Source organism: Thermococcus sp. (genome assembly GCF_027063845.1).
Classification (GTDB): Archaea; Methanobacteriota_B; Thermococci; order Thermococcales; family Thermococcaceae; genus Thermococcus.
Map to the genome: position 1 here is coordinate 112,662 of NZ_JAMOQU010000019.1, position 48,678 is coordinate 161,339.

A 48,678-nucleotide genomic window follows, 5' to 3' on the forward strand; every position below is an offset into this window, starting at 1 on the left:
GTTTAATCGGCCCGATTAAGATTCTAAGAACCGAGCGCATACAGGACGGCGTTGAGAGGATAATCTTCGCAGCGGGAGAAGCGGCAATCGACTGGATGCAGGAGACCGAGAGGCTTCTCAAGAAGACCGCCGAAATCTTCCGCGTCCCGCCCGAGAAGGTGCCAGAGACGGCGGAGAGGTTCTTCAACGAGTGGAAGGAGGCCAGAAAGGAGGCAGAGAAGCTCAGGAAAGAGTTAGCCAAGCTCCTCGTCTACGAGTTGGAGAACAAGGTCGAGAAGGTTGGCGATGTAGAGTTCATAGGCGGGGTCGTCGAGGGCACGATGGAGGACCTCCGCGAGGCTGCCAACAGGCTCAGGAAGGAGAAGAGGGTTGTAGTCCTCATCAGCAGGGAGGGTCACTTTGTTGTTGCAGTTGGCGATGGCCTCGACCTTAAAGCGGGAGAGCTGGCGAAGATAATAACCTCCGTCGCCGGCGGCGGCGGTGGCGGAAGGAAAGAGCTCGCCCAGGGCAGGATAAAGAACCCGCTGAAGGCCGAGGAGGCGATAGAGGAGGTCAAGAAGAGGCTCGGGTGAGCTTTGGTGAATGTCCTTTGAGAAGCCGTTATCTTTTTAAATCCTCTCTCTAACTTTTCTCGGTTGAAATGAGGGACGGCCTTAGAATAGTCCACGAGTTCTTCGAGGTTCAGAGGGAGGTCTTTTTCAGCTACCGCTGGGACGTGGTCAGCTATCTGATAGGCCTTCTAATCCAGGTTGCGGTGATGGGGATATTCGCCAGCCTGGTGACTATAAATGCGAACATCGAGCAGTACGGGACAGACTCTTTCCTCCAGTTCTTTCTGATAGGCTTCATCGTGCACAACATAATATTCCTTCCGCGGGGCAGCCTTTCCAAGCTCCTGATTGGGCGGAGCTTCCCAATGCTCTACGCCTCTCCAGCAGGAATGGTGGCGATCTTCGTGGGAATAAACGCTTGGAATGTTATCCGGAGCCTTATGATAATGGGCCTGATAACGGCAGTCTTCGTTCTCTTCTACGGCTTGGTCATACACATCAACCTCGGTGCTTTGCTTGTTATCCTTGCGGGCTTCACCCTCACTTTCGCCCTTGAACTTTTTTCGGCGGGCTTTCGGGCCGCAACTAAAGCCAGACAGGACCCCATAAACTGGAGTATGGTTACAATCAATAGCTGGGGGCGTTAAAATGGATGGCTGGAAGGGTACCCTCTTCCTTGGCATTGGCTATGCGGTTGTAATCAGCTGGGGCCTTGAACTGAGCATTAACAGGGTGTTTGGGGCTGTTTTTGGCTCAGGAATCAAATATTACGTCGCGAGTTTATGGGGGATAACCGTTCTAAGACTTTTGCTTATGGGCATCTTTCTTAAATGGTTAAATCTGAATTGGGCTAATCTGTGGAGAGGGGAGCCCTCGTTCAAGGGGCTGGGACTTGCCTTCCTCTGCGCCCTCGTTTTGTTGCTTCCAATAGCCGTTCCTGCACTCCTCATGAAAGCTTATCACCCCCAGATACTTGGGGAATACCGGTACTTTCTCAAACTCGCATCTGGAGATAGGGCCATGGCAGTGTTCGCTCTCTTTTCTCAGTACGTATACTACCTCGTAGAGGCACTGTCCGTCAATATGCTGTACCTTGGCAGTGCTAAGTTCGTGGGGGAAAAGAGCGCGATAGTGATTCCAATGGTTTTTTGGGGTGCAATGCATATTCTCCAGGCTCTGAACAGACCATTGCCCGTAGCCACTACAGTCGCAATTCTCGCTTCAGTAGAAGCGGGGGTAATGTATGGCTACGCCTACAAAACCGGCAACATGATTGGCCCGCTAATAATCTTCTTCACCGTGGTTACGTTTGCGGTGTAATGGCACGCTTTTTTGAATCTCTATCGGTTTTTGCTGTCGAATGGTTGTCACTATTTCAAAATCAGGACAGATATAGATACTACAATTGATGCTGAAAGTGAGAATCAGAGAGGACATCCCAAAAAACTTAGAAAATAGCACAGGAATTAGTAAAAGAAAATAAGCTTGACAGCGGGTCAGTTTTGGCAAACCCTAAAGTTTGAGGACGGAAAGTTCTACATTATAGCCGGCGCTTTGGGGAGCGGGAGGGCTACCCTTCTCAACATCTTGACATGCATAGACAGGCCGACGGACGGCAGGGTTATCGTGGACGGAACCGATATAACCGCGATGGGGGAGAAGGGGCTGAGGCGTTACCGCCTTGAGAACTTTGGGATAATATTCCAGTTCTTTTACCTCGTGCCCTACCTGACCGGCCTTGAAAACGTCATGCTCCCGATGAAGTACTCCCGGAAAATCGAGAACCCAGGGGGAGGGCGCTTAACAGGCTTGACGTCGTTAAAGCGCGGAGGAGCTAACGGAGCTTCGGGCGGCTTTTCATTCATTTTTTGGTTTTGGGCGGTTGGAAAAATTTTAACACCCTGATAACTCTTCGGAGATAGAAAAATCTTATAAAAATCTTTGTAGTTTCTGTTTAGTGGATGTGGTTTAATGTCGGGGGTTGTCTGGCGCGGGGCATATCCGGTGTTTACGCTCGAATCGCTGAAGCTCAAGTGGAACGTGTTCCTGCTCTACGCGGTGGGATTAGCCCTTTATCCCCTCCTCGATGATGCACGCCTCGTGTTACCCTACTTTGTTGCGGGTTTTCTCTTCGTGGCGTTCTCCGGTGATTTCTGGGAGACAGCCCAGATTTTTCTCTCCAAGCCTTACCGGCGACTGCGCCTGTTTTTTGAGCTCTTTTTCTCCCACCTGCTGATTGTTTTCCTTATGATCGCCCCATTTGCTCTCTTTGACGTCCGCTCTGTGGTCTTTGCCCTTTTTGCCATTCCCTTCCTCCCGCTGGGTTATCTGACTTCCCTTGCAATTAAGAGCCCCAAAAAGGCCATGACCGCGGGCATTGTAATTTTTCTCCTGCTCACCTTCGTCCCCCCGGGAATCATTCAGCTTAAGGCCCAGGAAAAGGCCCAGAGTGCCCTTGAGATAAAGAGCCTGGAAGACTACGAGGCTAATAAAGAAGAATATGGCAGGCTCGTTACTGAGCTTGAGAGACGCTACTCAAACTACGCCTTCCTTTCTCCCGGTGCACAGCTTGAGCTCTTCGCGAGGGACGTTGAAACAGGCGACAGCGATGCTTTCCTCAGGCTCTCCCTAACGCTGGCCACTTTCTTGGCCCTCACCGTGCTCACCTTCCTCCTCTTCCTGCGCTTTGAGCCGGGAACCGTTATCAAACCCTCCCTCCCTGCACTGTATATCTCCTTCCTTCCCTGGTGGATTGGAAAAGAACTCGCTGGCCTGTGGGCCTCAAGGACCTTTCAGACCCTTATACTTCTCCTGATTCTTCCCGTTGACGGGACACTGAAGTCCTTCGCACTGCTATTCCTCCTGCTCCTCGCCTCCCTTGAAGTTCTCTCGGAGAACCCCGTTTTAATACTCAGCAAACCAGTTGGCAGGAGCTACCTCCTGAGGCTCTTTCTCATTACTTCCCTGCTCTTTGGAATCTCAATCCCCGTGTGCAGGTTTTCCTTTGGAGTGGCCTTCTTTTTAGCGTCCCCGACTTTCTTCACAGGACTGTTCACGAGGAAAGGTGCTTTACTTCTCATTCCCCTGCTCGCACTCCTCTTCGCTCCGGCGATTAGCTCAGCGGAGGCGTCTCTGGTTCTTATGGTGCTCTCTGCTATCCCGCTCATCCTTTCAGCGTTCAGGCTTTTGAGGATGGACTTCAGCGCTTGGGGTGGTGTGAAATGAGAACTAAACTCCTGCTCTTCCTCATCTCCATTTTACCGGCCGTAGCCGTCGAGATAGACGTTCACAGGTTTACCGCTCACTACCCCAGCGTATCTCCCGAAAAACTCGGCTACCTGATAACCGCCGACCTGCTCGCCAAGTGGCTCCCCAACTTCCTCAAGTTCCTCTTCATGCCTCTCCTGCTAATCATTCTCCTCTCGCACTTTGGCTCGGAGTTCGAGCAAGGCAACGTTCTCCTGATGTTCTCAAAGCCCCTGACCAGGAGGCGCTACTTCCTCGGCTGGGCCGCTGAAGGCCTAAAACTCTCCCTGATTTTTGCTATAGGAGTAGCTGTTTCCGGGACACTCGCGATGCTCGCCCACGGTCTCGAGGTTAGGGGCTACCTAATCAGCTCCCTCGCCCTCTCGCTCTCGCTGGTTGGTATCCTTGGAATCGCCCTGCTCCGCCTCCCTTTAGCGACCTCCCGCGATTCGGGGGTCTTCCTCGGGCTGGGAGCCTTCGTCATCCTCATGCTCCTCGGGGAGTTTGATTATTCCTTCATCCCGACGGCTTACCTTGAAAAAGCCATCTCCATCGGGGGGAGCGTTTCCGTCTCTTACGAGGCCGTTGGAGGACTTTTGGCCCTTTCTGCTGGCCTGTCGCTCGTCGGAATGGAGCTGTTTAGAAGGAGGGAGCTTAGAGGCCCCGAGGCCCTTTCACTTCCAGAGTTTTCCTTCTCGCCACGTGGGCTCTACGGTGTTTTCCTCGGGCTGAGCCTTCAGAGCAGGCGCTTCATTGCTTTCGTCGCCTTTACAGCCCTTATGGCGCTTTTAAACAAGGCAACCTTCGATAAGTATCACTCCCTTTACGGCCCTACCGGCGTTTTGAACGCCCTGATTTCGACTTTGGATAGCGTGCTCCTGCCGTTTGTAGTCCTTCCCCTCGGGGCGGTTTCGATAAGTTCGACCATCGAGAACGGCACTGTTAGAGTTCTGCTGAGCAAGCCGTTGGGGAGGAGGGACTTTTTCCTCGGGACGCTCCTGAGCGACGTCTTTGCGGTGTTCATTGGCACGGCATTCTACGCGGTCGTTCTCGTTGCCTACGCCCTTCGCTTGGGTGCCCCTCTGAGTAAAACCCTTGAACTCGGCTTGGTTTTCGGTTCCCTGCTCCTTCTCTCGCTCGTCCAGTATCTGGCGCTCGGTTACCTGCTTTCATCCTTCATGAGGGGCAGAAAGGCGCTTTTCATCTCACTGGTCCTGGCCTTCCTCCTGGGCTTCGCCGTTCCAATCGCCGTCATCGCAGCTTCAAATTCGGCGGGGGGTTCCTTCGTTGATGCTCTGGCCAAAAATTCCCTTCCCGTGCCGAGTCCTTTCCTGCAATACGCCGTGCTTGCGACGGCAGTCTCTCTGAAGAAGCACCTTCCGCCTAAGTCCCTTTCGGAGATTCTAAGCTATCCTGGCAATCTGGCGATGCTGGTCATACCTACGGTGGTTTACCTTACAATCGCCTGGCTCAAATTCAGAAAAGCCGACCTGAGGTGATAAGAATGTGGGGGTTTAAACTCGAACTGGAGAAGAGTCTAAGAACGAAGAAGTTCTGGCTGATACTCGTTTTGATTTTGCTGATATATGCAATGGCCTTCAGGGAAGTTAAGGATAACCTTGAAGGTGCTACAAATTCTCAGGAACTGCTCGCCATGAGCATTATGGATTACATAGCGGCCAGCGCCTTCCTCTTCATCGGCCTCTATGCCCTCATTGCAGGGGCAACTGCCGTTAACTCGGACCTTGAAAACGGAACGGTCAGAATAGCTCTAAGCAAGCCGTTGGGAAGGACTTCTTACCTGCTCGGCAAGTTCCTCGGAGGGGGTTCCAGCATAGTCGTGGCTATGGCCCTTGCCACTCTCATGTCCTTCGTGGTGACGAAGTACTACGGCCTCTCGCTAACGGCTTCCCTCGTTGAGGACTTAACGCTCACGAACCTGCTAATCCTCCTCGCCATGCTCCAGCTTCTGGCCCTCGGCCTGTTGATTTCTACCTTTGTCCGCTCCTCCAACACTGCCCTGGGGCTGGCCCTCGTTATATTCTTGGTTACGGGCCTCGTTGCGCCACAGATAGTGAACGGCATGGCTAAGGACAAAGTTAACTCCGAATTCGGCATTCAGAAACCTGGGCTGACTCCTCAGGAGAGGGCGGCCTATCAGGAGAGGCTCGCCGAGGTCAAAAAGGAGTACCACCTGAAGTATCTCTTCTACGTTCCTCAGGTGCTCATGCTCGACGTTTTTGATGGTAAAAGAACCAACCCTCGAAGAAATATTTCTCAGGCTCGTCGAGTAGGTTTTTAACTTCTCGTTTATCTTTTTCTTTTGGTGTCCCCAATCAAGGTCAAAACCCTAACACGTCAGATAATCGCGCTCGCAGATGAGCTCGGCTTCAAGGCCGTTCCAGAATACCGGACGCCCGACGGGACGAGGATAGACGTGGCAATCCTCCGGGGCGAAGAAAGGCTCCTGGCCATCGAACTCGAAGCGTCTTTCAAGTGGTTTCCTCAGAGGGTTCTCTACGATGTGGTCAAGGCCCACCGCGCCGGCTTTCCCGAGCTGTGGGTGGTAACTCCTTTCAGAGCTAGTCCCGGTTGGGTTCTCAAATACGCAGAAGAACTTGGCATTTCTGTCAGAATAATGGGGGAAGAAAAGGTTCTCTCGGAGCTCAGGACTTCTCTTTCTTCCGGTACTTGATGTAAATGACGTCTTCGGCGTGCCAGAATGGGGTCTTTTCGCCGATAACCTTTATCTCGGGGCTCTCGCCTTCGTAGATTATCCTCCGCGTGAGCTCCTCCGGGAGCTGAAACTGGACGTACACCTCGCCGGGAACACTGTCCTTGTCAACGGTAATCTTGAACGTATCCTTTCCTCTGTAGTCCCTGTCTCCGTAGCGGACGAGGTAGCTCGTTCCCTCCGGGAACTGTATCGTTAGCTCGAAGGAGCTTATTTTGGGCTTTATGTGCATTGTGAAGAGTCCATAACCGTCTTTAGTGATAAAGGTAATGCTCTGGTTGTCTATATAGAACACTTCTTTGTATTCAATGGTCGCTGGCGGCAGCTGGGCTGTCTCAAATGCGTACGCGACGAGTGCAATCGTGATAATCGCCATGATAGCGAGGGCCTTGTTCATCCCTGTCACCCAAAAAACTTTGTTTCGGCCGGTTATTAACGCTTTTGTGTAGGTAGTTACGCCGAAAAAACGAAATTAAAGGCCCGTTGGTTCGTCTATGAAGAAGACATCGAGACCAAAGCGCTCCCTAATGAGCTCCATCAGGGCCTTAACACCAAGGGTTTCCGTCTTGTAGTGGCCCGCAACCAAAACGCTCTGGGGCAGGTCAAGGGCCGTTAAATAATCCGCGTGCGTGAACTCTCCCGTTATGAGGAGGTCCATTCCCTTCCTGTAAGCTTCTTCCAGTGCAAAAGCGCCTGCCCCGCTTATCGCGCCAACTGTTTTAATAACTCTCCTCCCGAACTCGTAGGTTCTAACTGTTGTGTCGAGCTTTTCCGCTATTATTTGGGCAACTTTCTCAATCGGCTGAGGTTCTTCAAACTCGCCGTAGAAGCCTATGCTCAGGCTTTTGTACTCGCCGAAGGGCCCTTTGGGCTCTAAATCGAGCAGTTTCAAAAGCCCGACGTTGTTGCCGACTTCAGGGTGAGCATCGAGGGGCAGGTGAGCCACGTAGAGGTTCAGGCCGCTCTCGATTAGCGCCTTCAGCCTTTTGTAGTGGATACCTGTTATATAGTTAAGGCCTCCCCAAATCATTCCGTGGTGGACAACGAGCATGTCGGCCTTTCCTTTAACGGCCCTCTCGATTGTTCTGAGTGTCGTGTCAACGGCAAAGGCTACCCTCTCAACCTCTTCCTTTCCCTCCACCTGCAGTCCGTTGCTCGACTTGTCGGGGTACGCCGAAATCTGAAGGTATTCGTCGAGGAAAGCGACCAGCTCGTCGCGGTTCATAGCTATCACCTATTCACTTGGTGAATTATTTAGTAACTGAATATGCCCCGCAAACCCTTTTAAAACCCCGCCCTACATCGAGCGAGAGGTGTCGCTATGGATGAGAGATTCCAAGAGGCAGTTAGAGAGCTTGCGAGACTCGTGATGGAGGGCGAGATTAAAAGTAGGGACGAGCTCAACCGCTGGAAGATTAAGGTGGCGAGAAAGTATCATCTTTCAAAGATTCCAGGTAACTCGGACATTCTGAAGGCCATTCCAGAGGAGAGGCGCGAGGAGTTCAGGGAACTGCTCAAGAGAAAGCCAACCCGAACTATAAGTGGCGTCGCCGTCGTCGCCATGATGACGAAGCCATTTCCCTGTCCTCATGGCAGATGTATCTACTGTCCCGGTGGGCCGAGCGTCGGCTCGCCCCAGAGTTACACGGGAAGGGAGCCTTCCGCTTTGAGGGCAATCCAGAGCGCATATCACCCCTACATCATCATGATGCGTAGGTTAAAGCAACTCACCGACATCGGCCACGACGTTGACAAGGTCGAGGTCATAATCCAGGGCGGAACGTTTCCAGCGGTTGACCTGGATTATCAGGAGTGGTTCATCAAGTGCGCCTTCAAGGCGATGAACGACTTTCCGTATTTCAAGGACATTGAGAACCTCGAGGAGAAGCTGATTAGGCTGATAGTGAAGAAGGACGAGTCCGTTTTTGAGGAGGACCCTAAGTTCCGTGAGGCTTGGCAGAAAACCCACTCGAAGCCCTACTACTACCTTGAAGACGAGCAGAGGAAGAACGAGAGGGCGAAGGTGAGGATGGTCGGCCTAACCATAGAGACCCGCCCGGACTGGGCCTTCGAGAGACACATAGACAGGATGCTCAAGCTGGGAACCACGCGCGTTGAGCTTGGCGTCCAGACTATATTCAACTTCATCCACGAGAGAACTAAGAGAGGTCACGGCGTCGAGGAGATAGTAAAGGCCACCCAACTTTTGAGAGACGCTGGGTTGAAAATCAACTACCACATAATGCCCGGTCTGCCGGGGAGCAACTTTGAGAGAGATTTGTACACCTTCCGCACAATATTCGAAGACCCCCGCTTCAGGCCCGATATGCTGAAAATCTATCCGACGCTCGTTACGAGGGACGCTCCCCTCTATCGCTGGTGGAAGGAAGGTAAATACCGCCCCTACCGCACGGAGGAGGCCGTTGAACTTCTCGTCGAGGCCTACAAGCTCTTCCCGAAGTGGGTTAGGGTAATGAGAATCCAGCGCGACATTCCCGTTCAACTTATAGTTGACGGCGTTAAGCACTCAAACCTGGGCCAGCTGGTCTTCAACGAGCTGATAAAGCGCGGCATAAGGCCGAGGGAGATTCGCTTTAGAGAAGTCGGCCACATGATGGAGAAGTTCGGAATCCAGCCGGAGGTCGAGCATATAAAGCTCCTCCGCGAGGACTACGATGCCGCTGGCGGAAGGGAAATCTTCCTCAGCTTCGAGGACGTTAAGAACGACATCCTAATCGGCTTCCTCAGGCTTAGAATTCCGAGCGAGAAGGCCCACAGGAAGGAGATAAACTGCTGTCCCTCAGCCATAGTCAGGGAGCTCCACGTTTACGGCCCGCTCGTGCCGATTGGAGGAAAGCCACGCTATGAGTGGCAGCATCGCGGATACGGAAGGGAGCTTTTGGCCGAGGCCGAGAGGATAGCGCGGGAGGAGTTTGAGGTTAAGAAGATGCTCGTCATCAGCGGCATCGGTGTCAGGGAGTACTACAGGAAGTTCGGCTACAGAAAAAACGGGCCCTACGTCGCGAAGAGGCTCGATAGGGGCTATGCCGAATATAAAAAGAGCAGGGAGTTCGACGCGCACCTGAACACTTAAGCCTGGAGCTCCTCTTCCAGCCTCCTTAGCTCGGCCTCTTTAACCGCTTTTTCATGCTCTCTGTCGCCTTCCTTGCCTTTAAGCCTCTGTGAGAGGTTTAATAGTGCACTCTCTGGACCGTAGCATATCAGAACGTCGCCTGGCTTTATCAGCGTGTCCCCCCTCGGGGCGCCGATATAGATTTCGCCCTTCTCGGTTTTCCTGTAAATCCCGAGGACGAGGATTCCCTCCTTGTCGAGTTCAAGCTCCCTCAATGTCCTGTTGGCGAGCCAGCTGTTTTTCTTAACCTTAATCTGGGAAATCGAGTAGCCGTGGGTTATGCCGAGGAGCTGGGTGTAGTCGTAAACCCTGAGCTGGGGAAAGGCCCTCTGCAGGAAACGCCTAATCCACTTTTTCATCCACTTCTCTACTCTCTTGGAGGTGAAGACGACGTAGAGGGTCCCTAGGCTGAGCGCAAGGATTATCAGGGAGCTCGTTGCCTCACTCCTGCTCTTCCCAACGAACGTAAGCACGAGGGTTGCTATTGCCGAGGTTATTCCAGCGCTCCCGAGGAAGATTAGAATCCTGATTATCTTCCTCCTCACTGGATGGGAAACCACGTACTCGCTTTCGCTCGTTGTAAAGCCCGTCCCCGAAAAGGCCGACTGGGCCTGAAACGAGGCGACCTCCTTGGATAGGCCCGTCATCTCAAGGGCGGTGGCGCCTATCCTGACGATTATGAGCGAGAGCGTTATGACCAAAATAAGGGAAATTAGGGCTATCAGCCTGCCACACCTCCTGCAGGAGTTTTTTCGCCCTCGACCTTTGCCGCGAGGGCTATCGCTATGAAGTTAGCTCCACTCATTATAAGGTCAACGGACACGAACAGTCCGATTGCCCAGAGGCTTGACCAGGGCCACTGGAGCACTATCATAACTCCCAGCAGAATCGTCAGGACTCCCGAGAGAACCATCAGGGCCCACTGGTTGACGTCCTTGTTCTGAAACGCGATGCCAATCCTTATCGCCCCTATTGTAATCAGCGAGAAGCCGAGGACGAGCGTTAGTATTGTCGTCGCGAGAACGGGATTCTCAAGGGTCGCTATACCTCCGATGAGATATATAACGCCCATAAGGATGTGCAGGCCCCTGCTCTTCCAGTCTCTGGCCTTCGCTATTCCCTGCGCAATCTGGAGGGTTCCTCCAACGACCATGAAGGCTCCGAAGACGGCAACGCTCGTTATCGTCGTTAGAGGCAAGAGGAGCAGTCCCGCGACTCCAAGGGTTACGAAGATTATCCCAAGGCCCAACAGCCAGGCCCAGTTCTTCTTGAGCTCACCGTATTCCATTCTACCACCCCCAAATTTTTTCACGACAAGTAACTTTAAATCGCTTAAAAAGATTTCTGTAGGGAAGTTACTAAAATATCGAGAGCTTTATAAAGGGAGAGCCCAACACCCGCCTATGCGCTTCAAACCGAGACCCTTCACAGAGCCGGTCGGCTTCCGCTGTCTCTACTGCCTCGACTGTTGCAGGGGTAGGCACGTCTATCTAACTCTAAGGGATGTTGAGCGAATAGCCAAAGCCGGAAACGACCCCCAGGACTTCGTGACGTTCTCCGTTGAGGGTGATAAGATACGCTTCGTTCTCGCCGTCCGCGAGTGGGATTTGGGTTGTGTCTTCCACGACCCGGAGACCGGTAAGTGCCGGATTCACGAGGTCAGACCTATTATTTGCCGTATTTACCCCTTTATGGTCTCCAGAAAACCGCTCGGCGTCGAGGGGGAGAGACCCTTCCAGTACAAAGGAGAAACCCTGTGGCTCTACTACGACGGGAGTTGCCCTGGAATAAACGCTGAAAACCCGGAGACGACGATAACGCCCGAGGAGATAGCGGAGCTCGGGCTTGAGTTCGAGAGGGAGTTCGAGAAAACTGACATGGATGGTTTTGCAAGGCTCCTCGATGAGCTCGAAAAGTAAATATACAACTTTCCGCCAACACCTTCCATGAAGGGCCTCCTGCTGACTTCCGTTTATCTCGTTCAAGGTGTTCTCAACCTTGTCTTCTACGGGATTCCCCCGGTGATGTTCTCTGTTCTCCTACCCCAGCGGGCGTTTCGTGAAGTTGCGTGGCTCCTTCCGTTCCTGGTTCTCCTGTACTTCGCCATCGGGGCTTTCTCCCTCTATTATCTTGGCCTTTCTTCGGTCCCCATAAGGGGAAAATACCTTGGGGTCGTTTACTTCTCCATCGGGCTGGCCGGTTCAACGGCGGTCTCCCTTGAACCCTTCGATGAGACTCCCCTCCTGAGGGTCCTCTTCGTTGCCTGGGCTTTCCTCTCGCTCCTTGGCCTGTTCCTTCTGCTCCGCACGGAAAACCTTGAAGATGTTTCGCCCCTGCTCATCGTTTCGGCGCTCCTGATTCTGCTGTTCTCGGGCGCGGTGAGCTTTCTGACCGCCCAGTGGATTGTTGAGGACTACTACATCCACGTTCATATGAACGAAAGCGTCCCCGAGAACGCGACCGTTATAGTTGCCTACCCTGAAAACGTCAGCCCTCCTGGCGGAACGGGCTAAGCTTTTAAGTTCCGTGCCAAGCATAGTGACATGAGCCAGGAACTCCGCTACCGCCGTGCTTCGGCCTGGGAGTACGACCTCATACTGCGGGAGGCCGAGAAGTACGGCGAGTTAAAGCACCATTTTTTCGCCGTCGTTGAGGGTAAGTTCAGGGACGTTTATGCCGTCAACGGGAGGGTCTGGAGGGAGCTTGAGGACCTGGCCGTCAAGCCCTACGCCTACGGAACCTTCGTCGGCACGATTAAGGTTGACAATTTGGTTGAGAAGTTCTATCCCAACGTCGAGTTCTTCTACTTCGTTGAGGTCGAGAAGAACTACGCGGTGCTGAGTCCAAAGGCCGGCTTCCTCTTCACCACGGGCAAGGACGTCCCGAGGAGTGGCGTGCGAAAGTACGTCTGGCAGGGGACGAAGAAGCTCGTAATATACGATGAGAACGGGGTTATCCTCGGCATTGGCAGGATAAACCCTGAGAGCAGAAGGAAATTCATCCTGAATGTCACCGACATCGGGGAGTTCCTGAGGCGGAAGCGCTGAATTTTCTAACCGCACGTAACCTTTTTAAGACCTTTTGCGTAGAGCCTAATGGTAACTAAAGGTTACTAAAGGGGGTGACGCTCATGATTAGGAAGGTCAAGACCGGCATTCCGGGCATGGACGAAATCCTTCACGGGGGAATTCCCGAGAGGAACGTTGTCCTGCTCAGCGGCGGGCCGGGAACTGGCAAGTCCATATTCAGCCAGCAGTTCATCTGGAACGGCCTCCAGATGGGCGAGCCCGGCATTTACGTCGCCCTTGAGGAGCACCCGGTTCAGGTCAGGCAGAACATGGCCCAGTTCGGCTGGGACGTGAGAAAGTACGAGGAGGAAGGTTTATTCGCGATGGTTGACGCCTTCACCGCGGGAATCGGTAAGAGCAAGGAGTACGAGAAGTACATCGTTCACGACCTTACGGACATCAGGGAGTTCATAGACGTCCTTAGAACGGCCGTTAAAGACCTCGGGGCCAAGCGCGTTGTTATAGACTCGGTTACGACGCTCTACATCAACAAGCCGGCGATGGCGAGGAGCATCGTCATGCATCTCAAGCGCGTTTTAGCGGGTCTCGGCGTCACGAGCATACTCGTGAGCCAGATAAGCGTTGGCGAGCGCGGATTCGGTGGGCCTGGCGTTGAGCACGGCGTTGACGGCATAATAAGGCTCGACCTTGATGAGATTGACGGCGAGCTCAAGCGCTCGCTGATAGTCTGGAAGATGCGCGGAACAAGTCACTCCATGAGGAGGCACCCGTTCGAGATAACCGACAGGGGAATCGTGGTTTACCCGGACAAGGTGCTGAAGAGGAAGACCGTTGTTGAGATTGAGTGAAAACTGAAAGGGGGTGAGAGGCATGGAGGTTCCCCTGAATCCGATTGGAAGGGAGGAGATACACAGGCTCGAGAGCATACTGCTCTTCGCGACGCTCTTCAGGCCAGAGGTGATAGAGCTCATAAAGGACCCGGCCGAGAGGCTCACCTGGGTTGACAGCCTCGCGGTAGCGGCCGGAGCGATAGCGAGGGAGAAGGCTGGAATGACCGTCAGGGAAATCGCTGAGGAACTCGGCAGGACTGAGGCAACGATAAGGAAGCACCTCAAGGGCGAGACAAAGGCCGGTCAGCTCGTCAGGGAAACTTATGAGCTCATAAAACAGGGCAAGCTGGACGAGCTCGTCAGGAATGTTGAAGTCCTCGCCAAGGGTGGTCAGCTCGTTGCCATGGAGGAGTACGAGAAGCTCAAGCGCGAGAAGGAGGAGCTTGAGGCGAAGCTCACCGAACTCAGAGAGCAGGTCAAGAAGCTTGAGGAGCAGAACCGCGAGCTCCAGGCGAAGCTCGAGAACGTCAGAAAGGTTCTCAGCGATGCCCTAGAAAGGATAAGGGAAATAGAGAAGCTCCTTTAACTTCCGTTTCCGTTTTTCCTGAGGCTCTCTTCCCAGGTCATTATCATGTGGGTAAAGGTCTCGTCGTCTTCTTCTATTCCGCGCTTTATCTCGGAGACGTGGGCGTACTTTGCCTTCAGCTTGTCGAGGATGTAGTCAACGGCCTTCTCGGGCTCCGCCTTGGTTCCGCAGGTGTAAACGTCCAGAGCCGCGTAACCCTTCTCCGGCCAGGTGTGGATTGAGATGTGGCTCTCCGCGACAATGACGACGCCACTGACGCCGGTCGGTGAGAACTTGAAGAAGTAGCTCGACTTGACCTCCATGTTGCCGACCTTCGCCGCCTCGAGGAATATCTGTCTTATCTTGTCAGCGTCACCGAGTATCTCTGGGTCACAGCCAGCGGCTTCAACAACGTAGTGAAAGCCAATGGTCTCTATCTCGCTCATGGCCTCTCACCTGAGGGGTGGGTAGTGCGCTCCCTTTTTAAAGTTAATCCCCGAAGTGAACGGGAATGGCCGGGCCGTTTCGGTTCTGAACTAACCGGAACGGAGCTTTATTGATTTAAACTGAAAGTTTCTGGCAGTTTTCGGAGAATTCTGTTACTCTCTGCCAAAACGGACTTTAAGGCTTGTGAAGCCGTTTAAACCTTTCTGGTGAGTGGTGCTCAACTTAAACCAGCGAACCACTAATTTTAAAACTCGCCCTTCAAATTAACCACAAGTTGGGATTAAAAACTCTCAGGGGTGAACGTATGGCCAGGAAGAAGGCTAAAAAGCCCGGGGAGGTCAACGAGTTCCGGGCGAAAAAGCGCGAAAAGCTCAGGTTTTTGGCCGAGATGGAACCAAGGAAGATGATAATCTACCCGCTCGTGGTTTTCATAGTCGCACTGCTCCTGCTGGCGGTGCACTTTCCCCCGCTTGGCATTGACCTCAAGGGCGGTGTCGTGGTTACCGGTTACGGTGTGAACGCGAACCCAGACCAGGTTGAGAAGTGGCTCAGAAGCGAGCTCGGCGTCAACGTAAACGTTGAGAGCTTCACGAGCGTAGAGGGAACGAAGGGAATCCGCGTTTACGCTCCGAGTGGTGTTGACCCGGCAAGGATTATCAACCTCCTCGGGCAGAAGTATCCAGACGCGGATTACACTCACAGCGAAGTTCAGCCCACCTTTGGAGAGCTCGCAAAGAAGCAGGGAATAAGGGCAATAGCCTTCGCCTTCCTTGCGATGGCGGTGGTGGTCTTCCTGTTCTTCAGGAATCCCGTCTCATCGCTGGCGATAATCTTCTCAGCCCTCTCGGACATGGTTATAGCCGTTGCCCTTATGGGGGTCTTCGGAATCCAGCTTACCACCGCGACGATAGCCGCGTTGCTGATGCTCATAGGTTACACCGTCGACAGCAACATCCTCCTCACAACCAAGCTCACGCGCAGGAAGGAGGACACAATAGAGGAGGCATATCTAAGCGCGGTTTCAACAGGTCTTACAATGAGCACTACAACTCTTGGAGCGCTCCTCGTGCTTTGGTTAGTCTCAACGTCGCCGACGTTAGACAACATTGCCATAGTCCTCATCTTCGGTCTCCTCGCGGACTTCATGAACACCTGGATTTTCAACGCCGGTGTTCTCCGCTGGTATCTCACCACAAGGGGGGTTAAGGCATGAACAGGAAGCTTAAGAAGCTCCTCTTCAACTGGAAGGTTCTCCTGCTCATCATCTTCGTCGTCGGCTCGATAGCGACGCTTGCCGTTCGTCCATTAACCTATGGAATAGACATCGCGGGTGGAGTTGCCATAGTTGCCCAGACAGAGCACCCCGTTGACTCCAAGACGATGGAGCTCGTCACTGATTCACTCCAGAAGCGTTTGAACACCTTTGGATTGAGAGACATAAGCGTCGAGGCCCAGGGGGACCAGATAGTCCTCGTCAAGGTGGCAAACGTAACGAGTCCTGAGGAGGCGAACGCTCTCAAGAGGGTTATTGAGAGCCAGGGTGTCTTCTACATGGAGTTCGACGGCGTGATATTTGGAACGGGCAAGGACATAACCTACGTCGGGGTGTATCAGATTAAGCCGGATAACAGCTGGGCTGTTCCATTCAGGATTTCTAAGGAAGCCGCTGAGAAGTTCGCGAAGCTTGCAAAGGGTAAGGCCGGCTGGCCCGTTGACATGTTCCTCGACCCTCCCGTTAACTCGCTCCTCGTTGTTCCCAAGAGCATGTACGACCTCATGAACAGCACCGCCTTCAACGCTCAGGCACCTCAGGCTCCCTACCTCATAGAGAGAATCAACAGGGCATTTAACGTAACCACGATAGCCTACGCCAATCAGAGCGCTGAGGAGATCAAGAAGCTCGCCGACGGTAAGCCGATAGTTCTCGTTGACGTTGGAACGAGCCTCGTTGACGAGCTCAGGGCAATGAACGTGAGCGTCCGCTACGTACCGAGACAGAGCGGTGTTGGTGATGCGGAGCTCGTTCGCAGCGTTCTCGGTCTCTATGGCCCGTATTCACTCGGTGAGGGTCTTGCCAACGGCGAACCTCAGACCGACGTTCAGATAACCGGTCATGCCTCTGACAGGCTTCAGGCGGAGCAGGAGGCCAAGACCGTTTACACCGTCCTCAAGAGCGGTTCGCTTCCGGTCAAGCTCAAGGTCATCGGAATGCAGTTTATCTCTCCTAAGCTCGGTGAGAACTTCAGGACCCAAGCTCTCTACGCGGGAATAGGCGCCCTCATAGCCGTGCTTCTAATCGTTTACTTCCACTACCGGAAGTGGGGGATAGCCATACCCATTGCCAGTACGAGCTTCTTTGAGGTTCTCATAATCCTCGGAATCGCCGCCTTAATCAAGTGGAACCTCGACCTGCCGAGCATAGCGGGCATCATCGCGGCAATAGGTACGGGAGTAGACCAGCAGATAGTCATAACCGACGAGCTCCTCGGGGGCGAAAAGCTCACGAAGATAACGAGGCGTTCAAGCACGCTCAAGAGGATTGGACGGGCGTTCTTCATCATATTCGCCTCGGCAGCAACCACGGTAGCGGCCATGAGCTTCCTCCTGGTTTACTTCGTCGGAACGCTGAAGGGCTTCGCGGTGACGACCATCATCGGCGTCCTCATAGGAATATTCATCACGAGGCCTGCCTACGCTGAGATAGCCAAGTACCTCGTCGGTGAGGACTGATGTACGTTATAATAATGGGTGCCGGAAGGGTTGGCTACCTCGTCGCCAAGATGCTTGAGGAGGACGGCCACGACGTCACGATAATAGAGATGGACAGGGACAGGGCGAAGGAGCTCTCGATGCAGATAAATGGCCTCGTCATAGAGGGCGACGCAACGGACCCGAAGACGCTGGAAGAAGCAAACATAAAGCAGGCCGACGCCTTTGCCGCTTTAACGGGCAAGGACGACGCCAACCTGCTCGCCTGCATCTTGGCTAAGAACCTCAACCCGAACGTCAAGACCTCGCTGAGGATAAGCAACCCAAAGAATAAGAAAATCTTCGAAGAAGTCGGCGACCTGAAGAAGTACTTCGACTTCGTGATTTCGCCGGAGGAGATAGCGGCCGAATACATCAGCAGGAACATAGTCACACCGGGCTTTGACCGCGTTCTCTTCCCCAAGGAGGGGGCCGAGATAGTGAGGTTCACGATAGACGAGAACAGCAGGATTGCTGGAAAGCTCGTTAAGGAGCTCAACCTCCCCAAGGACGCGCTGATTATAGCGGTTTACGACGAAAAGGGCAACTTAATCATTCCCTCCGGCGATACGAAGTTGCCCGAGAAAGGTCAGGTCATCGTCTTTGCCAAGAACTCCGTCCTCAAGGAAGTGAAGGAACTTTTGGAGGGCGGGGAGTAGACCTAAAATCCGACGAAAATGCGTGCACCCCTCTAATCATTTTTCCATGTCCCTACCCCAAACCATAAACTATTTAAACCAGTTAGGGAAGCCAAAGGTGGCGAAAAGCTCAACTGTTTTCAGGGTCATCGGAGGGACGGCTCATGGAGGACGTCATCAAGCGGATTGTTGATGCAGAAAAGGAAGCAGAGGAGCGTATTGAGCGGGCCGAGGAGGAAGCAAAGGCCATCGTCCTCAGGGCCAAGGAAGAAGCAAAGGCTATAAAAGAGGAAATCCTCGCCAAGGCTCAGGTTGAGGCAGACTCCCTCGTTCAGAAAGCTAGGGAAGAGGGGGAGGCCGAGGCCAAGAAGATTCTTGAGGAGGGCGAGAGGGAGATTGAGTCCCTCCGCGCGAAGGCCGAGGCCAACTTCGAGAGCGCCATAACCCAGGCAATAGAGCTCGTGAGAGGGGGCTGAGATGTTCAGGCCCGAGGAGATGGTCAAGCTCGACGTCATAACGCTCAACCGCTACAAGGACGAGCTGCTGACCTACCTTCACGAGGCCGGGCTCGTGGAGATTCGCGAGCTCGACGTTAAAATCGCCCAGAAAGATGCTCCCAACGAGTACCACAGGAAGGCCGCTTCCTACAGCATAACAATCTCAAGGCTCGTTGATTTCCTGAAGGCCCACAAGAAGGCTCATGGAGGGGGAATAAAGGAGTTCTTCTTCCCCAAGGAGAAGGCCAAGAGAACCTACCGCTACGAGGGCATTGAGAAGCTCATCAAGGACGTTGAGGAGTTCCTCGCAAAGGCTGAGCCCGAGATAAGGGCCGTTGAAGGGAAGCTCAGCTCGCTTCAGACCGAGATTGAGAGGATTAAAGAGGCCATAGCCACCTTAGAACTCCTGTCCGTCTTCAAGCTTCCCGTTCAGTACCTCAGGCACAGCGGTCTCGTCGAGGTTTCCGTCGGTTCCGTTGAAAGGCTAAAGCTCCAGGCGCTCATCGAAGACCTTAGGAAAATCACGGAGGGTAGGGTCGCCCTTGTGAGCAAAGAGCTCGGCGACAAGGCGCTCCTCGTCGTTGCAAACCTTTCAAAAGACCACGATAAGGTCAACTCCGTCCTGGCCAAGCACTCCTTTGAGAGGATTGAGGTTCCCGAGGGAGAGGGAACGCCCGAGGAACTCGTCAGGGAGTACAGGAAGAAGCTCGATGCTAAGCTCAGGGAGCTCGACAAGACGAAGAAGGAAGCCGAAAAGCTCGCCGAGAAGTACTACGACGACGTCGTCTTCTACCAGGAGCTGATGGAAAACGAGCGCGACAAGGCCTCAGTGCTCCCGATGCTCGCGAGGACGAACATGACCTTCGCATTAACGGGCTGGCTCCCGAGGGTTGACGTTCCAAAGGTCCTTGAAGGGATAAAGAAGGTCACCGAGGGTAAGGCCTACATAAACGTCCGCGAGCCGAGCAGAGAGGAAATCGAGGAGATTCCGATTAAGCTCAAGAACCCAAGCTGGGCGAAACCCTTCGAGATGCTCACCGAGATGTACGGCGTTCCGAGGTACGACGAGATAGACCCAACGCCGATTATAGCCTTCACGTACTCGTTCTTCTTCGGCTTCATGCTCACCGACTTCATGTACGGTCTCATCGTCGGCATCGTCGCGGCACTTCTCGTCAAGGGACACAAGAAGTTCAACGACGGAACCTACAAGTTCGCCTACACCCTTCTCTGGAGCTCGGTCTTCACGATGCTCATGGGAATCCTCTTCGGCAGCTACTTCGGCAACGCAGGAGACATAGTCCTCCAGTACGTCACGGGCAATCCGAACGCCCAGTTCTGGCGCATAGCGGATGCGTTAAAAGACCCGATGTTTGTCTTAATGCTTGCACTCGCCATAGGTCTCGCGCACCTCTTCACTGGCTACACCATAGGCTTCATAGTCAAGTGGAAGAACGGCGACGTCAAGGGGGCAGTACTTGAGCAGCTTCCTTGGATGCTGATTATAATCGCCATAGTCCTCCTCGCGACCAGGAACGCCTCTCTTGCAATGCCCGCTAAGGCACTCTTCGGAATCGGCATAGTACTCTTCGCAATCGGCGAGATAGTTGCCAACGGCGGACTCGCGGCGCTGATGATAATCTCGGACTTCTTCGGCTTCGTGGGAACCTGGCTCAGCTACGCAAGGCTCATGGCCCTCGCACTGGCAACCAGCGGAATAGCGATGGTCATCAACGTTTTAGTAGACATGGTCTGGGGAATCAAGATAAGCGTCGTTCCGCTCGGAATCATCATAGGTCTGATTATCTTCGTCGGCGGTCAGCTGTTTTCGACTGCCATAAACGCCCTCGGAGCGTTCGTTCACTCGCTCCGTCTCCAGTACGTTGAGTTCTTCGGAACCTTTTACTCGGGCGATGGAAAGCCCTTCACCCCGTTCAAGTCCAAGAGGGAGGTTTCAAAACTCGAGTTGAAAGCTGATGGAGGTGCATGAAGGATGGACCCGATAGTTTACGTATCCCTTGGTGCCGCCCTCGCGGCAGGGCTGGCTGGAGCCGCTTCGGCCTTTGGTGTTGGAGTGGCAGGTGCCGCAGCTGCAGGAGTCGTTGCAGAGGACGAGAAGAACTTCAAGAACGCGCTGATACTCGAAGGTCTGCCGATGACCCAGAGCATCTACGGTCTCATTACGCTGTTCCTAATCCTGCTCAGCGCGGGAATCATAGGCGGCGGCTTCAAGTTCGCTCAGGCAACAACCGACAACATAGTTAAGAGCGCCATACTCTTTGGTGCCGGCCTTACCGTCGGCCTCACCGGTCTCTCCGCTATACCGCAGGGTATCATCGCGAGCGCTGGAATCGGTGCCGTTGCCAAGAACCCGAAGACCTTTACCCAGGGCATCATCTTCGCCGCTATGGCCGAGACCATGGCCATCTTCGGTCTCGTCGGTGCGCTCATCATGATTGCCACCGGCGTCGGTCTCTGAACCCTCTCCTTTTTACAGCTTGAGGAGGATTGAAGATGGAAGGGGCTGAACTGATAATTCAGGAGATAAACAGGGAGGCCGAGCAGAAGATACAGTACATACTCAGCGAAGCCAGAGAAGAGGCCGAGAAGCTCAAGGAAGAGGCCAGAAAGAGGGCGGAGGCCAAGGCCGAGTGGATACTCCGAAAGGCCAAGACCCAGGCCGAGATAGAGAAGCAGAGGATAATAGCCAACGCCAAGCTCGAGGTCAGGAAGAAGAAGCTCGCCGTTCAGGAGGAGCTCATAAGGTCTGTCATCGAGTCCCTCAAGGAGAGGCTCGCGAACCTTCCTGAGGACGAGTACTTCCCGATGCTCGTTGAACTCACTGCAAAGGCCGTTGAGGAGCTCGGAACCGATAAGGTAATCGTCCGCTCCAACGAGAGGACCCTCAAGCTCATCGTTGAGAGGCTTCCCGAGTTCAGGGAGAAGCTCAAGGAATTCCTTGGAAAGGACGTTGAGGTCACCGTCGGTGAGCCGATTCAGACCATCGGCGGAATCCTCGTGGAGAGCTCCGACGGAACGGTTAGGGTTGACAACACTTTCGAGGCCAGGATAGAGCGCTTTGAGAGTGACCTGAGGGCTACCATTGCCAAGGCCCTCTTCGGGTGATTGAGATGGAGGCAGTAACGGGAATCCTCAACACCACCATTGCAGTCGTCTTCACTTGGGTGGGCTACAAGACCGCCAGGATACTCTGGAAATATACCCCCTACTCGTATCCGAACGCCAGAATCAAGGCCATGGAAGCGAAGCTCCTCACAGAGCAGAAGTTCAACGAATTAGCTGAAAGCAGGACCCTTCAGAACTTCGTCGTGAACCTGGAGGACACCGACTACAAGGACTACCTCGCCGACGTTTCAAGCTACACCGTTGAGGAGGTTGAGAGGGCCCTTGAGAGGGCCTTAGCCGGAACCTACGGGCTCATGTTCAGGATACTCCCCAAGCGCTCAAGGGGCTTCTTTGGGCTCCTCCTCGAGGGCTGGGACGTCAGGAACATAGCCAACGTCGTCAAGGCCAAGCTCGCCAACGAGCCCGCGAGCGACTACGTCGTCGAGCTCGGAACGATGCTTCCCAAGGTCAAGGCGATGGCCGAGGCTAAGACCCTCGAAGAAATCCTCGTAATCCTCGAGGGAACTCCCTACGAGGAAGTTTACCAGAAGCTCCTGCTCGGCGAGATAGACGTCACGCGCTTCGAGACCGAGCTCTACAGGATGCACTACGGAAAACTGCTGAGCTATGCCCTCTCAAGGAAGGACGACGAGAGGATTATCTTAGAGGAGTTCGTGAGGCTCTCGATAGACAGGGTCAACATCCTTACCGCGCTCAGGGCAAAGAAAGCTGGTCTCTCGGCGGAAGAGACAAAGCCGATGCTGATTCCGGGTGGAACCGTCAAGCTCGACCCGCTCCTGCACGTTGACTCCTTCGACATGGCCTTAGCCGAGCTCGACTCGACTAAGTACGGTCAGGTAATCAGGGACGTCAGGGAGGAAATAGAGAAAGACCTGAGCGTCCTCGAGAAGGCACTCAACGACCACATAATCGAGAGGATTTCAGAGCTCGAACGCTTCTACCCGCTCAGCATAGCCACGCCACTGAGCTACGTCCTCAGGAAGGAGAGGGAAATCAGAAAGCTGAGGGCAATAGCCAAGCTGATAGAGAACGGCGTTGAGCCCGAAAGGATAAAGGAGCTCGCGGGTGAGGTGGCATGAAGATAGCCGTGCTCGGCGACAGGGACACCGCTCTGGGCTTCAAGCTGGCTGGGGCCCACGAGGTTTACGCCTTTGAAGACACTCCCCTTGAGATGGAGAGGCTTAGGAACAAGCTTAAGGAGCTCATTGAGAGGGGCGACGTGGGAATCATACTCATAACCGAGAGGTTCGCCCAGAGGGTTGAGATTCCGGACGTTACGATTCCAATCATCCTTCAGGTGCCCGATAAGTCGGGCTCTAAGTTCGGTGAAGAGGCCCTCCGCGAGATAGTCAGGAGGGCTATCGGTGTTGAGCTCAAGAGGTGAAGGGAAATGGGAAGGATAATTCGTGTTACGGGACCACTCGTCGTTGCGGACGGCATGAAAGGAAGCAAGATGTACGAGGTCGTTCGCGTCGGTGAGATGGGTCTCATCGGAGAAATCATCCGTCTCGAAGGCGACAAGGCAGTCATCCAGGTCTACGAGGAGACAGCAGGCATTAGGCCCGGTGAGCCTGTTGAGGGAACCGGTTCGTCGCTCAGCGTCGAGCTCGGTCCCGGTCTGCTCACCTCGATGTACGACGGAATTCAGAGACCGCTTGAAAAGCTCCGCGAGCTCAGCGGAGACTTCATAGCGAGGGGTCTTACCGCCCCTGCACTGCCGAGGGACAAGAAGTGGCACTTCACGCCAACCGTTAAGGTCGGCGACAAGGTCACTGGTGGAGACATCCTCGGTGTCGTTCCCGAAACCAGCATCATCGAGCACAAAATCCTCGTTCCTCCATGGGTCGAGGGTGAGATAGTCGAGATAGCCGAGGAAGGAGACTACACCGTCGAAGAGGTTATTGCCAAGGTCAAGAAGCCCGACGGGAGCATAGAGGAGCTCAAGATGTACCACAAGTGGCCCGTCCGTGTTAAGAGGCCCTACAAGAACAAGCTCCCGCCCGAGGTTCCGCTCATCACCGGACAGAGAACGATAGACACCTTCTTCTCGATAGCCAAGGGTGGAACAGCCGCCATTCCGGGTCCGTTCGGTTCAGGAAAGACCGTCACCCAGCACCAGCTGGCGAAGTGGAGTGACGCACAGGTGGTAGTTTACATAGGCTGTGGCGAGCGCGGAAACGAGATGACCGACGTCCTTGAGGAGTTCCCCAAGCTCAAGGACCCGAAGACCGGGAAGCCGCTCATGGAGAGAACGGTTTTGATAGCCAACACCTCAAACATGCCGGTGGCTGCTCGTGAGGCTTCAATCTACACCGGAATCACCATAGCGGAGTACTTCCGCGACCAGGGCTACGACGTCGCTCTGATGGCAGACTCAACGAGCAGGTGGGCCGAGGCCCTGCGTGAGATTTCGGGCCGTCTCGAGGAGATGCCCGGTGAGGAAGGTTATCCGGCCTACCTCGCGAGCAAGATAGCGGAGTTCTATGAGCGTGCCGGTCGTGTCGTTACCCTCGGAAGCGAGCCGAGGGTCGGTAGTGTCTCCGTCATCGGTGCCGTTTCACCGCCTGGTGGAGACTTCAGCGAGCCCGTCGTCCAGAACACCCTGCGTGTCGTCAAGGTCTTCTGGGCCCTCGACGCCGACCTCGCGAGGAGGAGGCACTTCCCGGCAATCAACTGGCTGAGGAGCTACTCACTCTACCTCGACGCCATTCAGGACTGGTGGCACGAGAATGTTGACCCAGAGTGGAGGAAGATGCGCGACACCGCTATGGCCCTCCTCCAGAAGGAAGCCGAACTCCAGGAGATTGTCAGAATCGTCGGTCCAGATGCACTGCCCGACAGGGAGAAGGCGATACTCATCGTTACGAGGATGCTCCGTGAGGACTACCTCCAGCAGGATGCTTTCGACGAGGTCGACACCTACTGCCCGCCGAAGAAGCAGGTCACCATGATGCGCGTAATCCTCAACTTCTACAACAGGACCATGGAGGCCGTTGACAGGGGCGTTCCGGTTGACGAGATAGCCAAGCTCCCGGTCAGGGAGAAGATTGGCCGTATGAAGTTCGAGCCCGACGTTGAGAAGATTAGGGCTCTCATCGATGAGACGAACGAGCAGTTTGAAGAGCTCTTCAAGAAGTACGGGGCGTGATGCTCATGCCGGGAATGGAGTACTCCACCGTTAGCAAGATTTACGGCCCGCTGATGATTGTCGAGGGCGTCAAGGGAGTTGCCTACGGTGAGGTCGTCGAGATAGAGACCGAGAGCGGGGAGAAGAGGAAGGGACAGGTGCTCGAGGCCAGGGAGAACCTCGCTATAGTCCAGGTCTTCGAGGGAACCCGCGATTTGGACGTTAAGACCACCAGCGTTCGCTTCACAGGCGAGACCCTCAAGGTTCCCGTTTCAATGGACATGCTGGGAAGAATCTTCAACGGTATCGGTAAGCCCATCGACGGCGGACCGGAAATCATCCCCGAGGACAGGAGGGACGTTCACGGTGCACCGCTCAATCCGGTCGCGAGAGCCTATCCGAGGGACTTCATCCAGACCGGTATCTCGGCCATAGACGGTATGAACACCCTCGTCCGCGGTCAGAAGCTGCCCATTTTCAGCGGTTCTGGTCTGCCACACAACATGCTCGCGGCCCAGATAGCGAGGCAGGCCAAGGTCCTCGGTGAGGAGGAGCAGTTCGCCGTCGTCTTCGCGGCGATGGGTATCACCTACGAGGAGGCCAACTTCTTCAAGAAGAGCTTCGAGGAGACCGGAGCAATAGAGAGGGCCGTCCTCTTCCTCAACCTCGCCGACGACCCGGCAATCGAGCGTATCATTACCCCGCGTATGGCGCTGACGGTTGCCGAATACCTTGCCTTCGACTACGACATGCAGGTTCTGGTTATTCTCACTGACATGACCAACTACGCCGAGGCCCTGCGTGAGATTTCCGCTGCCAGAGAAGAGGTTCCAGGAAGGCGCGGTTATCCGGGTTACATGTACACCGATTTGGCGACAATCTACGAAAGGGCAGGTCGTGTCAGGGGCAAGAAGGGAAGCATAACCCAGATGCCAATCCTCACGATGCCCGACGACGACATCACCCATCCGATTCCGGATCTTACCGGTTACATCACCGAGGGCCAGATAGTCCTCAGCAGGGAGCTCCACAGGAAGGGTATCTATCCACCAATTGACGTCCTTCCGAGTCTCAGCCGTCTGATGAAGGACGGTATCGGTAAGGGAAGAACCAGGGAGGACCACCCACAGCTCAGCCAGCAGCTCTACGCGGCCTACGCCGAGGGACGCTCCCTTAGGGACCTCGTCGCCGTCGTCGGTGAGGAGGCTCTCAGCGAGACCGACAGGAGATACCTCAAGTTCGCCGACCGCTTTGAGAGAGAATTCGTCGCCCAGCGCTACGACGAGGACAGGAGCATCTTCGAGACCCTCGACCTTGGCTGGGAGCTCCTTGCCGAGCTTCCGGAGAGCGAGCTCAAGCGTGTCAGGAAGGAGTACATCCTCAAGTACCACCCCAAGTACAGGAAGAGGGGCGAGTGAGCCCCTACCAACTTTTTAGGTGGTCGAGATGGCAGAACTGCTCAACGTGAAGCCGACGCGAATGGAGCTCCTCAACCTGAAGAGGCGCATCCAGCTGGCCAAGAAGGGCCACAAACTCCTCAAGGACAAGCAGGACGCTCTGGTCATGGAGTTCTTTACAATCTACGACGAGGCGCTTCAGCTGAGGCGCGAGCTCAACCTTAAGATGAAGGAGGCTTTTGAGGCCCTTCAGATGGCTGAGATTGACGTTGGAACGCTCCGCCTCAAGGAGATAAGCCTCTCCGTGAAGCCCAACAGGGAGGTCGAGATTAGGAAGAGGAACGTCATGGGCGTCCCGGTTCCCCTCATCGAGGCCGAGAGCTTCAAGAGGAACGCGGGTGAGAGGGGTTACGCCTTCGTTTCGAGCTCCGCCAAGGTTGACCTCGTGGCCGAGAAGTTCGAGGAGGTTCTTGATTTAGCGGTCCGCCTTGCGGAGGTCGAGGAGACCCTCAAGAGGCTCGCGAGGGAAATTGAGGTCACCAAGAGGCGCGTCAACGCGCTCGAGTACATCATAATCCCGCGCATGGAGGCAACGGTTAAGTTCATCAAGCAGCGCCTCGACGAGATGGAGCGCGAGAACTTCTTCAGGCTCAAGAGGGTTAAGGCGTTAATCGAGGCCAGGGGCGGTTCCTGAGCCCTTTGCGCTCTCCTTTTTCTGAGGGGCGTTTATGTAGGTGCTTGTGTAGGCAAATCGCTTAAATATACTCTTCTCGTAATTAAGCTGGGGGTGAGCGATGGGAGAGTACTTTATTGAGCCCGGACTCGACCCGAGAAAAGACCACGTTCTCTACCGCGATGACGAGCACCTCGTCGTCTATCTTGGAACACAGGAAGGCGGAGAGGACGTTGACGTCAACAGCTACCTCATAGTCAGCAGGGGGAAGGGCATCCTCATAGACCCCGGAGGGTATAAGATTTTCTCGAAGGTTCTCGCCAACGCGTCAAAGTACATCGACCCGAGGGACATCGAGTACGTCTACATATGCCACCAGGACCCGGACGTTGCCGGTAGCTTGCCCCTGTGGAGAGAGGTGAGCAATGCGAAAATTATAGTCCACTGGCTCTGGACGAGGTTTTTGCCGCACTTCGGATTTGAGGACGTCGGGGCGGTAACCCATGAGTTACCAGACGAGGGCGAGACTATGCCCTTTGGGGCAACGACCCTCGAGTTCATACCTGCCCACTTCCTCCACAGCCCAGGACACTTCACGATATATGACCACCGAAGCAAGTTCCTCTTCACCGGCGATATCGGCATAGCGCTCCTGGACGAGCCCTATATAGTTGTTGAGAACATGGAAAGGCACATTCAGGCGATGAGGCCGGTTCACGAGAGGCTTATGGCCAGCAACCGGGCCATAAAGGCCTGGCTCGACAGGGTGAAGTTCCTCGACGTTGAGGCCATACTGCCCCAGCACGGGGCGATAATACCGAAGAGGTTCATACCGCGCTTTTACGACTTCCTCGAGAACCTGAAGTGTGGCGTTGACCTCTACCGCTGAGGTGGTATCATGAACGTCAGGAGCATCGAGAAGGCATCGAACGCCCTGGCTCAGTCGGTTCGTATAAAAACCTCCAGCAGGGAGTCCAGCAAAATCATAGACGAGCTGGCGGAGCAGATTAGCGGACAGTTCCTTGAGAACAACATGGTGATTATCGAGAACATTGAGAAGCTGTCTCAGGTTATGAAGGAGCTCGAAAAGTTTCAGGAGGAGTTCCTGCCCTTCTTCCAGCGCTTTGAAGTCTTTGCCCAGGAGTTCAACACCCTCGTTGAGAACCTTGAGTACGTGTCGAGGATAAGCGACTCGATAGCGAGCGTGGCGAAGCAGACCAACCTCGTTGCCCTGAACGCCTCGATAGAGGCCGCGAGAGCTGGGGAAGCCGGGAGGGGCTTCGCGGTGGTTGCCGATGAGATTCGAAAAATGGCCGTTCAAACGATGAACCTCGCCAAGGAAATAAAGGACTTCAACACCCGCGTCATGGGTCAGCTCGAGACGCTCCGCGACGCTTTAGCTGTAATGGACAGGATTAAGGAGGGCACAGAGATACTCGGCAGGGACATAGAGGCGATGGTCGAGATTAGCTCCGTCCTCGACGAGATTTCGCGCGAGCAGGAGGAGATAGTGAACGACATCAAGAGGCTTAAGGGAATAGCCCTGGCCTTGAGGAAGTTCGCCGACATGCAGGATAAATACAACAAGGAACTCGCCTCACTCCTCAGGATGATGGTCAGCGAGTACGCGAAGGAGCATGCTGAAAGGTGAGGTGTTGGGAATGACGGAGAGGCTTTACTACTCCGACCCCTACCTCACGGAGACCACCGCAAAGGTGGTTGAGGTTAAGGATTTGGGTAACGGCCTCGTTGAGGTTCTCCTCGACAGAACGATATTCTACCCTGAAGGCGGTGGCCAGCCCTCCGACAGGGGGCTTATAGAGGGCGACGGGTTCATAATAGAGGTCACTAAGGTGAAGGAGCGGGAGGAAATCTGGCACGAGGGCGTTATCGAGGGCAGGCTTCCTGAGAAGGGTGAGGAAGTTAAGCTGAAGCTCGACTGGGACTGGAGATACGAGAACATGAAGAACCACACCGGCCAGCACATCCTCTCGGCCGTTCTGAAGAAGCTCTACGACCTCGACACGACGGGCTTCCAGATTTTCGAGCACTACAACAAGATTGAGGTCAACGGTCCGCTCGACTGGGATATGATTACCGAGGCCGAAATCGAGGCCAACAGGATAATAGCGGAGGGAATTCCCGTAACGGTCGAGGAGTTCAAGTACCTTCCCGACGACATCGTCAAGACCCTCAGGAAGCACGTGAGCAAGGTAACTGACAGGGTCAGGATAGTGAGCATCGGCGACGTTGACAGGACTCCCTGCGGTGGAACCCACGTTAGGAACACCTCCGAGATAGGGTTCATCAAGGTTCTCCGCTTCTACAAGAAGTCCAAGAACCTCTGGCGGATAGAGTTCGTCGCCGGAAACAGGGCTTTGAGGGCGCTCAACGAGCTCCTTGAGGACTACTGGAGCGCTCTGGGCGAGATGCCGAACAAGAACAGGCCGCTCGTTGAGAGGGTTAGGGAACTGAAGGCCGAGATGGATTCCCTGGAGGAAAAACTCGATGAACTCAGGCACGAGCTCTGGCGCTGGAAGGGACTGGCCTTGATTGACAAGGCCGAGGAGATAGGGGACTACAACGTTGTCACTCTCGTCGAGAAGTGGCCCATGAAGGATGCCCAGGCATTCGCAGTCAACTTCGTTGAGAACAACCCCGGTTCGATACTCCTCCTCGCGAGCGAGGATTACGTTCTCTTTGCCAGGAACGAGGAAGTTGATGTGTCAATGAAGGAGCTTCTCTCAAAGGTCATCGAGGAGCTCGGCGGCAAGGGCGGTGGAACCGACAACCTGGCAAGGGGAAGGGTTGAGGCGGAACCGGAAGACGTTCTCGACGTTGCAAAGGAAAAGCTGAGGGAGCTCATAGGCTCTCCCAAGGATTGATGAACCTCTCCTCCACTTCGCTTTTTATCAGCAGGAGGGCTATCGCTATCACCGTTATGGCCACTCCAACGGGCAGGACCATCCACCAGGCGCCGTTGTAGATGGCCCTCTGGGTTACCACCATCGCGAGCAGTTCTCCCCAGTTGAAGCCGAAGTTGACGTTGAAGAATCCGAGGATTGAGATTATGGATATTACCTTGGCCGCCGTTAGTATGAGCTGGGAAACCGCGTAGGGTAGAACGGCCTTCAGAACGTGCCTTTTAAGAATCCAGAGCTCGCTTCCACCAACGGCCTTTGAGGCGAGGATGTGTTCTTTTGAGAGTTCTGTCATGGTTATTGTTCTGACGTTCTGGCTGACCTTGCCGAAGAGGAGGAGCGACTGGGCAAGGACGAAAGCACCGGTTGATATCCCTATGGTTCCATAGTAGCTGACGCTTCCGAGTATTGGGACGAGGAGAATCATCGCTGGAACAAGGGGGAGCATCGAGGAAACCTTTGCAAAGCCTTCCACTAGGGCTCCTAGCTTTCCTGAGAGGGCCCCGAACAAGCCCGTCGCCGTGCCGAGGAGAACCGTTGTCAGGGCGGTCAGAAAAACTATCACAAGAGTCTGGGGCAGTCCACCGAGGAATATAACCGCTATGTCCCTCCCGTCCGAGTCCGTTCCGAGGGGACCGTAAGTTCTTCCAACGACGCGGAGGGTTATTTTTGATGAGGCGTTGACTCTGAAGGTGTACTTTCCTTTTACTGGAACCCATTCGTCTCCCTCCTTTCTGAAAAACAGAATCTTAAGACCCTCCCCCTTGACTACCATGTCCGAGATGTCGTCGTTGACTCCCATCTGTCTTGCGAGGTCAAAAACTGTGAAAAAGGCCTTTTCTGTGGACGTTATTCTCGTTATGGTGCCGGAGTAGAGCGTTACTCTCTTCCCGTCCGGTGTCAGTACCTTTACTTCTACGAAGCCGGACCAGTTTGCTGGGGGTATTATTAGGATGTCCTGTGGTGGCTGGTCGTAGTGGAAGTTGTACACGTACTCTCCGGGCTTTTCCTCCCTCAGGTTTCCCGTTGGAGGAAGGTTCTTTCCAAAGAGGTTAACCCACTCTGGTGGGGCCATTCTGGGATTCTTCAGCCAGTAGGTTTTGTAGTTCCAGTTCTTGATGTCCTCCGCTGGAATCACGTGGGGTGAGATGAGTGCGAGGAGGACGTAGATTAGGAGAATCGCAAAGCCTGCCTTCATCTTCCTCATTGTCTTCTCACCCTCGGGTCAAGGTATACGTAGACTATCTCGGTCAGGAGCGAATTGATGAAGTAAATCAACAGCATGGCAAAACCAACGACAAAGATGGCCTCTGGGTAGTAGACGAACCCAACGCCCTCCGGCGGCTTGTTGATTACCCTGAAGGAGTGTAGCAGGATGTATCCGAGGCCTGGAACGTCGAAGACGAGCTCTATGACGAGGACGCTCATGAAAACGTCCATGAAGTTGTAGGTTGTGTAGGTTAGAAAACTCGGAAAGACCACACGGAGGAGCTTTTTCATGATTCTGCCGTCGGGCAGGCCCCTTGCTATGTCGTAGGTTATGTGGTCGCTCTTCCTTTCACTCACGACGATGTTCCTCAGCGTGAAGGCGTACTCCCACGTTGCCGAGAGAATCATTGCGATAGCGGGCAGGGCGAAGCCGACGGCGTACTCACCCAGCCCGGGGGAACCCTCAGTTGAGGCGAGCTGGATTCTCATGGCGAAATCAGGAAGGACTGAAAACCTCCAAGCGAGCAGGAACACAACGGCGCCTATAAACCACACTGGAATTGCGGAGAAGAGCTGGGCCATGGTGGAAATCACGGAATCAAGGCGTCCGCCCCTGTAGCCTGCCCGTAGGCCGAGGTACGTTCCAACTGCGAGAATGCACAGTTCCACGAGGATTAGGATTACGATGGTGTTTTTGAGGTAATAGCCCATAGGGTGGCTGAAGCCCTTGAGTCCTGCGCTCCCGAGGTCTTTGAAAACGGATAGGGAGGTTTTGAAGTAGTACTCAAGGGTTCCCGTGAAAGTTGGCTTTATCCTGAGCACCTTATACGTCCAGTACCATGCGTACTCAGTTTCGTTCATTCCCAGCTTTTCCATCTGGGCCTCAAAGTACTGCCTGTTCTCGTGTATGACCTTGAGGTTCTGCGTAAAGACGTCTTGTATTTTGTACTGTGTTAACTTCCACTGGGCAGACGTCACGAGAATTAGGAACACGAAGACGGCGACGGTAAAAAACACGAAGTTTTTGACTATTACTTTTCCAACTTGTCTTCGCGCACCCACTTATTCCACCATGAGAAATACTCATCATGAGTTTAAAAGTTTTGACATTTTTCCTTTTTCAGTCCTCGTTCCCTTCCGTAAGAAATTGAAAAATTTCAAAGGGCTCTCAGGGAGTTTGTGGGCTTTTTCTCGATTTCCCTTTTATTAAATTTATTAAACTTTGAACCTGTTTCTATCCAGCCCAAGCTTTTCCAGCACAATCTTCCACTGCTCCTCTGGTACCTCCGGCTTTTGGAGTTCCTCCTCCGCCCTCTCCCTGCTCATGAGGCCGTAGCGAACGAGAGCCGCTATTCGTCTGTGTTCGAAGCTGTGGCCGTGCTTCTCCCAGTAGAGCTGCAGAGCCGGCCCAAGAACGAGGCAGTTGGTGGTGTAGCCGGGTAACTCAGGAAACTCAAAGGGGAGCTTTTTCAGTATCTCAAAGCGCTCCCTCTCGGTCATCATTGAGAGGAGCCTAATCTGAACGACTCCACCGCTCATGAGCCTATACGGGTGGTGGCCGAATGGAAGCTCGTGGCCGGTTATTATGTACTTGTATCCGTTCCTAAGGGCGTACTTCCTCAGCTTCTCCATCGTCCTCTTCGAGCAGGCCCGGCATGGGCTCTGGCCCTTCAGGAGGGCGTTTCTGAATATGTCGGAGTAGTCGTGGCGTAAGACTTTGAATGGAACTCCAAGATGCTTGGCTATTCGCTTCGCGTTCTCTATAGCTTCCTCGGCCATGAGCCCGTGGTCTATCATCACCGCCTCGAGCTCCGGAACTTTGTAGACTTCCTTGGCTAAATAGAGCGCAACAACGCTGTCCTTTCCGCCGGAGTAGGCAACCACTGCCCTGTCGACGTCCTTCATGAGTTCTTCAAGTTCCTTCCTGATTTTCTCCCTGTCGAGGGGGTGCTTTAGGTAAACCTGACATTCACGGCATATTGGCTTTCCGTTTACGATGTCTATTCTTGAAGTTCTCTCATCGTTGACGCAGAGTGAGCACTTCAGCATGGCGAAAGGAAGGGGGCGCGTTTTATAAGGTTACCTCCACCTTTCGAAGCCCTTAGCAGTTTTAAGAACCGAGTCAATCGTTTCCTCGGTCTTCTCCTTGCCCTTCTTTCCGGCGAAGAGCAGGACTACGGTTATCTGGTCTTCAAGGAGGATTCCCTCGTTGTTCCTCGCTATGAACCAGCCGAAGATTGCTCCGAAGATTAGGCCCGCCAACCAGAGGGTCATCACGAACAGCGTCGTCGATGTTCCCGTTGCTGTTGTCGTTAGAGAAAGGGCCTTGTAGGCCAGCGCGAAAGCTACAACGAACATGCCTTCAAGGAGCAGGCTCACCTTAACGGCCTTCCCGATTATCCCGAGGACCCTGCTATCGCTCGTGTACTTCTCGATAATCTTGCCGTCGTGAACGCTGTAAACTAACGTCCTGGAGACGTTAGCACCGCTTCTGAAGGCCAGAAAGGCGAAGACCATGGCCAGGTAGTCCCAGCGAACCTTCCACGCCCCGTAGAGGCCTACTATGATCCAAATTGGGGTGAACAGCCGTTCGAGGGTTTTCTTCTGGTTCCTGGGAACGTCGATATGAAGGGTCCTCTTGAGCGTCGTTCCTGCCAACTTACCCGCTAGCCTGAATACCGTCATTGTCAGGTTTATGAAGGGAAACGCTAACAGGAGAAGGATTGCTAGAACCTTGGTCAGCAACGTCACCACCACATTTAATACGCGTTTCAGGTTTTAGACCTTTTGAGGAACCTTATCTCGAGGAACCTTCCAAGGTCTATAAAAGCGTAGGCTATCAGACCGAGGGAGAGGCCGAGGGGGACTATCTGCCACCAGTATGGGACATATCTCGCTATTCCAGCCATCAGGGGCGTGCTCATTATGGTGCCCCAGTTGAACCCCGGAACGACGTGGAAGAACCCGAGGAGGGTTATGAAGGCTATTATCCCTGGTACTGAGATTGTAAAGAGGTAAACCACGTACGGAAGCAGAACCGGAAGTATGTGAAACCTCAGGATTTGGAGTGGGCTTGCTCCCATTGCCCTGCTTGACTCTATGTACTCCTTTCTGAGCTCCTCCTCGACTATGGAGCGGATTTCCCTCGAAGAGGTGCCTATGAAGACTATGGCGACTATGAGCGCCATCACGTAGGGGTTGACGTGTATCTTGATGTCATTGGGAGTTAGACCATACTCGATATGGCCGAGAATTACGACGAGGAGCACTGCCAGTGGCAGGGATGGGGTTGAGGTTAAAATCTTGGAGGCCGCGTTTACTATGGAACCGAACTTCGTTGAAATGACGCTCAGGGAGCCTACGGCAAAGGCGAGGAGCGCGAGAATGCCCGCGCCGAGTATTGAAACCATTATCGTTTCCCTTGCGCCGTAGGCGTAGCCTGTCCAAACGTCCCTCCCGTAAGCATCCGTCCCCAGCCTGCCGTAGCTTAACCCTAGGACTCTAACCTTCGGCTCGTCGTTGGGTTCGAGCTTTCCGAATGTACCAGTTATTACAATTTTGTAGGTTCCCTTTAGCGGGACGAAATGGAAGACGCAGTCCGTTCCTGGTTCGGCGAATACTGCCTTGAGCGGGTTGTGGAACAGGAGCTGGGACCACGTTGGCTTTGGATTGCACTTTTCCTCTGCGATATTCATTATCGATGAACGGATGGTGGCTAGGTTGAGGGAATCGGGAACTATTCCGTTCCAGACGGAATACTCTTTTCCGCGCGGGTCAACGATTGATATCCTCAGGCTCTTGGTGAGGTTTGGGATGACCAAGATGTTCTGGGGAACGCTCTCGTAGTGAAAGTCGTAGTAGTACACGAAACTGCCGTTCTGGTAGGTTCCCTCAAGCCATTCCGTCTTGGGGAGTCCTGCCAGCTTGCCGTACCACTCAGGGGGAACCCCGATGGGGTTGTACTTCCAGTAGGAGGCGTTGTTCCAGTTCTCGGCGTTTTTTTCGACAACCATGTGGGGCCCAATGATTGAGAATGCAATGAAGAATGCTATTATAAGAACCGAGAACTTACTCATCCCGCCTCACCCTTGGGTCGAGCTTTAGGTACAGGCCTTCAAGGATTGAAGCGTTCACGAAGTACAGGGTGGACATTATAAGACTCGCAAAGAAGAGCATGCTCCCTTTTAGGTAGAAGATTAACTCCCCGACTCCTATCATAAACGTCCTGCCGATTCCTGGAACGTTGAAGAGAACCTCCACCGCCATGTCGTTCATCAGCAGGTTTAGGAAGCTATAGCTCGTAAAGGTCAGGAAGCTCGGAAGGACAACGCGGAGGAGCTTGCGCTCTATTCTGCCGTTGGGGAGACCCTTTAGGACGTCGGTTATGACGTAGTCCTCCTCCCTTGCCCTGATGATTAGGTTCCTGACGGTCATTGCATAAACGGGAATGTTGACCAGGGTTAGGGTGAGAATCGGCAGGGCCAGGCCCTTCAGGTGGGTGAAAACGGTAACACTGCCCTCAACGCTTGCCCGATGAATGTAGTCGAGGTAGCTCAGGGGGAGAACGCTGAGCTTCCACCAGAGAATCCAGAGGAGTGCAACTGCCCAGAACCAGCCGGGAATAGCGGAGAAAGAGGGCCCGAGGATTCTCAGGATTCTATCTGGGATTCCTTCCCGATAACCGGCTCTCAAGCCCCACAGGGCTCCGAAGATGAGAATCAACAGGAGCGAAACCGAAAGAATTGCCAGGGTCAGGAGAATTGACGTGCCCGGGGTTGTTCCAACGGTGGAAGTGAAGATGCTGTGTGGGGTTGGGATGTAGTATATGAGAGTTGAGTTGCCCCTAGTTATCGTTATTACCTTTTCATCCTCATTTTTGAAGACGTCGGCCGAAAACTGGAAGTACTCTTTTGTTTTGTTGACGAGGTTTGCGGGGTGCAGTGCACTTCCAATGGATTCCCCGCGTAGAGTGGCTTCTGAGGATGCTATGAGAGCCGACAGTATCATAACCACCGTTATAAATATAGCCAACTCCCTTAGGATAACTCCAATTATTCTAGTGGTCATCGGTTTAATTACACAAGGAATGAATAAAAAAGTTGTGGTCGCTACTCAAATCTCGCCCTCTTCACAACCGGCGCGACTTCCCTCGCGACCCTCCTGACGCTGAACAGCGTGAGCGCGTCCATTTTCTTGAGCTGGGCTAAAAGGCAACCGCTTATCCTGACGTCTATGTACTTCTTTGCCTCCATCGCTGTCTTGAGAAGCTCCCTCATGCTCTCGGCCCTCTCGAAATCGAGGCCGGCTTTTCTGAGCCGGTCCACGTTGAGCTCGTGAATCGTCAACGGCTGTAGGTGCATCTCGTCTATTCCAAGGGAAGCTGCCAGCTCCGCTATCCTCGGTATGTCTTCGTCGTTTATTCCTGGCATGAATATGGTTCTCACAACCGAGCGGACGCTTTTGTCGCTCCCAACTATCCTCAGCGCGTTGACGACGGCGTCGAAGGTGTCGGCGTTCGTAATTTTGAGGTGCTTTTCGCGTGTCGAGGCGTCGAGGCTTATCATGACGATGTCGAAGTCGAGCTTTTGCCAGAGCTCCTCGGTGAGGAGCGAGCCGTTGGTCTGGAGGTCGAGCCTCGCCTCGGGAAACCTCTCGCGGAGCATTCTGTTGACCTCTACTATTCGCTTGCTCAGCAGTGGCTCCCCGTACTGCGAAACGGTTATCGCCTTCGGGTTCTCCCAGCCGTAGTAGCCCGGCTTCGGGGCCTTCCCGAGCTTCACCGCGACGTTCGAGTAGCAGAAGATACAGTCGTGGTTGCACGCTGGAGTAAGCTCGTAGCTCGGGTGGTGAACGGGGTTTGGATTGCTCAAATCGAGGCCCTGGCAGTATCTGCAGTGGCTCGGGTAGAGCATCTCGTCAACGAACTTCTTTAGGAGCCTCGCCTCCTCGTTTTCAAGGATTTGGGGCTCGACGCCCATCTTCCTCGCAAACTCCTCCCAGCTGTACCTCATCCTCTCACCGGCCGGAGCGGATAAAAGGGACTTAAAAAGTGATTGGTCAGAGCAGTCCCCTAAGCTGAACCCCGTCGAAGACCGGGCCGTCTCTGCATACGAGGTACTTTCCGAGGTTGCATGAACCGCAGACGCCGATTCCGCACTTCATGTAGCGCTCCGCCGAGACTTGGACGTTTCCGTAGTCCATGACCCTCAGAACGGCCTTGAGCATGGGTTCCGGACCGCAGGCATAAACCCCCTCAAATTCACTCTTTCTTTCGGCTAAGACGTCCGTTGGGAAGCCCTTTCTCCCAAAAGAGCCGTCGTCAGTGGTGATTACAACCTCGTCCACGTAATCCTCGATATCGAGAATGGCCAGCTCTTCCTTCGAGCGGGCGCCGTAGATTAGGGTTATCTCCTCGAAGTCCTTTCCCCACGCCCTTGCGAGGGCGTAGAGCGGTGGAATTCCAATCCCTCCGGCGACGAGCGCTACCCGTTTCCACTTTCTCTCGAAGCCCCTCCCGTAAGGCCCGCGAACCCACAGCCTCTCGCCTTCCTCCAGCTCGAAGAGCTTCGAGGTGAAGAGCCCGACGCGCTTGACAACGAGCAGGTCCTTCCATGCCAGACTGAAGGGCTTCTCACCGACTCCTGGAAGCCAGACCATCACGAACTGCCCTGGCATGAAGTCGAACCCCTTCGAGAGCCTAAAGGCCTTAACGTTCTTTGCAACCTCCCAGGTTTCCCTCAGCTCAACCACGCTGTACATCCAAACGAACCCCCTCAGGCTTTCCTACGATTTCGTCAGCCTCCATAACGACTTTTCCGCGGAGAATCGTCATCACAACCTTTCCCTTTAACTTCCTTCCCTCCCAGGGGCTCCATTTAGCTTTGGTGTAGAACTCCTCCGGTTTGACCGTCCACTCCCGCTTAAGGTCAACGACCGTAAAGGTGGCCTCGTTTCCGATGGCGAAGTTCCTACCTCTGATTCCGAAGACCTTAATCGGGTTGTCGTGCATCTTCTCAACGATGTCAAGGATATCTATAATCCCACGGTTCACTGCATCGAGGAGGAGCGCAACCTCCGTCTCGAGCCCAGGAATCCCCGCCGCTCCCGCTTCCTTGTCCTCGAGCGTGTGCGGTGCGTGGTCGCTTGCTATTATAGGAATCCGCGAGAAGTTCTCCCAGAGCGCTTTAACGTGCTCCTCCGTCCTCAGAGGGGGATAGACCTTCAGGAGCGGGTTCCTCTCGTAGTTCCTCTTCGTCAGGAACAAGTGGTGGGGCGTGACCTCGAAGCTCACCCAGGGGAGGTTTTTTCGGAGTATGGCTTCAATTCCTCCCCTCGTTGAGACATGGCAGATGTTGAGGGGCTTTTTGAGACTCTCAGCGCTTTCAAGAGCTCGCTTTACAGCCACTTCTTCGACCTCTGGCGGTCTCTCGGGTTTCTCATGGATTAGCTCTGCATCTTCCGCATGGACGCTCAGAACGCCGGGTGAGCAGGCGTAGTCCCTTTCAAAGTCCTCTGAGTAGATTCCGCCTGTGGAGGCGCCCATAAAGGCTTTGTAGAAATCTGCCCTGGCTTTTTTAGCCTCTCCGCAGTTGCTCCTCATCAAAAAGCTGAGGGCATAGTCGGCGTAGGCATTCCTTCGGAAGAGCTCAAGGCGCTTCTCAAAGGTCCTTGAGTCCATGACAGGTGGCTTCGTGTTGGGCATGTCAAAAACTGCCGTGATTCCTCCATGTAGAGCAGCCTTCGTCCCGCTCTCAACGGTTTCTTTTTCCTTCTGCTTGAAGTCTCTGAGGTGGACGTGGGTGTCCATGAGGCCCGGAAGGATTAGATACCCGGATAAATCCAGCTCTTTTTCTCCACGAAGCTCTTGAACAGATATCTTTGATATTCTGCCGTTGTCAACACCTATACTGCCTTCCACAATCCGTCCTTTGAAAAGGAACTTTCCCTTTAAAACGAGCTCGTGCATTGAAGCCCGCACGGGGTTTTTTGGTTCGGGGTTTTAAGATTTTTGATTGTGAAATCGGAAGGAGATACTTTTTTCGACTTTCTATGGGGAGAGTATCTGCTTATTTTGCGTTTAACCAGTCTGTGCCACCGGCTGCTTTTTCATGGGAATGCTCGATATCGCATTGCCGTGTTCCTCCTCAGGATTCTTTCCAATTTTGAATAGCGCCGTTGTCATCTTGGTTGCATTTCCGTTCCTTTTACACTAACGTAACCCTTAAATAGGGCTCGGATGTATAGCTTCATGCCATTATACCCCGTATGTGGCAACGTTGCCAAAAAGTGAAGGAGGCAGTGGAGTATGAATAGGAAAGCCCTAAGCCTGTTTGTTATGGGCTTGATGTTGTTTAGCGTTTTCTTGGTTGCCAAGCCAGCAAGCGCGCAGACGGTCCAGGGAGACAAGCTTAAAATCGTGTACCTTGCTGCCCAGGGTAGTCTCTTTATGGGTGTCTTTAACCCGTCCCCGAGCGGAATGACCGACGTTTACACCCACCGCATCTGGTACTTCCTCAACGACCCGGCGATAGTTATGGGCCCGGACGCCCAGAGGCACAACTACAGGTGCCAGCTCGTTGACGTCAAGTACAACGTTCAGGTTCCGGACGATGCCGTAATCTGGAATGGAACCGAGAAGAAGTGGGTCAGCCCCTACGCGGGTAAGACCGCTACCAGCGCCGTTACTTGGAAGTGCGGTCTCGGAACCTGGGTTGACGGCCAGAAGATAACCCTCGCTGACTACCTCTTCGACTACGCCATGACCTGGGAGTGGGCCTACCAGGACGGCAAGGACGACAAGTATTACGACGAGGAATGGGGCAACAACGCCCAGGGAACCCTCGAGACCATAATGGGTTTCAAGGTCAACAAGGTCACCGACGACTACATCGAGTACACTATCTATCAGGACTACATTGTTCCGTACAGCAAGTGGGCGACCGCCGTCAACTTCATTGAGAAGCCGGCTCTTCCGTGGGAGCTTTACAACGTTATGAGCGAGATGGTTGCCAATGGAGTTAACGGTAAGGCCTTCTCCTGGAGCGAGCAGCCGCAGGATGGTTACCAGATTGACATGATTGACCCCGACCAGATGAAGTACTTCAAGGCCGAGGCTCAGGCCATACTCGACGGCGGAAAGCTCATCCCAGTCTGGCTTGAGACCGCCAAGGACGTCCTCCAGAAGTGGGGCATCAGCGAGGAGCAGGCTGGACTGACTGAGGACCTTGCCAAGAAGGGCTACGAGAGCGTCATCAGCTGGGTTGACAAGTACAACAACGCCATCATCAGCGACGGTCCGTACTACGTTGAGAAGTACGACCCGAAGGCCATGACCGTCGTTCTCAAGGCTGCCAACAACAAGAGGGTTGGTTACCCCGATGAGATAAACGGCAAGAAGCTCCCGTGGGACCCGTACTGGAAGGAGATTGACATCTACGGTAGCCTTAACGACGACACCGCTATCCTCGCCGTTGCCAAGGGCGAGTACGACCTCTACTGGTACGCCAGGCCCTACAACAAGATAGCCAAGGCCCTCCAGGAGTACGGTGACAATCTCAACCCGATGAAGACCATCGCCGTCTGGTGGAGCGTTAACCTCAACCTCGTCGGCGACCCGCAGACCGGTCTCGTCAACTCAAGCGGCCAGACTAAGTTCAACCCGTTCGCGCTCCGTGAGGTCAGGTTTGCTATGAACTGGCTCATCAACAGGCAGTACATCGTCAGCCAGGTCCTCCAGGGAAGCGGTGCTCCGCTCTTCGGTACCGCCGTCAGCGGTCAGGTTGACGCTTACAGCAACTACATGAAGGTTGCCAAGGCCCTTGGCTTCACCCCGCAGGGTGACGAGGCCTACGCCATCAAGATGATTGACGAGGCCATGAACAAGGCCGCTCAGGAGCTCGCCAAGAAGGGTCACAAGCTTGAGAAGAAGGATGGCGTCTGGACCTTCGACGGAGAGCCTGTTACCGTGAAGATTATTGCTCGTGTTGAGGACGAGAGGCTTGATGAGGGCAAGTACCTTGCCCAGATACTCCAGAAGGCGGGCTTCAAGGTTGACCTCCTCCAGTGGCAGAGGAGCCAGGCCAGCAAGGCCGTCTACCTCAGCGACCCGACCACCCTCCAGTGGCACGTTTACACTGAGGGTTGGGTCGTCAGCGGAATCCAGGACGTTGCGAGCCTTGCCTGGGACTTCTGGTTCTTCGACATCTACGTTGACCCGAACTGGGGTACCGACTACCACAACCCGATGACCGTCAGGGACCTCGTTGACGCTACTGCCAACGGTGACCTTGCCAAGTTCATAAGCACCGTTGACCTCAAGTACTACAACACTCCAGACAAGCTTGAGAAGATCCTTGACTGGACCGGCTACGACCTCGCCAGCCTGCTTGCCTTCGCCAAGTGGACCGGACCGAACAACGACACCGTCAAGCTCGAGAGCCTTGACCAGTTCTGGGACCTCTACAAGCTCGCCTACGGTACTCACTCGCTCAACGCTCCGCGTGTCTACACCGCCGAGACCTGGAACTTCTTCCTCCTCAACAAGAAGATAAAGGTCGAGTTCGTTGACCCGATAAGCGGTGTTGGCAGCATCCTCTCAGCTAGGTCAATAATGCCCGCCCCGAAGGAGACCCCGACCACCACCACGCAGACCACCAGCAGTGAGGAGAAGCCGACCACCAGCAAGCCCAGCACTGAGAAGCCAACTACCTCATCCAGCGCCGGTGGCGAGGAGAAGAAGGAACTCTGTGGCCCGGCCTTCATCGTCGGCCTTGCCATAGTGCCGCTCCTCCTCAGGAGGAGGAAGTGATTTCCTTTCCCTCTTTTTCTTGTTCCTACCTGATGAACACGGCTGTTCTTGTGTTCAAAATGTGTACATTTGTGCTCGTTTTGGGGAAAACTATTTAAACTTTAACTGGCACGTAAAAGTTGACTTCATGGAGAGCCAGTAGTATCGCTGCTGGAGGGGATAGAATGGGGATGAGCTTTGGAAAGTACGTGGCGTACCGTTTGATAAACGCTGTGATAATCCTCTTCCTGGCGGTTCTGTTGATGTCCGCCCTCTTCACGAAGCTCGCAACAATACAGCTGACCGCCCAGGTGAACGAGGAAGTGCAGATGTGGGTCAGGTCTTACACGCAGACCCACCACACCCAGCCTTCTCAGGAGCTCATTGAGCAGTACAAGCAGACCAGGATTAAGTACTACCACCTCGACCAGCCCTACTGGAAGAGAACGTGGGAATACGCGATAAATACGTTCTTTTTCAAATGGGGACAATCCTTCCAGAAGGTCTTTGGAACCACTGTCATAACGGACCAGATTAAGACAGCCCTTGCGAGGACCGTTCTCCTCTTCACAACCGCGGAAATCCTGGTTATCATCATAGGTCTTGCCCTCGGTATCAAGAGCGCCCGCAGTCCTGGAAGCCTGCTCGACAGAACCATATCCATCCTGGCAATGGTCACCACGAGCCTTCCGATGTGGTGGCTCGGAATGCTCATGATACTCGTTTTCGTCGTCTACCTCGGCTGGCTACCGATAACTCTCTACTCACAGGTTCAGGTCTCCGGCTGGGCAAACATCCTCAAGAAGATGAGCCTCCCGGTCGTTACAATCGTCATCAACCTCTTCGGTGGCTGGGCCTGGACGACCAGAAACATCATGATTGGAACCATGCAGGAAGACTTCATCATGGTTGCTAGGGCAAAGGGTGTCCCCGAGAGGAAGATTATCTACGGTCACGCCCTCAAGGCCGCCGCTCCGCCGATTATCACCATGGTCATCTTCGGTCTCATAGGCTCCCTTGGCGGTGCAATGATTACCGAGATAGTCTTCAACTGGCCGGGAATGGGACGTCTCTACTACGAGGCGCTCCAGCTCAACGCCGTTAAGACGATGATGGCACTGAACTACATGTTCGCAATACTCACTGTCCTCTCAATGGTGCTCGCGGACATACTGTACGCATACCTCGACCCGAGAATCAGGATTGGCGCCGCAGCCCGCTCGTGAGGTGGTGTAAATGAGATGGGTTGATTTCAAGGACAGCGTCAGAAGGTTTTGGGAGGATTACAAACACCAGAAGAGTGGAATGTTCGGATTATTTTTCCTCATCGTCCTCATAGTCCTCGCAATCGCCGCTCCTTATATTACCAGTCCAGACGTACCCAAGGAATGGCAGACTGGAACCGCCTGGGTTACCAATCCCAAGAACGCCCCTCCCTCGTGGGAGAACTACTTCGTGAGCGAGACGAGGGCACCTCAGGTTGAGTACACCATAGACGACCTTCATCTCACCAAGGCCCAGAACGGTAGCTACACCGTTTACACTATGACGTTTACCTATGACATGAGGTACGACATTCCGCCCAAGGACATAGTCATCACTGGCCTTAACTCGACCGCTGAGAGGCCCCAGGACAACCCGCTGGTCACAATGTACGTTGAGAGGCCCAAGGAAAACGGTCTTAAGTACAACTCCCTCATGCTTCTCTACAACGTCCAGCTCCCATCAAGCGGTGTCGTCCAGCTTGCCTACACTCAGGAAGTCAAGAGCCTCATCTTCTACTGGCTCTACGAGAACGGCATATTCACCCTTCCAATGCAGATCCCTGAGGACCTTCCAATGGATATGAAAATGATGTACCTCACCCAGCAGGTTCAAATGAACTCGACCCTCTACGGTTACTACCAGTCAATGGACCCGATGAAGGTCATTTTCGGTAAGATGACTGACAACGGAAAGCTCCGCACCCTCGACCAGATAGTTAACTCCCCCGAAGCCCTCCAGGGCACGTACAAGTTCACTATAGTCGTCACAGTTCCGAGCGACGTTCAGGTTGACTTCAGCAACTTCAAGGTTGCCCTCGTTGGTAGAACCTACGGCCTCCTCGGAACCGACCAGTACGGCAGGCCGATTGCCCTTGGCCTCCTCTGGGGTATCCGCGTTGCCCTGGCCATAGGTATCGCCGTTTCAGTCAGTACAGTTCTCATTGGAGTTCTCATTGGAGTTACAAGTGCCTACCTTGGCGGATGGGCTGACGAGGCAATACAGAGGTTCACTGAGTTCATGATGACCCTGCCGGTGCTTCCGATGCTCATCCTGCTCTCGCTGTACTTCGGAGGTAAGATTAACCTCAAGCAGCTCGTCTTCATCCTGGTGCTCTTCGGATGGATGGGAACCACCAAGGTCGCGAGGAGTATGGCACTCCAGATTAAGGAGCAGACCTACGTTGAGGCCGCGAGAGCCCTCGGTGCGAGCACGGGAAGGATAGTCTTCAAGCACATCGTTCCGCAGCTCCTACCGTACGCGTTCGCCAGCATAGCCCTCAGCGTTCCGGGAGCAATCCTCAGCGAGGCCGGACTGAGCTTCCTTGGCCTTACGAGCAACAACATGATTACGTGGGGTCAGATGCTTAACGCCGCCAACGCCAACGGTGCAACACTCAACGGATACTGGTGGCAGGTCATCCCGCCAGGACTTGCAATCGCCTTCGTCGGACTGATATTCGTCCTGATTGGTGTCTCGCTCGACACCGTGCTCAACCCGAAGCTCAAGCGCGCGTGAGGTGGTTTAGATGGCTAAGAACGTCCTTGAAGTTAGGAACCTCAAGATGTATTACTTCACCAGCAAGGGTGTCGTCAAGGCCGTTGACAACATCAGCTTCGACCTTAAGAAGGGAGAAGTGCTTGGACTTGCCGGAGAAAGCGGATGTGGCAAGTCCTCCCTTGGTTTTACCCTTTTGGGTATGCCCACCCCTCCAGGAAAGATAGTTGATGGAAGCATCAAGATTGACGGCAGGGAGATAGTTGGCCTTCCTGAGGACGTCCTAAGGAAGGAAATCCGCTGGCAGAAGATTTCGATGATATTCCAGGGAGCAATGAACGCCCTCAACCCAGTTTACACCATCGGTTTCCAGATGACCGAGCCCCTCATATACCACAAGGGAATGAGCCAGGAGGAGGCCCTTGACAGGGCTCAGAAGTACCTTGAGCTCGTCGGTCTCGACCCGGAAATCGTTTACCGTTACCCCCACGAGCTCTCGGGTGGTATGAAACAGCGTGTCGTTATTGCCATGGCCCTCCTCATGGAGCCGAGCGTCGTCATAGCCGACGAGCCGACGACGGCCCTTGACGTTATCGTTCAGGCGCAGATTATCAACCTCATGAAGAGGCTCAAGAAGGAGCTCAACCTCTCAATGATATTCATCACCCACGACCTCAGCATCCTCGCCGAGATTAGCGACAAGGTCGCCATCATGTACGCGGGCAAGATTATCGAGATTGGTGACAGCGAGAAGATTTACTACGAGCCGGCCCACCCGTACACCCAGAAGCTCCTCGCGGCAATACCGAGGCTTCACGAGGACGTTGAGAGGCTCGAGTTCATCCCCGGACAGCCGCCCAACCTCATCAACCCGCCGAAGGGATGTCGCTTCCACCCGAGGTGCCCCTATGCGATGGACGTTTGTAAGGAGCAGGAGCCCGAGCTGAAGGAGATTGATAAGGACCACTACGCGGCATGCTGGTTGCTGTGAGGTGTTGAGAATGGCCGAGCCGATACTCAAGGTTGAAAACCTCAAGAAATACTTCCCGCTCAAGAGGGGTCTCCTCGCCAGCCTGCGCGGTGAGCCTCAGCGCTTCGTCCACGCGGTTGACGGAGTCAGCTTCGAAATCTACAAGCAGCAGGTCTTTGCCCTCGTCGGTGAGAGTGGCTGTGGTAAGTCAACCACCGGAAGGCTCATCGTCAAGCTCCTTGAGCCAACCGACGGTAAGATTTACCTCGAGGGCGAGGACGTTACCGAGATTAAAACCAAGGAGGAGCTCCTTGCCTACAGAAGAAGGGTGCAGATGATATTCCAGGACCCGTTTGCTTCCCTCAACCCGCGCTTCAGAATCTTCGACGTCCTTGAGGAGCCCCTCCTCATCCACGGCATCGGTGAAACCAGGGCCGAGCGTGAGGAGCTTATCTATAAGGCCCTTGAGATGGTCAAGATTATCCCACCCGAGGACTACGTCAGCAGGTTCCCGCACATGCTCTCTGGTGGACAGAGGCAGCGTGTTGCTATTGCAAGGGCCCTCATCTTGAACCCGACGTTTATCGTCGCCGACGAGCCGGTCTCGATGCTCGACGTGTCAATTCGTGCAGAGATTCTTGAGCTCATGAAGAGCCTCAAGGACAAGATGGGCGTCACGTACCTCTACATCACTCACGACCTCTCAACGGCCAGGTACTTCGCCGACTGGATTGCCGTCATGTACCTCGGTAGAATCGTCGAGATGGGCCCTGCTGAGAAGGTCATTGACAACCCGCTCCACCCGTACACGAGGGCGCTGCTCGCTGCCGTTCCGGAGCCGAAGCCCGAGAGGAGAAACGTCATCAAGGAGCTTCCGATTAAGGGTGAGGTTCCGAGCGCCGTCAACATTCCGCCCGGATGCCGCTTCCACCCGAGGTGTATCTACGCCAAGAAGGGCCTCTGTGACGTTGAACAGCCGAAGCTCATCGAGTACGAGCACAACCACTTCGCCGAGTGCCACCTCGTCGGTAAGTTCTGACCCCTTTCTTTTTTCTCGGTGATGCCCATGAAAGAAGCCCTCAAAGTGTTTCTGAGCTCAAGGCTCGTTGTTGCAGGTTTTATCATGATACTGCTCGCCATGATTCTATCGGCAATAGCCGTCTTCCAGACGGGGCATCCTTCTTATTACTCAAGCGGAACACTCGGTCCAGGTAATCATGCGCTTGGCAACGATACCTTTGAGAACAGGTACTTCTACTGCAACAGGAGCCTCTCCCTCAGCTCGAAAAACGCGACCGTTGAGGTCTCCTGGGGCAACTTCACGGCTGTATATAACATAACCGGAAACGCCACGTTCATCCCGACCGACAGGCCCGAGGTAATGGTTATTAACGGCACCGTCACCTACACATACAGGGCGAAGGCCATAAGCTACCCCTACTCCGACCTCGCGATACCCGCGGCAATCCTTGCCTTCGTCGGCACCGTTGTCCTGTGGGTTGGATACACCCACACCCTCAGGGGGAAGAGGGAATGAGGAAGCTTGACTTCAACTCCGTCGTCGAGATAATCACTGCCTTTATTAGGGAGAAAGTTGAGGAGGCTAACGCTGAGGGCGTCGTGATAGGGATAAGCGGGGGCATAGACAGTGCAACAACGGCTTATCTCGCCGTCAAAGCCCTCGGAAGGGAGCGCGTCCTCGGACTCATAATGCCCTACTACCAGAACCAGGACGTTGAGGACGCTAAACTCGTCTGCTCCTCCCTCGGAATCGAGTGCAGGGAGATAAGCATAAGGCCAATTGTTGACTCGTTCGTTTCCCAGCTCGGATTCCAGCCCGACAAGAGGAGCCTCGGCAACATAATGTCCCGGGTGAGAATGGTTCTCCTCTATGCCCACGCCAACTCCAAAAACTACCTCGTCCTTGGAACCAGCAACAGGAGCGAGTTCCTGACGGGTTATTTCACCAAGTGGGGCGACGGGGCGAGCGACTACGCGCCCCTCATAAACCTCTACAAGACCGAGGTCTGGGAGGTTGCTAAGCTCGTCGGCGTTCCTGAGAAGATAATCGAGAAGAAGCCAACCGCTGGCCTCTGGGAGGGTCAGACCGACGAGGATGAGCTCGGCATAAGCTACCGCCTCCTCGACGAAATCCTCTGGCGCCTCGTTGACCTGTTGAAGGACAAGGAAGAAATAGCCGAGGAGCTGGGCATACCAATCGAGCGGGTCGAATACGTCGAGAACCTCGTTAAGAGGAGCGAGCACAAGCGCCGTTTGCCACTGGGCCCGAGCTTTTGAGGTGAGCCTATGAAACGGGGCTACTTTTTAGTTTTTCTCGCCGCCTCAACCTGGGGAACGATAGGGATATTCGCCACCTACATCTACCGCTATAACGTTGATTCCTTCACGATGGTCTTTTGGCGAGTCCTCTTTGCCCTGATAATCCTCGGAACCTACATCTCGCTTTTCCTGCGTGAGAACCCCTTCACGCGCGAGAAACTGTGGTTCTACGCGGTTTACGGTCTTGTCGGAGTCTTCGCATTCTACACCCTCTACTTCTACACCGTCAAAATCTCATCGGTCGGCTTCGCGGTTCTGCTCATCTACACCGCCCCTGCTTTCTCTGTAATCCTCGGCAGATTAATCTTCAGGGAGCCCATAACAACCGAGAAGGCAATCGCACTGGTAATGGTGCTGGCTGGAGTGCTTCTCGTTGCTGGCAACGTGGACTTCAACGTGAGCCACTTGGCTTTACTGACCGGCATAGCGACGGGCTTCACATACGCCCTCTACGGGGTTCTGGCCAAGTTCGGTGTCAGAAACGAGAGGCCCGAGAGGGTTCTCTTCATGACCCTGCTCTTTGGCCTACTCTTCCTTGCCCCCTTCTCTAAGTTCTCCGTCCCGATGGGAGCGATTCCCTACCTCCTCGGTTTAGCGTTTTTCCCGACGTTCCTCGGCTACACCCTCTACAACCACGCCCTTAAAGAAGTCGAGGTCAGCAGGGCCAGCATAGTTGCGACTGTTGAGCCCGTGGTTGCAATAGTCCTCGCCTACATCCTGTTTGGCGAGGCCTTAACGCCCCTTCAGCTCCTCGGCGGGGCGCTTATAATAGGGGCATCAATACTCGTGCACCTGAGGAAGGAGAAGAACTGAGAAGGGCTCAAACGTAGAAGTACCTCTCCAGCTCCCACTCGGTCACCTTCTTGGTCTCCACGGGGAGCCCGTTGGCTTCGAGGTAAGTGACGTACTCCCTCCATTCTCTCTCCTTGT

At 54.2% G+C, this 48,678-nt stretch carries 51 protein-coding genes (1 of these 51 cut by a window edge); 37 read left to right on the forward strand and 14 right to left on the reverse strand.

Features of this window, described 5'->3' with window-relative positions:
* The 8 genes from alaS to MVO87_RS01825 all read left to right on the forward strand — a co-directional run.
* Window positions 1-572: the final stretch of an alanine--tRNA ligase gene (gene alaS, locus MVO87_RS01790; RefSeq protein ID WP_297514398.1), read on the forward strand. 2,170 nt of this gene lie to the left of the window's left edge; only the last 572 of its 2,742 coding nucleotides appear in the window; its start codon lies beyond the left edge, outside the window; its stop codon occupies window positions 570-572.
* Between the two features lie 68 nt (window positions 573-640).
* Window positions 641-1,198, forward strand: coding sequence for a hypothetical protein (locus tag MVO87_RS01795; protein ID WP_297514395.1), 558 nt, complete (start codon window positions 641-643; stop codon window positions 1,196-1,198).
* A 1-nt stretch (window position 1,199) separates the two neighbouring features.
* Window positions 1,200-1,871 (forward strand): hypothetical protein, encoded by a 672-nt coding sequence (locus tag MVO87_RS01800; protein WP_297514393.1) that lies wholly within the window; start codon window positions 1,200-1,202, stop codon window positions 1,869-1,871.
* Window positions 1,872-2,036: 165 nt separating this feature from the next.
* Entirely contained in the window at window positions 2,037-2,456 is a 420-nt protein-coding gene (locus MVO87_RS01805) for an ATP-binding cassette domain-containing protein (RefSeq protein WP_297514390.1), read from the forward strand.
* Window positions 2,457-2,522: 66 nt separating this feature from the next.
* Window positions 2,523-3,776 carry an ABC transporter permease subunit gene (locus MVO87_RS01810; RefSeq protein WP_297514387.1) on the forward strand — a complete coding sequence of 418 codons (1,254 nt, stop codon included), beginning with the start codon at window positions 2,523-2,525 and terminating at the stop codon, window positions 3,774-3,776.
* The gene (locus MVO87_RS01815) at window positions 3,773-5,296 is read left to right on the forward strand and encodes an ABC transporter permease subunit (protein ID WP_297514384.1); all 1,524 of its coding nucleotides are present in this window, start codon (window positions 3,773-3,775) and stop codon (window positions 5,294-5,296) included. The genes MVO87_RS01810 and MVO87_RS01815 overlap by 4 nt, the downstream gene beginning before the upstream one ends.
* Window positions 5,297-5,301: 5 nt before the next feature.
* Entirely contained in the window at window positions 5,302-6,099 is a 798-nt protein-coding gene (locus tag MVO87_RS01820) for an ABC transporter permease subunit (protein WP_297514380.1), read from the forward strand.
* A gap of 24 nt (window positions 6,100-6,123) precedes the next feature.
* On the forward strand, window positions 6,124-6,492 hold the full coding sequence (locus tag MVO87_RS01825; RefSeq protein ID WP_297551989.1) for a hypothetical protein: 369 nt from the start codon (window positions 6,124-6,126) through the stop codon (window positions 6,490-6,492).
* Here the strand turns inward: MVO87_RS01825 and MVO87_RS01830 are convergent.
* Together MVO87_RS01830 and MVO87_RS01835 are read right to left on the reverse strand one after the other, a co-directional pair.
* Window positions 6,464-6,928, reverse strand: coding sequence for a hypothetical protein (locus tag MVO87_RS01830; protein WP_297516641.1), 465 nt, complete (start codon window positions 6,926-6,928; stop codon window positions 6,464-6,466). The genes MVO87_RS01825 and MVO87_RS01830 overlap by 29 nt on opposite strands.
* A gap of 75 nt (window positions 6,929-7,003) precedes the next feature.
* Entirely contained in the window at window positions 7,004-7,756 is a 753-nt protein-coding gene (locus MVO87_RS01835) for a Nif3-like dinuclear metal center hexameric protein (protein WP_297516642.1), read from the reverse strand.
* Window positions 7,757-7,852: 96 nt separating this feature from the next.
* Between MVO87_RS01835 and MVO87_RS01840 the strand changes: the two genes are divergently transcribed.
* A complete protein-coding gene (locus tag MVO87_RS01840) occupies window positions 7,853-9,625 on the forward strand; it encodes a tRNA uridine(34) 5-carboxymethylaminomethyl modification radical SAM/GNAT enzyme Elp3 (protein WP_297516638.1) in 1,773 nt (590 codons plus the stop codon).
* Here MVO87_RS01840 and MVO87_RS01845 read toward each other — a convergent pair.
* Both MVO87_RS01845 and MVO87_RS01850 read right to left on the reverse strand, forming a co-directional pair.
* On the reverse strand, window positions 9,622-10,389 hold the full coding sequence (locus tag MVO87_RS01845) for a potassium channel family protein (protein WP_297516644.1): 768 nt from the start codon (window positions 10,387-10,389) through the stop codon (window positions 9,622-9,624). The genes MVO87_RS01840 and MVO87_RS01845 overlap by 4 nt on opposite strands.
* Entirely contained in the window at window positions 10,386-10,952 is a 567-nt protein-coding gene (locus MVO87_RS01850; protein WP_297551991.1) for an HdeD family acid-resistance protein, read from the reverse strand. Before MVO87_RS01850 ends, MVO87_RS01845 begins: the two co-directional genes overlap by 4 nt.
* Window positions 10,953-11,067: 115 nt before the next feature.
* Here MVO87_RS01850 and MVO87_RS01855 point away from each other — a divergent pair, with 115 nt between their 5' ends.
* The 5 genes from MVO87_RS01855 to MVO87_RS01875 all read left to right on the forward strand — a co-directional run bounded on the left by MVO87_RS01855 (window position 11,068) and on the right by MVO87_RS01875 (window position 14,109).
* A complete protein-coding gene (locus tag MVO87_RS01855) occupies window positions 11,068-11,583 on the forward strand; it encodes a YkgJ family cysteine cluster protein (RefSeq protein ID WP_297515988.1) in 516 nt (171 codons plus the stop codon).
* A gap of 27 nt (window positions 11,584-11,610) precedes the next feature.
* Window positions 11,611-12,177: a hypothetical protein gene (locus MVO87_RS01860; protein WP_297515984.1), complete on the forward strand. Its 567-nt coding sequence runs from the start codon at window positions 11,611-11,613 to the stop codon at window positions 12,175-12,177.
* A gap of 30 nt (window positions 12,178-12,207) precedes the next feature.
* Window positions 12,208-12,711, forward strand: coding sequence for a PUA domain-containing protein (locus tag MVO87_RS01865; protein WP_297515981.1), 504 nt, complete (start codon window positions 12,208-12,210; stop codon window positions 12,709-12,711).
* Between the two features lie 83 nt (window positions 12,712-12,794).
* Complete coding sequence (locus MVO87_RS01870; protein ID WP_297515979.1) at window positions 12,795-13,541, forward strand: KaiC domain-containing protein; 747 nt, start codon at window positions 12,795-12,797, stop codon at window positions 13,539-13,541.
* Between the two features lie 22 nt (window positions 13,542-13,563).
* The gene (locus tag MVO87_RS01875) at window positions 13,564-14,109 is read left to right on the forward strand and encodes a hypothetical protein (RefSeq protein WP_297515977.1); all 546 of its coding nucleotides are present in this window, start codon (window positions 13,564-13,566) and stop codon (window positions 14,107-14,109) included.
* On the opposite strand, the gene speD is transcribed toward MVO87_RS01875, so the two are convergent.
* Entirely contained in the window at window positions 14,106-14,525 is a 420-nt protein-coding gene (speD, locus tag MVO87_RS01880) for an adenosylmethionine decarboxylase (RefSeq protein WP_297515994.1), read from the reverse strand. The two genes, MVO87_RS01875 and speD, sit on opposite strands and share 4 nt — an antisense overlap.
* A 314-nt stretch (window positions 14,526-14,839) precedes the next feature.
* Here speD and MVO87_RS01885 point away from each other — a divergent pair, with 314 nt between their 5' ends.
* The 15 genes from MVO87_RS01885 (at window position 14,840) to MVO87_RS01955 (ending at window position 29,647) form a co-directional block, all read left to right on the forward strand.
* Window positions 14,840-15,748 (forward strand): protein translocase subunit SecF, encoded by a 909-nt coding sequence (locus tag MVO87_RS01885; protein WP_297515974.1) that lies wholly within the window; start codon window positions 14,840-14,842, stop codon window positions 15,746-15,748.
* A complete protein-coding gene (locus MVO87_RS01890; RefSeq protein WP_297551993.1) occupies window positions 15,745-17,265 on the forward strand; it encodes a preprotein translocase subunit SecD in 1,521 nt (506 codons plus the stop codon). Before MVO87_RS01885 ends, MVO87_RS01890 begins: the two co-directional genes overlap by 4 nt.
* The gene (locus tag MVO87_RS01895) at window positions 17,265-17,942 is read left to right on the forward strand and encodes a potassium channel family protein (RefSeq protein WP_297516678.1); all 678 of its coding nucleotides are present in this window, start codon (window positions 17,265-17,267) and stop codon (window positions 17,940-17,942) included. The genes MVO87_RS01890 and MVO87_RS01895 overlap by 1 nt, the downstream gene beginning before the upstream one ends.
* A gap of 143 nt (window positions 17,943-18,085) precedes the next feature.
* Entirely contained in the window at window positions 18,086-18,397 is a 312-nt protein-coding gene (locus MVO87_RS01900; RefSeq protein WP_297516677.1) for a V-type ATP synthase subunit H, read from the forward strand.
* Window position 18,398: 1 nt separating this feature from the next.
* Window positions 18,399-20,408, forward strand: coding sequence for a V-type ATP synthase subunit I (locus MVO87_RS01905; RefSeq protein ID WP_297516676.1), 2,010 nt, complete (start codon window positions 18,399-18,401; stop codon window positions 20,406-20,408).
* A 3-nt stretch (window positions 20,409-20,411) separates the two neighbouring features.
* Window positions 20,412-20,897 (forward strand): ATP synthase subunit C-like protein, encoded by a 486-nt coding sequence (locus tag MVO87_RS01910; protein WP_297467928.1) that lies wholly within the window; start codon window positions 20,412-20,414, stop codon window positions 20,895-20,897.
* A gap of 35 nt (window positions 20,898-20,932) precedes the next feature.
* Complete coding sequence (locus MVO87_RS01915; protein ID WP_297551995.1) at window positions 20,933-21,544, forward strand: V-type ATP synthase subunit E; 612 nt, start codon at window positions 20,933-20,935, stop codon at window positions 21,542-21,544.
* Complete coding sequence (locus MVO87_RS01920; RefSeq protein WP_297513270.1) at window positions 21,544-22,644, forward strand: V-type ATP synthase subunit C; 1,101 nt, start codon at window positions 21,544-21,546, stop codon at window positions 22,642-22,644. The genes MVO87_RS01915 and MVO87_RS01920 overlap by 1 nt, the downstream gene beginning before the upstream one ends.
* Complete coding sequence (locus MVO87_RS01925) at window positions 22,641-22,949, forward strand: V-type ATP synthase subunit F (protein ID WP_297513263.1); 309 nt, start codon at window positions 22,641-22,643, stop codon at window positions 22,947-22,949. The genes MVO87_RS01920 and MVO87_RS01925 overlap by 4 nt, the downstream gene beginning before the upstream one ends.
* Before the next feature lie 6 nt (window positions 22,950-22,955).
* Complete coding sequence (locus MVO87_RS01930) at window positions 22,956-24,713, forward strand: ATP synthase subunit A (protein WP_297513261.1); 1,758 nt, start codon at window positions 22,956-22,958, stop codon at window positions 24,711-24,713.
* Window positions 24,714-24,718: 5 nt separating this feature from the next.
* Entirely contained in the window at window positions 24,719-26,110 is a 1,392-nt protein-coding gene (locus tag MVO87_RS01935; RefSeq protein ID WP_297513268.1) for an ATP synthase subunit B, read from the forward strand.
* Between the two features lie 28 nt (window positions 26,111-26,138).
* Entirely contained in the window at window positions 26,139-26,783 is a 645-nt protein-coding gene (locus tag MVO87_RS01940; RefSeq protein WP_099209546.1) for a V-type ATP synthase subunit D, read from the forward strand.
* A gap of 100 nt (window positions 26,784-26,883) precedes the next feature.
* Window positions 26,884-27,651: an oxygen-binding di-iron domain-containing protein gene (locus MVO87_RS01945; RefSeq protein WP_297513260.1), complete on the forward strand. Its 768-nt coding sequence runs from the start codon at window positions 26,884-26,886 to the stop codon at window positions 27,649-27,651.
* A gap of 9 nt (window positions 27,652-27,660) precedes the next feature.
* Window positions 27,661-28,413 (forward strand): methyl-accepting chemotaxis protein, encoded by a 753-nt coding sequence (locus tag MVO87_RS01950; protein ID WP_297513258.1) that lies wholly within the window; start codon window positions 27,661-27,663, stop codon window positions 28,411-28,413.
* A gap of 10 nt (window positions 28,414-28,423) precedes the next feature.
* Window positions 28,424-29,647 (forward strand): alanyl-tRNA editing protein, encoded by a 1,224-nt coding sequence (locus MVO87_RS01955; RefSeq protein WP_297513256.1) that lies wholly within the window; start codon window positions 28,424-28,426, stop codon window positions 29,645-29,647.
* Here the strand turns inward: MVO87_RS01955 and MVO87_RS01960 are convergent.
* From MVO87_RS01960 to MVO87_RS02000, 9 genes are all read right to left on the reverse strand, one after another.
* Complete coding sequence (locus MVO87_RS01960; RefSeq protein ID WP_297513253.1) at window positions 29,625-30,890, reverse strand: ABC transporter permease subunit; 1,266 nt, start codon at window positions 30,888-30,890, stop codon at window positions 29,625-29,627. The two genes, MVO87_RS01955 and MVO87_RS01960, sit on opposite strands and share 23 nt — an antisense overlap.
* The gene (locus MVO87_RS01965) at window positions 30,887-31,954 is read right to left on the reverse strand and encodes an ABC transporter permease subunit (protein WP_297513251.1); all 1,068 of its coding nucleotides are present in this window, start codon (window positions 31,952-31,954) and stop codon (window positions 30,887-30,889) included. The genes MVO87_RS01960 and MVO87_RS01965 overlap by 4 nt, the downstream gene beginning before the upstream one ends.
* A gap of 153 nt (window positions 31,955-32,107) precedes the next feature.
* Window positions 32,108-32,941 (reverse strand): PP-loop family protein, encoded by an 834-nt coding sequence (locus MVO87_RS01970; RefSeq protein ID WP_297513249.1) that lies wholly within the window; start codon window positions 32,939-32,941, stop codon window positions 32,108-32,110.
* Between the two features lie 30 nt (window positions 32,942-32,971).
* Window positions 32,972-33,646: a hypothetical protein gene (locus MVO87_RS01975; protein WP_297513246.1), complete on the reverse strand. Its 675-nt coding sequence runs from the start codon at window positions 33,644-33,646 to the stop codon at window positions 32,972-32,974.
* A gap of 17 nt (window positions 33,647-33,663) precedes the next feature.
* Window positions 33,664-34,968: an ABC transporter permease gene (locus tag MVO87_RS01980; protein WP_297551997.1), complete on the reverse strand. Its 1,305-nt coding sequence runs from the start codon at window positions 34,966-34,968 to the stop codon at window positions 33,664-33,666.
* Window positions 34,961-35,959 carry an ABC transporter permease subunit gene (locus tag MVO87_RS01985; protein WP_297551999.1) on the reverse strand — a complete coding sequence of 333 codons (999 nt, stop codon included), beginning with the start codon at window positions 35,957-35,959 and terminating at the stop codon, window positions 34,961-34,963. The genes MVO87_RS01980 and MVO87_RS01985 overlap by 8 nt, the downstream gene beginning before the upstream one ends.
* Before the next feature lie 41 nt (window positions 35,960-36,000).
* Complete coding sequence (locus tag MVO87_RS01990) at window positions 36,001-36,903, reverse strand: radical SAM protein (RefSeq protein ID WP_297552001.1); 903 nt, start codon at window positions 36,901-36,903, stop codon at window positions 36,001-36,003.
* Window positions 36,904-36,949: 46 nt separating this feature from the next.
* Window positions 36,950-37,651, reverse strand: a complete 702-nt coding sequence (locus MVO87_RS01995; RefSeq protein ID WP_297552003.1) for a dihydroorotate dehydrogenase electron transfer subunit — start codon at window positions 37,649-37,651, stop codon at window positions 36,950-36,952.
* Entirely contained in the window at window positions 37,635-38,858 is a 1,224-nt protein-coding gene (locus tag MVO87_RS02000; protein WP_297513993.1) for a dihydroorotase, read from the reverse strand. Before MVO87_RS02000 ends, MVO87_RS01995 begins: the two co-directional genes overlap by 17 nt.
* A 378-nt stretch (window positions 38,859-39,236) precedes the next feature.
* On the opposite strand from MVO87_RS02000, the gene MVO87_RS02005 reads away from it, so the two are divergent.
* The 8 genes from MVO87_RS02005 to MVO87_RS02040 all read left to right on the forward strand — a co-directional run bounded on the left by MVO87_RS02005 (window position 39,237) and on the right by MVO87_RS02040 (window position 48,561).
* Window positions 39,237-41,699: an ABC transporter substrate-binding protein gene (locus tag MVO87_RS02005; protein WP_297513985.1), complete on the forward strand. Its 2,463-nt coding sequence runs from the start codon at window positions 39,237-39,239 to the stop codon at window positions 41,697-41,699.
* A 164-nt stretch (window positions 41,700-41,863) separates the two neighbouring features.
* Window positions 41,864-42,904, forward strand: a complete 1,041-nt coding sequence (locus tag MVO87_RS02010; protein WP_342765090.1) for an ABC transporter permease — start codon at window positions 41,864-41,866, stop codon at window positions 42,902-42,904.
* A 10-nt stretch (window positions 42,905-42,914) separates the two neighbouring features.
* On the forward strand, window positions 42,915-44,459 hold the full coding sequence (locus MVO87_RS02015; protein WP_297513988.1) for an ABC transporter permease: 1,545 nt from the start codon (window positions 42,915-42,917) through the stop codon (window positions 44,457-44,459).
* 10 nt (window positions 44,460-44,469) lie between these two features.
* Complete coding sequence (locus MVO87_RS02020; RefSeq protein ID WP_297552005.1) at window positions 44,470-45,429, forward strand: ABC transporter ATP-binding protein; 960 nt, start codon at window positions 44,470-44,472, stop codon at window positions 45,427-45,429.
* 10 nt (window positions 45,430-45,439) lie between these two features.
* On the forward strand, window positions 45,440-46,447 hold the full coding sequence (locus MVO87_RS02025; protein WP_042691219.1) for an ABC transporter ATP-binding protein: 1,008 nt from the start codon (window positions 45,440-45,442) through the stop codon (window positions 46,445-46,447).
* 21 nt (window positions 46,448-46,468) lie between these two features.
* The gene (locus MVO87_RS02030) at window positions 46,469-46,945 is read left to right on the forward strand and encodes a hypothetical protein (protein ID WP_297516347.1); all 477 of its coding nucleotides are present in this window, start codon (window positions 46,469-46,471) and stop codon (window positions 46,943-46,945) included.
* The gene (locus tag MVO87_RS02035) at window positions 46,942-47,706 is read left to right on the forward strand and encodes an NAD+ synthase (RefSeq protein ID WP_297516345.1); all 765 of its coding nucleotides are present in this window, start codon (window positions 46,942-46,944) and stop codon (window positions 47,704-47,706) included. The genes MVO87_RS02030 and MVO87_RS02035 overlap by 4 nt, the downstream gene beginning before the upstream one ends.
* Window positions 47,707-47,715: 9 nt before the next feature.
* On the forward strand, window positions 47,716-48,561 hold the full coding sequence (locus MVO87_RS02040) for an EamA family transporter (protein ID WP_297516344.1): 846 nt from the start codon (window positions 47,716-47,718) through the stop codon (window positions 48,559-48,561).
* Window positions 48,562-48,678: the final 117 nt, after the last annotated feature.

Coding starts and splice junctions, on each gene's coding strand:
- MVO87_RS01810 (WP_297514387.1), top strand. CDS start 2,523: ATGTCGGGGGTTGTCTGGCGCGGGGCATATCCGGTGTTTACGCTCGAA.
- MVO87_RS02040 (WP_297516344.1), top strand. CDS start 47,716: ATGAAACGGGGCTACTTTTTAGTTTTTCTCGCCGCCTCAACCTGGGGA.
- MVO87_RS02020 (WP_297552005.1), top strand. CDS start 44,470: ATGGCTAAGAACGTCCTTGAAGTTAGGAACCTCAAGATGTATTACTTC.
- MVO87_RS01890 (WP_297551993.1), top strand. CDS start 15,745: ATGAACAGGAAGCTTAAGAAGCTCCTCTTCAACTGGAAGGTTCTCCTG.
- MVO87_RS01940 (WP_099209546.1), top strand. CDS start 26,139: ATGGCAGAACTGCTCAACGTGAAGCCGACGCGAATGGAGCTCCTCAAC.
- MVO87_RS01895 (WP_297516678.1), top strand. CDS start 17,265: ATGTACGTTATAATAATGGGTGCCGGAAGGGTTGGCTACCTCGTCGCC.
- MVO87_RS02010 (WP_342765090.1), top strand. CDS start 41,864: ATGGGGATGAGCTTTGGAAAGTACGTGGCGTACCGTTTGATAAACGCT.
- MVO87_RS01995 (WP_297552003.1), bottom strand. CDS start 37,651: ATGTACAGCGTGGTTGAGCTGAGGGAAACCTGGGAGGTTGCAAAGAAC.
- MVO87_RS01850 (WP_297551991.1), bottom strand. CDS start 10,952: ATGGAATACGGTGAGCTCAAGAAGAACTGGGCCTGGCTGTTGGGCCTT.
- MVO87_RS01865 (WP_297515981.1), top strand. CDS start 12,208: ATGAGCCAGGAACTCCGCTACCGCCGTGCTTCGGCCTGGGAGTACGAC.
- MVO87_RS01935 (WP_297513268.1), top strand. CDS start 24,719: ATGCCGGGAATGGAGTACTCCACCGTTAGCAAGATTTACGGCCCGCTG.
- MVO87_RS01985 (WP_297551999.1), bottom strand. CDS start 35,959: ATGACCACTAGAATAATTGGAGTTATCCTAAGGGAGTTGGCTATATTT.
- MVO87_RS01855 (WP_297515988.1), top strand. CDS start 11,068: ATGCGCTTCAAACCGAGACCCTTCACAGAGCCGGTCGGCTTCCGCTGT.
- MVO87_RS01815 (WP_297514384.1), top strand. CDS start 3,773: ATGAGAACTAAACTCCTGCTCTTCCTCATCTCCATTTTACCGGCCGTA.
- MVO87_RS01910 (WP_297467928.1), top strand. CDS start 20,412: ATGGACCCGATAGTTTACGTATCCCTTGGTGCCGCCCTCGCGGCAGGG.
- MVO87_RS01915 (WP_297551995.1), top strand. CDS start 20,933: ATGGAAGGGGCTGAACTGATAATTCAGGAGATAAACAGGGAGGCCGAG.
- MVO87_RS02035 (WP_297516345.1), top strand. CDS start 46,942: ATGAGGAAGCTTGACTTCAACTCCGTCGTCGAGATAATCACTGCCTTT.
- MVO87_RS01860 (WP_297515984.1), top strand. CDS start 11,611: ATGAAGGGCCTCCTGCTGACTTCCGTTTATCTCGTTCAAGGTGTTCTC.
- MVO87_RS01795 (WP_297514395.1), top strand. CDS start 641: ATGAGGGACGGCCTTAGAATAGTCCACGAGTTCTTCGAGGTTCAGAGG.
- MVO87_RS01990 (WP_297552001.1), bottom strand. CDS start 36,903: ATGAGGTACAGCTGGGAGGAGTTTGCGAGGAAGATGGGCGTCGAGCCC.
- MVO87_RS01885 (WP_297515974.1), top strand. CDS start 14,840: ATGGCCAGGAAGAAGGCTAAAAAGCCCGGGGAGGTCAACGAGTTCCGG.
- MVO87_RS02025 (WP_042691219.1), top strand. CDS start 45,440: ATGGCCGAGCCGATACTCAAGGTTGAAAACCTCAAGAAATACTTCCCG.
- MVO87_RS01820 (WP_297514380.1), top strand. CDS start 5,302: ATGTGGGGGTTTAAACTCGAACTGGAGAAGAGTCTAAGAACGAAGAAG.
- MVO87_RS01835 (WP_297516642.1), bottom strand. CDS start 7,756: ATGAACCGCGACGAGCTGGTCGCTTTCCTCGACGAATACCTTCAGATT.
- MVO87_RS01830 (WP_297516641.1), bottom strand. CDS start 6,928: ATGAACAAGGCCCTCGCTATCATGGCGATTATCACGATTGCACTCGTC.
- MVO87_RS01945 (WP_297513260.1), top strand. CDS start 26,884: ATGGGAGAGTACTTTATTGAGCCCGGACTCGACCCGAGAAAAGACCAC.
- MVO87_RS01925 (WP_297513263.1), top strand. CDS start 22,641: ATGAAGATAGCCGTGCTCGGCGACAGGGACACCGCTCTGGGCTTCAAG.
- MVO87_RS01800 (WP_297514393.1), top strand. CDS start 1,200: ATGGATGGCTGGAAGGGTACCCTCTTCCTTGGCATTGGCTATGCGGTT.
- MVO87_RS01950 (WP_297513258.1), top strand. CDS start 27,661: ATGAACGTCAGGAGCATCGAGAAGGCATCGAACGCCCTGGCTCAGTCG.
- MVO87_RS02000 (WP_297513993.1), bottom strand. CDS start 38,858: ATGCACGAGCTCGTTTTAAAGGGAAAGTTCCTTTTCAAAGGACGGATT.
- MVO87_RS02005 (WP_297513985.1), top strand. CDS start 39,237: ATGTTGTTTAGCGTTTTCTTGGTTGCCAAGCCAGCAAGCGCGCAGACG.
- MVO87_RS02030 (WP_297516347.1), top strand. CDS start 46,469: ATGCCCATGAAAGAAGCCCTCAAAGTGTTTCTGAGCTCAAGGCTCGTT.
- MVO87_RS01970 (WP_297513249.1), bottom strand. CDS start 32,941: ATGCTGAAGTGCTCACTCTGCGTCAACGATGAGAGAACTTCAAGAATA.
- MVO87_RS01980 (WP_297551997.1), bottom strand. CDS start 34,968: ATGAGTAAGTTCTCGGTTCTTATAATAGCATTCTTCATTGCATTCTCA.
- MVO87_RS01955 (WP_297513256.1), top strand. CDS start 28,424: ATGACGGAGAGGCTTTACTACTCCGACCCCTACCTCACGGAGACCACC.
- MVO87_RS02015 (WP_297513988.1), top strand. CDS start 42,915: ATGAGATGGGTTGATTTCAAGGACAGCGTCAGAAGGTTTTGGGAGGAT.
- MVO87_RS01840 (WP_297516638.1), top strand. CDS start 7,853: ATGGATGAGAGATTCCAAGAGGCAGTTAGAGAGCTTGCGAGACTCGTG.
- MVO87_RS01870 (WP_297515979.1), top strand. CDS start 12,795: ATGATTAGGAAGGTCAAGACCGGCATTCCGGGCATGGACGAAATCCTT.
- MVO87_RS01960 (WP_297513253.1), bottom strand. CDS start 30,890: ATGAGGAAGATGAAGGCAGGCTTTGCGATTCTCCTAATCTACGTCCTC.
- MVO87_RS01905 (WP_297516676.1), top strand. CDS start 18,399: ATGTTCAGGCCCGAGGAGATGGTCAAGCTCGACGTCATAACGCTCAAC.
- MVO87_RS01930 (WP_297513261.1), top strand. CDS start 22,956: ATGGGAAGGATAATTCGTGTTACGGGACCACTCGTCGTTGCGGACGGC.
- MVO87_RS01875 (WP_297515977.1), top strand. CDS start 13,564: ATGGAGGTTCCCCTGAATCCGATTGGAAGGGAGGAGATACACAGGCTC.
- MVO87_RS01900 (WP_297516677.1), top strand. CDS start 18,086: ATGGAGGACGTCATCAAGCGGATTGTTGATGCAGAAAAGGAAGCAGAG.